Consider the following 57,671-nt stretch of genomic DNA (forward strand, 5'->3'; position numbering starts at 1 on the left):
GAGCTTTCCGTGGTCGTGAGCTACAACATCGAGATCATCTCGTCAAATCTACCCAGCGAGGCATGAAGGTCCTAAATTTACGGGCATTCCTCCACATGGCGTGAGCAACCCTGATGAGAGGCCCTTCATGACCGCGTGGGAGACCGTGCGCAAGCTGATCGAGCGGAAGGACGCGGACGGGATCGCCGCGTTCGCCGCCGGACTCGACAAGGCCGAGCGCCGTGAGGTCGCCGACAACCTCCCTGGGCATCTCGCGGTCCTGCGTACCCCGAACGACCCGTGGAGGACCGTGGCCCTGTACGGGCTCGCGCTGCGCGCCGCCGGAGCGGCGACGATCGAGGGAGCGGCCGCCCTGGCGACCTGGTTGCACCGGCGGGATCATTCGCCACGCCGGACCGAGGACACGGCCGAGCGCACCAGGCTGCTCACGATCCTGCAGGCCCGGCCGGTCGAATGGCAGGCCGACCTGGCCGGCCGGCTCGCCCTCAAGATCCGCAACTCCAGGTCCTGGGGACTCGGGATCGTTCTTGAGCTGCTCCGCCGTACCGGGGCCGAACCCCCGGCCCACGACGCGCTCGTCGTCGGCTGGGTCGCGACGACCACCCCGTCCGAGGAGGCGGCCAGGCCCGGGTCGCTCCTGGAGCGGATGCTCCCACGGATCTTCGAGGCGGAGGGGGTCGGCCGGGCCCTGGAGTCGACCCAACCGGATGATCCGTGGATCGCCGAACTGATCGCCGATGCGGGCCCGGCCAGGCGGGAGACGCTGCTGAGCGGCTGCGTCGGAAGGTTCCTGCGCGGCGGATCGCCGACCGGCCTGCGCTACTACGGACGGCTGCACGAGGCGCTGAAGCCGACCGCCGAGGAGATCGCCCCGCGGGCCCGCGACTACGTCCGGCTGCTGCCCGCCGCACCCGGCCCCATCGCCGAGCTCGCCCTCAGACACCTGCGCACACTGGACGACCTGGACCCGTTTGAACTCGCCGAGGCCCTGGAGGGAGTGCTGTTCCGGCCCGAGCGGCGGCCGGCCGAATCCGGTCTGGCCTGGCTGGAGGAGTCGGTCCGGCGCAAGCCGGGCCTCGCCGACGACCTGGCCGGAGCACTCGCCGTCGCCTTCGGCCACAAAACCTTCGAGGTTCGGCGGCGCGCCGTACGGCTGGCGCTGAACCTCGCCCCCGGGTTGAGCGCGGAGAGCACCGCCGTGATCGGCGGGGCGGTCTCCGGGCTGCCCCCGGAGCTCGGCGCCGCGCTCGCCGGGGTCTTCGGCGGCGAGGTGGCCGAAGCCGAGGAGGTGTTCGACGACTTCGTCCCGGGAACGCCGCCCGACCCGATCCGGCCGGGCCCGTTCCCCGCCCCGATCGAATCCCCCGAGGAGATCGACACCCTGTTCAAAAGCTACGAGGCCTACACGTGGCGGAACCTCGAACGTATCCTGGCCGCCCTTGTCACCCTCGATCTCGATCGTGACATGCTCACCGGCGATCTCCGCGCCGGATACGTGAGCATACGGAGGCGCTGGAGCAACTCCATGTCCTGGCTCAACGCACTCCACCGGACGCTGCACGTCCGAGTCGGCGAGCACACCCTCCAGTCGCCTCCGTCTTTCCCGGCCAAGCTGCCGGATCCGAGCAGCGTGTCCCCACCCGTCTGGCTCACACTCAACCGCTGCGCCGAGCTCTTCGACGCGCTGGTCACCGGGAACGCCCCTCCGGTCCTGCTCGCCACCCCCACTCGCGACGACGGGCGGCTCGACCCAGGCGTCTTCGTGGACCGGCTCGCCGCCTGCGAGGCCGCGGGCCTCCCGCCGCTCCCCGCCGACTTCCAGCAGGCCCTGCTCCGCGTAGCCCGTACCGTCCCCGCCGACGTCCTCCGGCGGGCCGCGGCTCTGACCTCACCCGAGGGACGGCAGGCCGGCCGATGGCTCGCCGACGGCGGGCTCCCCGACCCGAAGGTGACCCTGGAGTGGTCTGCCGTGCACCACACCCGCTCCGTCCGTTCCCTCCTTCCGGCGGCTACGGAACCCGAAGGCGGTGACCCCGCCCACGCGGGATCGGGGCCGAGTCCCGGGGACGGAGGTCTTCGGCTGTTCCCGATGATCGACTGCCCCGCCACCGGGTACGCGCTGATCGACCGGATCCTCACCGACCCCCGCCGGTGCACCTGCGGGATGACCAATCAACGCATCGAAGACTTCTCGTCGACCCTGCCGGGCCACCGCGAACTGAACGCCGCTCATCTTCTGGTGTTCCTGGGTGACGAACGGTATCGCCGCGCGTACGCCACAAGGGAGCATCTCTTCACACTCGTCCGCTCGGGAGGTGCCTCCGGCGAAGTGTTCTCCGCGGTCCTCGCCCGAGTGATCCTGCCCGACGGCTTCTGGCAGCCGATGCTCCAGATGCTCGCCGAAGACGGGTTCCCGGCCGGTGAACTCGCCTTCCAGCTCGCCCAGCGGGTCAAGCACGGCGGTGAGTCGATCAAGAAGCTGTCCGATGCGCTGGAACAGTTCGCCAGAAAGGGCGCACACCACCAGGTGTGGCCGGTGACCGAGACGGTGTTGCGGCTGCTGCTCCCCGCCGAAGGGGAGAAGGCGGGCACCGGCTTGGTCCACCTGATCACCTTCGCGGCGACGCTCGCCCGCTGGACGGACAACCGGACGGAGATCCCCGAGCTGGCCGCCTTCGCCGCCCGCAAGGGCGACACCAAGGTCCTGCGCGAGGCCCGAGCCGCACACGCCTGTCTCACCCGTCCCTGACCCCGACCGCGTCGCGAGCATGTACAAAGGAGCCCGATGACCGCGTGGGAGACCGTGCGCGACCTGATCAACCGCAAGGCCGCCGACGAGGTGGCCGCGTTCACCGCCGGGCTCGGCGACGCCGAGCGGCGTGAGATCGCCAAGAACCTCCCCGGGCACCTCCCGGTGCTGCCGAGCCTGGACCCGGACTGGCAACCGTGGCACAACCTCATCCGGTACGGGCCCGCGCTGCGCGCCGCCGGAGCGGCGACGATCGGCGGGACCGCGGCCCTGGTGACCTGGCTGTACCGGCGGGACCACACGCCGGGCGGGACCGAGCACGAATCCGAGCGCGTCAGGCTGCTGGAAATCCTCGCCGCCCGGCCGGCGGAGTGGCAGGCCGACCTGGCCCGGCGGCTCTCCCTCAAGATCCGGAGGGCCGACTCCTGGGGGGTCGGCGTCACGCTCGGCCTGCTCCGCCGTACCGGGATCGAACCTCCCGCCCACGACCCGCTCATCGTCGGCTGGGTCGCGACCACCACCCCGGCCGAGGAGGCCACCGAGCCCGGATCGCTCCTGGACCGGATGCTGCCACGGATCTTCGAGGCGGAAGGGGTCGGCCGGCAGCTGCAATGGGCGAAGCCGGACGACCCGTGGATCGCCGGGCTGGCCGCCGAAGCGACCCCCGCCCGGCGGGAAACCCTGTTGCGCGGCTGTGTCGGGAGGTTTCTGCGCGGCGGATCGCCGATCGATCTGCGCTACTTCGGCCGGCTGCACGAGGCCCTTCGGCCGACACCCGAAGAGATCGCCCCACGGGCCCGCGACTACGTCCGGCTGCTGCCCGCCGCACCCGGCCCCATCGCCGAGCTCGCCCTCAACCACCTTCGCAGGCTCGACGACCTGGATCCGTCCGAACTCACCGAGGCCTTGGAGGGTCTGCTCTTCCGAGTGGAGCGGGGTCTGGCCGAATCCGGTCTGATGTGGCTGGAGGAGTCGGTACGGCGTCGGCCCGGCCCGGCCGACGAACTCGCCCCGGCGCTCACCCTCGCCTTCGGCCACAAAACCTTCGAAGTCCGGCAACGTGCGGTACGGATCGCACTCAAGCTCGCACCCCGGTTGAGCCGGGCAGGCGCCACCACGATCGGCGAGGCGGTCTCCGCGCTGCCGCCCCGGCTCGGTTCGACGCTCGCCGCGGCGTTCGGCGGTGAGGTGGCCGAGGCCGAGGAGGTGTTCGACGACTTCGTCCCCGGGACGCTGCCCGGCCCGATTCGGCCGCGTCCGTTCCCCGCCCCGCTCAAGTCCGCCAGGGAGATCGCCGACCTCTTCGCCAACCACGCCGACGACAATCCACGGCGCGTCGAGCGCATTCTGGCGGCCCTCGTCACCCTCGACATCGATCGTGACAGGCTCGCGACCGACCTCATCACCGAGTACCTGCGTAGGCCAGGCACGTTGCGCAACACCCTGGGAACCTGGATCGACCCCCTCAGAGGCATGTTTCACCCGTCCGGCGGCGAACCCTCGGCAGCCGTTCGCCCCCTTCCCACGGCCCCACCACCGTCCTTCGCCGACCTGCTACCGGCCCCGGACAAGGTGCCGACGCCCCAGTGGATCACTCTCAACCGCTGTGCCGAGCTCTTCGACGCCCTGATCGCCGGAAATCCTCCGCCGGTCCTGCTCGCCACCCCCACACGGGAGGACGGGCTGCTCGACCCCGGCGTGTTCGTGGACCGGCTCGCCGTCTGCGAAGCCGCGGGCACCCCGCCCCTTCCCGCCGACTTCCAGCAAGCCTTGCTCCGCGTAGCCCGTACCGTGCCCGCGGAGGTCCAGGAGAAGGCCGCCACCTTGACCTCGCCCGAAGGACGCCAGGCGGCCCGATGGCTCGCCGAGGGCGGGCTTCCCGACCCGAAGGTGACGGTCGAATGGTCCCGCGTCCATCCCCGCCTGTTCCTCCCCCAGTGGCTCGCCGAGCGCGGACCGGTCGAGGGCCGCGCCGACCGGGACTCCGGCGGCTCCCCTCCCGGCGCGCCCGACCAGGCGCCGAATCCCGGGAACAGCGGGACGCTGCGGCCCACCGCGGTTGTCGACGCCCCTATGACCGGCTATCCGCTGATCGACGGAATCCTCACCAACCTTTCGACCCGGGTGAACCCCTGGCTCGTGGAGGACTTTTCGCCGGTCCTGCCCAACCACCGTGAGCTGAGTGCGGCCCACCTGCTCGCGCTGGTGCGGGCAAGCAGGTACGACCCCGTGGCCTCGTCCACGAAACGGCTCATCACCACCGACGGTCCCGCGGGTGCGGCGCTGTCGGCGGTTCTCGCCCAGGACACGCTGTTGTTCGGCCACGACCACACATCGGCGCCGGTGCTCCAGCTGATCGCCGGAGACGAACTCCCCCTTGACGAGCTCGCCGTCCAGTTCGCGCAGCGGATCAAGAACACCGGTGATTCGATCAAGAAGCTCTCGGATGCCTTGGAGCACTTCGCCAGGAACGGCGCACACCACCAGATGTGGACGGTGACGGAGACGGCACTTCGGCTGCTGCTTCCCGCAGAAAAGGAGAAAGCGAGAACCGGGCTGATCTACCTGATCACCTTCGCAGCCATGCTCGCCCGCTGGACCGATACCCGAGCGGAGATCCCCGAGCTCACCGCCCTCGCCGCCCGCAAGGGCGACACCAAGCTCCTGCGCGAGGCCCGGACCCTCCGCGCCTACCTCATCCGCCCCTGACCTCGGCCGCTTTGGAGCAAGAAGGAAGAGTCCGTGACCGCGCGGGAAACCGTGCGTGAGTTGATCGAGAGAAAGGAGCGGACGGGGTCGCCTCGTTCACCGCCGGGCTCGGTGAGGCCGGACGATGGGAGATCTCCAGGAGTCTCCCCGGTCCTCCACACCGGAGGAGTGGCTGAGCCGGCCGCACCGGCTCTGTCACGACTCCCTCGAAGCGGAGGCGGTACGGACGGCTACCGCGGTGTGACGGTCACTTCGACGGTGACACCAGCCCCGCCTCATAGGCGAGGATGACGAGGTGGACCCGGTCACGCGCCTGCAGTTTGGCCAGCAGCCGGGACACGTACACCTTGACGGTGGCGACGCTGATGACCAGGTCGGCGGCGATCTCGGTGTTGGACCTGCCCCGTCCGATCAGGGTCAGGACTTCGCGTTCCCGCTCGGTGATGCCCTCCGGCCCGCGCGGCGCGGGACCGGGGGCGGGGTGGTCGGTGAACGCCTCGATCAGCCGCCGGGTGACGCCCGGTGCGATCAGGGCGTCACCGGCGGCCACCACCCGGATCGCGGTGAGGATGTCGTCCAGGGCCATGTCTTTGACGAGGAATCCGGATGCGCCCGCACGGAGCGCGCCGTAGACGTTGTCGTCCTCGTCGAAGGTGGTCAAGACGATGACCTGGGCCCGGCTGGGGCCTTGGGTGATCAGCCGGGTGGCCTCGATGCCGTCCATGCCGGGCATGCGAATGTCCATCACCACGACGTCGGGGCGGAGGTCCTCGGCCAGCCGGACGGCTTGCAGCCCGGTGGCGGCCTCACCGACGAGTTCGAGACCGGGGGCGTCGGCGACGACCATCTGCAGGGCGGAACGGATCAGCGGCTGGTCGTCGGCCAGGACGACGCGGACGGTCATCGCGTTCCCGTCGTCAGGGGCAGGCGGGCCGCCACTCGGAAACCGCCCTCGGGTCGCGGTTCGGCGGACAACCGTCCCTGCAGCAGAGTGACCCGCTCGCGCATCCCGACCAGGCCGAAGCCGCCACCCCCGGCGTGGTGGGGGCCGCGTCCGCCGTCGAGGACCTCGATGACCACCTCGTCGTCTCGGTACTCGACGGATACCCGGCACCAGCCGGTGCCCGCGTGGCGCACCACGTTGGTGACGGCCTCCTGGATGATGCGGTAGGCCGAGACGTCGATCTCCGGCGGCAGCGGACGCCGTTCCCCCAGCAGACGCACCTCGACCCGAACACCTGCTTCCGTCGTGGCCGCGGCCAGCCGCTCGATGTCCCCCAGCCCGGGCATCGGATCGCTCGGCGGGGCCTCCTCGGGCCGGCGAAGCACGCCCAGCGTCCGGCGCAATCCCGACAGCGCCTCCCGGCCGGCGTTCTCGATGTCTCCCAATGCCTGCGCCGCCCGCTCCGGCTGGGTGTCGATGACCCGCCGCGCCGCACCGGCCTGCAGAGCGATGACCCCGACGCTGTGGGCGAGGGTGTCGTGCAGCTCACGCGAGATGCGCAGCCTTTCGTCGGCGACGGCCTGGGCCGTGGCCCAGGCGATCTTCGACTGGGCGTGTTCACGCGCTTGGCGTACCGTGTGGCCCACCAGCCAGGCGATGACCGCCGTCGTGGCCAGGCCCACCTCCGCCGCGACGCCGTGGGGCAGGCCGAGGGTGAACCAGCCGGCGAGCACCGCGAGCGCGCCGACGAGGGCGATGATTCCGGTTCGGCGCGTCGAATGTGCCGCGACGAAATACAAACCGACATCGACCGTGAGCAGTTTCGCCACCGCCACCGGTGTCTCCGCCACCCCTGGCGGCACGCCCGCGAACATCGCCGCGAGCAGCAGACCCAACGCCGGCAGCGGGCGCCGACGCAGCAGGATGCCACCGGCCAGCACCAGTGCCGAGGTTCCCGCCAGGTACATCCACGCGTTCCCGTGCAGGCCGCGCAAGCCGCCCCGCGCCACGAACATGAAGACCAGACCCGCGCACCAGGGCAGGCTCGTCCAGACGCCGGGCGGCACCCGCTTGCGCAGCGGCAACGGAGGGAGGACAGGCATGACCCGATGGTAACGGCGCGTGGTGGGCGCCGACATCGGACCGCGGGTGTAAGACCCCGGTCTACCGGCGGCAACGCGATGCCGGGCGCAGCCGGACCCTTCGGTTCCGCGCTCGCGTGACAGACTCGGACCTGTCCGGACCCGATACGGCCTTCCGCTTGGGGATGCCGGGAGGCTGCCGGCGACCGTACCTGTCGCGTCGACCCCTCGCCGGTGGCCTGCCCGGGATTTCGTGGAAGCCGATGCCGCAGACGGCAAGGGTGGCGCCGCGGGATCCCGTGCTCCGGTCAGTCCGCCCGTGCCCAGAAGTCGAACGGGTCCCGCCCCGGGCGGAACCCGTGTGCCTCCGCCAGATGCGCCGCCTCCCGGAACCTGCGCGCGACGACCGACGGCTCATGGGCGTCACTTCCGAACGTGATCGCGTGGCCGCCCTCCTCGTGCCACCACCTCACGATGATCGCGTCCAGCGGCACGACCGTGTTGATCTCAAGCGCCCTCCCCGACCGAGCGGTCGCCCGCAGCGCATGCCGGAACTCCTCTTCGAACGCCATGGGCTCGAACGGACCGGCCTCCCGCGCCGGCCAGTAACGCACCGGGTAGTCGATGTGGGCCAGCACGGAGAAGGCATCGTTGTCCTCGACCAGCCTGGTGATCTCCGCCAGGTATTCCCGGACGACCTCAGCCGCGGCTCGCTTCCCAAAGAGGCCGGGCGGCTCCGCGAACCCGTCCCCGGTGGGGAGGCAGTGCAGGGAGCCGAGCACCCGATCGAACGGGCCGGCGGCGAGCACCTTCGCGGCGGCCGCGGCATGCCGATGTGGTTCGCCTATCTCCAGGCCGCTCAGGATCCGCAGACCCGGAAACCGTTCGCGGCATCGCTCGATCGCCTCCAGATAGCCGGATGCGTCGAACCCCGGAGGGGTGAGCAACCCGTCCGGCGTACTCAAGGCCGCGAGATGGTTGTTCCCCTCCAGGGCGTCGCGATCGACCGTCCACACCGTATGGTCAAGATGTTCGGTGAAGACGATCGCGGGAAGCCCAAGCTCCACCGCCCGGGCGCAGGAGCCCTCCATCGAGCCCATCGGCGCGTCCCACGACCACTCGCTGTGCACATGGCTGTCTGGAGGTAATGCCACAGGCCCACCGCTTCCGCACGAATCACCCTTTGGTGCGATCACCCTAAAAGGTAATGCGGGAGAGGGTAATCCCGCGCGACGCATGTGCCTGTGGCTGAGATCGGATACCCGACCTGGAAGGACATCCGAACGCAGGGGTCGCAGCCGGGCCGAACGCGGCACACCCACTGTCGACGACACGTGAGGACCGGCTCTGGCACGAACTTCCCCGGGCTACGCCGCGATCTCGACGCCGCCAAAGCCGGGTTGACCCTGCCCCGCAGTTCCGGGAAGGCTGAAGGCCACGTCAACCGCGCCATCATGGGAAATCCGGGCTGTCAGGCGGACCATGCTGCCCGGCCGTGGATATCGGCTGGCAGATTCCGTCAAGAAACCCGGACAATCGCTTGTCGTGAGCATAGGCATCTCCGGCTTCGAGCCGACCTTTCTCGTCGGTCTTGAAGCCGTCCGTGAGGAACACGGACGAAGACTGGCCGCACTTGGTGGGCGACGTCTGACCGGGTTCGCGGTTGTGCGTTTCATCGAGAACGGGGAATGGTTCGCCGACTGTCCGGTCGTCTTGAACTTCGACGGTGTCCAGGTGGAGATCTGCCACTACAAGCTCGATGAGCTGTCGATCGGCTGGAACAGCATCGATACGACGGCTGTGATCGGTGGCTGGGAGTGGTTCGAGCTGACGCCGGCGTGGTCCGGTGCCGACGAGCGGCTTGAGTCGCTCGTCGGCCAGGAACTCCGTGAGGTTGTTCTGCTGGAGTGGCGTCCCACGAGGGGGAATGACCTGGCGGACGGCACCGTCGCGGTGGAGTTCGTCTTCGATGCGGGTCGTTTCCACATCGGCAACGGTCTCGATGAGAACAGCATCGATGTCGGCGAGGCCCATCCGGATCTCGTGCGGTACCGGCTGGGCCGTTGCACGCAGCCTGACTAGCGCTGTGACACAGGTGGTGTCACAGCACTAGCCGGCGCTCCCTCATCGCGTTGAGGAGAGTCACCCGTTCAGCGCAGGGAGGTTCGCTGAGTACACGTAGACGCTTGTCCAGCGGTCCGGCCCATCGGCGCCTCAAGATCCATGACCTTTGTCGCCGAAAGCCGAGCGCGCGGAACACCTGTCCAGGACCTTCGCAGTCGGCTCGAGGTCCTCGGTCTCCCACTGCTGTGGATAGCACCCGGACACCGCAGGCCGCCTCCACCACGGGCAACCGCCGAACGCGCGGCCGGTACGGGCCCTGATCCGTCACCGGCCGCTTGCTCAGGCGATCAAGCCGCCTTCGGCCGTACCGGCTCCCTCTATCGGGGTATGTCCCAGGCGACCGGCTCAGGTACGGGCTGCGCCGAGAAGGTCAGGACCTGGCCAGCTTGTCGAGCAGCTCGGCCAGCTCCGTCGGCTTGGTGATCATCGGCCAGTGCCCGGCGTCAAGGGTGACCAGGTCGTGGCCGGGCGGGGCGATCGGGTCACCGGGGTCGCCCGTGCAGGCGACGAAGGTGCGCGGCAGCGTCTCCACCGCGCCGAGGTCGGCCGGTGCCGAGTCGCGGAAGGTGTTGATCGGGTGGCCGACGCTCCGGGTGTGGAGCCACGCGCGATCCTCGGGGGTGAATCCGTGCTCGCCGAAGTTGGCGTCCATGATCTCATCGCTCATCACCTGGATCCGCCCGTCCACGACGGTCTGCATGATCGCTTCTTCGAACTCCGGCGGCATGAGGTCGAACAGCGACTTACCCCCCTCCGGGACGACGGCCGCGATGTGGACGAGCCGCGCGATGCGATCGGGGATTTGCGCGGCGGCGATGGTGGCCGGGGCTCCGCTGTAGGAGTGCGAGACGAGTACGACGTCACGCAGCCCGGCGTACTCGATCGCGGCTGTGATGTCGCGGACGTGCGTGGCGAGCGTGGTCTCCGCCGAGCCGAGGTGCGCCCGGTCGCCGAGACCGGTGAGTGTCAGCGGGTGGACGTCGTGTCCGGCCGCGGTGAGAGCCGGGGTGACCCGCTCCCATGCCCAGGCACCGAGAAACGAGCCACCGACGAGAACAATGCTGGACATTGGCCTGCTTCCTTCGTTCGAGGTCCGATGGAGACAGGCTATGCAGGATTGTGGACGGTAATTGCCCTAATTTGGATTTGCCCTAATTTAGGATGCCACTATGTCCCGTCCCGCGAACCGGCTGCTGACCCTGCTCGAACTCCTGCAGGACCGCGGGCTGGTCTCGGCCGACGAACTGGCCCGTCGGCTGGAGGTCGACGGCCGGGCGATCCGCCGCTACATCACCTCGCTCCGCGAGATGGACATCCCGGTCGAGTCGGTGCGCGGACGCCACGGCGGCTACCGGCTCGTCCGCGGGCCCCGGCTCCCCCCGGTCATGCTCGCCGACGAGGAGGCCGTCGCCGTGGTGGTCGCCCTCGCCGCCGCAGGCGACCGGCAGGAGGGCGGCGAGCCCTCTCCGACCGACCGGGCGCTCGTCAAACTCAACCGGGTGCTGCCGACGACGCTCCGGGAGCGGGTCAAAGCCCTCGCCTCCGCCACCTCGACGACCTTCACCGGCGCGCGGATCCCGGAGCCGGAGCCCGCGATGGCGCTGGCCGCGGCCGTCCAGTCGCACCGCACCGTCCGGATCGAGCACCCCCGGGGCGTCCGCGACGTGGACCCCTACGGGCTCGTGGTGCACCGCCGCCGCTGGTACCTGGTCGGTCACGACCATCTGCGCGACGCCGTCCGCATGTTCCGGCTGGACAAGATCGCCGAAGTGACCGAGCTGCCCCGCCGGTTCACGCCCCGGAGCGACGTCGACCCGGTGGCGTACGTCCTGCGGTCGCTGACCCTCGGCACGTGGACGCACCGCACCGAGGTCTGGCTCGACACCGACGCGGCGACCGCGCGGGCACAGCTGCCGGCCACCTTCGGCGAGCTGCGGCCCTGCGCGGAAGGCGGAGTTCTCCTGGTCAGCGGGGTGGAAGACCTGCCGGCCATGGCCCGGATCCTCACCGGCCTGCCCTGGCGGTTCACCGTACGGAACCCGCCCGCCCTCGCCGACGCGCTCGCCGCCCACGTGGCCGACCTCGCCGAAGCCGTCACCCGCTCGCACCGGCCTCAGCCGTGACCGGGTGACGCCCGACTGCACCCGACACACCTGATCGTTGCGCTATGCGCACCCGCAGAGGCGCGCACACCACAAGGATCACCCAACATGCCAACCGACAAGCCCGATCCGGCGCAGCCCGTACCCATCTCTCATGATCATTGCGCTATGCGCACCCCCAGCGGTGCGCACACCACAACGATCACCGTGACACCTCGCTGTGCCGAATCGGAGTTCCGGGGAACACACTCTCGCGCCCGCTGATCGAGTGCCGTACAGGCTCCGGGGAAACCGGTGCGGGCCCGCCCGGCTGCTCATGCGCAGGGCGGGTCGACCGGTTCGGGCCCGGCGGCGACCGTCGTGACCCCCTGAAGGGGGCCCACGGTCACGGCCACCGCGGTCCAGGTGCCGTAGATCGGCAGGCTCACGGCCCCGGCGACGGGGCCTTGGCAGCCGTACCGATCCCCTGCAAAGCGGTTACGGCCGCCGCGGCGGGCCGAGGAAGCGGAGGGCGTTGCCGCCGAGCAAGGCGGCCCGGTCGTCGTCGGTGAGGAAGGTCGCCTCGCGGATGAGTGAGCCGACCGGGGACTCCCCGAGCGGGTAGGGGTAGTCGGAGCCCAGCATGACGTGGTCCACCCCGACCGTGTCCACGAGCAGGCGGAGCGCCCGCTGGTCGAACACCACCGAGTCGACGGCGAAGCGGCCCAGGTAGTGCGACGGCGGATGCTCGGAGACCCCGACCAGGTCGGGGCGGCGGTGCCAGGCGTTCTCGACCCGGCCGAGCCAGAACGCGAACGAGCCGCCGCCGTGGGCGAAGCAGATCCGCAGCGACTCGGGGAGCCGGTCGAACACCCCGCCGAGGATCATGGCGAGGATGGAGAGGTGGGTTTCGGCGGGCATGCCGACCAGCCACTGGGCCATCCACCGGTCCAGCCGCGGGCCGCCCGCCATGTCCCAGGGATGCACGAAGACCGGGACGTCGGCGGCCGCGCAGTGCTTGAGGAACTGCACCACCCCCTCGTCGTCGAGGTCCCGGTCCCCGGCGTGGTTCCCGATCTCGACGCCGCGATGCCCGGAGGCCAGGCAGCGGTCCAGTTCGGCGCAGGCGGCGTCCGGGTCCTGCAGTGGCACCTGGCAGAACGGGATCAACCGCTCCGAGGTGCAGACCTCCAGGGCGAGGTCGTTGAAGATCTTCGCTACCCGGATCGCCTCCGCGGCGGGGCGTTCGTAGGAGAAGAAGACCGGGGTCGGGGAGACCACCTGGAGGTCGACGCCGTCGGCGTCCATCTCGGCGAGGCGTTCCCCGGCGTCCCAGCAGTTGGACCCGATCCGCCGGAACTCGTGGTCACCGAGGAGGATCATCGCCTCGCGTTCGGAGTCGACGCGCAGCCGGGGGGCGTCCGGCCAGCCCAGGTCCGGCCAGCCGCCCGGGACGTAGTGCGTGTGGACGTCGACGACCTCGCCCACGCCCGCTCAGCCCTTACCCGGGTGCAAGGCGCCGCAGGAGGGACACGTCCGGGCCTCGACGGAGTCGTAGAAGGACTGGAACACCGGCGGCAGGTCGTCGACGATGCTCCGGACCTGCAGCTCGACCTGATGGACGAGCGCCGAGCACTCCAGGCAGTACCACCGGAAGCTCTCCAGGGTGCCCTCCTCGCGGATCCGCTCGACCAGGAAGCCGACGGAACCGGGCTCGGGGCGCTGGGGGGAATGCGGCACGTTCGCCGGGAGGAGGAACATCTGCCCTTCCCGGATGTGCACGGTCTCCTGGCCGGCGGGGGTCATCACATTGAGGTGCATGTTCCCCCGGACCTGGTAGAACAGCTCCTCGTAGGGGTCGACGTGGAAGTCGGTCCGCTGGTTGGGGCCGCCGACGGCCATGATGACGAAGTTCTCCGACTGCTCCATGACCACCTGCGCGTTGACCGGGGGCTTGAGCAGGTGCTCGTGCTCGTCGATCCACTTGTCGAAGTCGATGGGCGGGATCATCATGGCTGCTCCTTCGGACGGTAGGCGACGGCCTGGATCTCGATCAGCAGGTCGGGGTGGGGCAGCTGCCGGACCGCGACGGTGGTACGGGCGGGGCCGGTCTCGTCGAAGAACTCGCCGTAGGCCGCGTTGTAGGCGGCGAAGTCCGCCATGTCGACCAGATAGGAGGTGGCCTGGACGACGTCGCCGAGGTCGGCGCCGACCGCGCGGAGGATGTCCCGGATGTTGGAGATCACCGCTCTGGTCTGCTCGGCGACGTCCCCCACCCCGGCGATCGAGTTGTCCGCCCGCCTGGAAGAGGTACCACAGACGTACAGGAAGTCCCCGGCCCTCTTCACATGGGGATATTTCCCCAAAGGTTGGGCCTTGCCGTCGATGATCACGCGGACTCCTTCGCGGTGAACGAGACCGAGCCGAGGCCCTCGATCTCGGCCCGGACGTGCACCCCGGGCCGGAGCGGCTCGGCCGCCGTCGCCGCACCGGCCATCAGGATCCACCCCGGCTCCAGGGCGAAGCCGGCGACCCGCGCCAGCCGCGCGGCCTCCGGCAGCGCCAGCCGCGGGTCTCCGAGGATCGCCGCGGTGGAGCCGATCTGGATCGGCCGCCCGTCGAACTCCATGATCACACCGAGGTTGGAGACGTCGGTGTACGGCTGCCAGGGCCCGATCGCGTACCCGGCCGCCGAGGTGTTGTCGGCGATCACGTCGGAAAGGGAGAATGTGAAATCCCGGTACCGCGAGTCGATGATCTCCAGCCCGACGGCCACCGCGACCGGCTGCAGATCGGCGCCGAGCTTGAACACCACCTCGGGCTCCACCCGCGGGTGGATGAAGCGGGTGAGGTCCACGGGGTCGTGCACCGCCATGGCGTCGGTCACCCGGCCGATGATCAGGTCGTCCACGCCCATCTGGACCCGCTTGGCCTGACTGGTGAAGCCGAGCTTGGCCCCCGAGATCCGCTCACCCCGCCCGATCCGGTGCCCGATGATCCGCGCCTGCACGGCGTAGGCCGTCTCGACCGCGAACCCGGCGCCGGGCTGCTGCACCGGCTCCGCGGTACGGGCCGCCTGGTCCAGCGCCTCGGCGAAACTCTCCTCGGCTCTCAATTCCCGCTCCTTGCCACACCGTCCCGCTCCCGAACCAGGTCGAGGGCGACGTCCACGATCATGTCCTCCTGCCCGCCGACCATCCGGCGGCGCCCCACCTCGACGAGGATGGCGCGAGTGTCGATCCCGTACCGCGCCGACGCCGCCTCGGCGTGCCGCAGGAAGCTGGAGTAGACCCCCGCGTAACCGAGGGTAAGCGTCTCCCGGTCCACCTGCACCGGCCGGTCCTGCAACGGCCTGACGACGTCGTCGGCCGCGTCCATCAGCGCGAACAGATCGCACCCGTGGTCCCAGCCGTGCAGATCGGCGACGGCGACGAACACCTCGAGCGGGCAGTTTCCGGCACCCGCCCCCATCCCGGCCAGGGAGGCGTCGACCCGGTGGGTCCCCTCCTCCACGGCGACGACCGAGTTGGCGACCCCGAGCCCCAGGTTGTGGTGGGCGTGGATGCCGATCTGAGTGTCCTCGCGGAGGGTGTCGCGGTACGCCCGGACCCGGTCGCGGACCCCGTCCATGGTGAGCCGGCCGCCCGAGTCGGTCACGTAGACGCACGCCGCGCCGTACGACTCCATCAGTTTGGCCTGCTCGGCGAGTTCCTTCGGCGGTGCCATGTGCGACATCATCAGGAAGCCCGCCACGTCCATGCCGAGTTCCCTGGCCACCCCGATGTGCTGGGCGGAGATGTCGGCCTCGGTGCAGTGCGTGGCGATCCGGACGGAGACCACGCCGAGGTCGTGCGCCCGCTTCAGGTCGTCGACCGTGCCGATGCCGGGCAGCAGCAGGGTGGTCGGCTTGGCGGTGCGCACGGCCGAGACGACGGCCTCGATCCACGCCCAGTCGGTGTGCGCGCCCACGCCGTAGTTGAAGCTGCTCCCCGCCAGGCCGTCGCCGTGCGCCACCTCGATCGCGGCGACCCCGGCGGCGTCCAGCGCGGCGGCGATCTCGCGTGCCTGCGCGACGGAGTATCGGTGCCGGATGGCGTGCATGCCGTCCCGGAGCGTCACGTCCTGGACGTAGATCTGGGTCATCGCGCGATCCTCTCGGCCGTCCGCAGCGCCGCGGCGGTCATGATGTCCAGGTTCCCGGCGTAGGCGGGGAGGTAGTGCGCCGCTCCCTCGACCTCCAGGAAGACACCGACCCTGACCCCGGCCCGCCCGTCGGGGGAGAAGTCCGGTTCGACCTTGTCGAACTGTACGTCCTGCTTGAGCCGGTACCCCGGCACGTAGTTCCGCACCTCGGCGACCATCTCGCCCACGCTGCGGGCCACCTCGGCCTCGTCGCACTCGTCGACCAGGCAGTAGACGGTGTCCCTCATGATCAGCGGGGGGTCGGCCGGGTTGAGCACGATGATCGCCTTGCCCCGGGCGGCCCCGCCGACCTGCTCGATGGCCCGGGAGGTCGTCTCGGTGAACTCGTCGATGTTCGCCCTGGTCCCCGGGCCGGCGGACTTGGAGGCGATGGAGGCGACGATCTCGGCGTACCGGACTGGGGACACCCGGCCCACGGCCGCGACGATCGGGATCGTCGCCTGTCCCCCGCAGGTCACCATGTTGATGTTGGGTTCGGTCAGATGCTCGTCCAGGTTGACCGGCGGGACGACGTACGGGCCCACGGCCGCGGGCGTCAGGTCGATCACCCGCCGGCCGTGCTCGCGCAGGATCCGGTCGTTGTGCCGGTGGGCCTTGGCCGAGGTGGCGTCCAGGACGATGCCGACGTCGGCGAACTCCGGCAGGCCGACCAGTCCCTCCACCCCGTCGCTGGTCGTGGCCACGCCCCGGCGCCGGGCCCGGGCCAGTCCATCGGATTCGGGGTCGATCCCGGCCATCGCCACGACCCGGACCCGCTTGGACAACAGGGCTTTGAACATCAGGTCGGTCCCGATGTTGCCGGACCCGATGATCGCGACAGGGGTGCTCATGACTCACTCACCGTTCGTTCGCTCCGCGCCGTACTCATGTGCCGTACTCATGTGAAGACCGCCCGGACCGAGCCCAGGCCGGAGATGCGCGCGTCGAAGACGTCGCCCGGGCTCACGTCGGCCATCGGGCCGAGTGCCCCGGTGAGCACGACGTCCCCGGCACGCAGCGGATGGTCGGTCCGCGCCATCGTGTCGGCGAGCCAGACCGCCGCGTTGAGGGGATGGCCGAGGCAGGCCGCTCCGGCCCCGGTGGAGACCTCGCGCCCGTTCCGCGTCATCACCATTCCGGCGAGCCGCAGGTCCCGCCCGTTCAGGGAGTACGGGGTGGCGCCGAGCACGAAGGCGCCGCTGGAGGCGTTGTCGGCGACGGTGTCGACCAGGCGGATGTCCCACGCGGCGATCCGGCTGTCGACGATCTCGATGGCGGCGAGGGCGAAGTCCACGGCCCGGATGACGTCGGCGACGGTGTGCTCGCCGTGGGTGAGGTCGTCCTTGAGCACCAGGGCCACCTCGGCCTCGGCCCGGGGCCGGATGAAACGGTCCGCCGGGATCGGCGCGCCGTCCCCGTAGGCCATGTCGGCGAAGAGCATGCCGAAGTCGGGCCGGTCTACGCCGAGCTGGCGCTGGACCGCCGCCGAGGTCAGGCCGATCTTGCGTCCGACCAGCCGCGCCCCGGCCTTCAGCCGCCGCTCGGTGTTGACGCTCTGTACGGCGTACGCGGCGTCGACGTCGGCGACCCGGTCGCGGATCGGCGCGCACGCCGTCCGGGTCTCCCCGGCGGCCCACAGGGTGTCCGCGACCTCGTCGCGCACTTCATCACTGGTCATGGGACTCTTTTCGCGCATGGGACGTCAGCCCAGCCTGATGGTGATCGTGGAAGGCTCGGAGTAGAAGTCGAGGGAGCGGACGCCGCCCTCCCTGCCGATGCCGCTGAGCTTCACCCCGCCGAACGGCGTGCGCAGGTCGCGCAGGTACCAGGTGTTCACCCAGACCAGACCGGCCTCCAGTTTCGGCGCGACCCGGTGCGCCCGGTCCAGGCTCTGAGTCCACACGGTGGCCGCGAGGCCGTACTCGCTGTCGTTGGCCCAGGCGATCGCCTCGTCCTCGGTGTCGAACGGCGTGATGTGGCAGATCGGGCCGAAGACCTCCTCCCGGCAGATCCGGGAGTCCCGGGGGAGTCCGCTGAGCACGGTGGGCTCGACGTAGTAGCCACCGTCGCGGTCGTCGCCGAAGGCCGGGACCCCGCCCCCGGCGTGGACGACGGCCCCCTCCTCGCGGGCGATCCGGTAATAGGAGAGGACCTTGTCGCGATGCTCGGCGGAGATCATCGGCATCATCGTGGTGTCCTCGTCCTCCGGCCGGCCGAAGCGGAGCCCGCGGGCGTGCTCCGCCAGGCGGGCGGTGAACTCCGCGAAGATCGGCCGCTCGACGTAGAGGCGCTCGGTGCACAGGCAGACCTGGCCGCCGTTGGTGAACACCGACCGCGCGGTGCCCGCGACCGCGGCGTCCAGGTCGGCGTCCGCGAAGATCAGGCCCGCGTTCTTGCCGCCGAGTTCGAACGAGACCGGCTTGACCCGGTCCGCCACCGACTTCATGATCGCCGCGCCGGTCCGGGTCTCCCCGGTGAAGGTGACCGCGTCGACTCCGCGGTGCGCCACCAGGAACTCCCCGGCGGAGCCCGGGCCGAAGCCGTGCACCACGTTGAAGACCCCCTCGGGGAGGCCGATCTCCGCGGTGATCTCCGCCAGCAGGGTCGCGGTGGACGGGGTGTCCTCCGACGGCTTGACCACGACGGTGTTCCCCGCGACGAGGGCCGGGGCGACCTTCCAGGTCATCAGGAGGAACGGCAAATTCCACGGGACGACCACCGCGACCACGCCGTACGGCTTGCGCACGGTGTAGCTGAGCGCCCGCTCCCCGCCGGGGATCGACGTCTGGAACGACTCCCCGGGCAGCTGGGCGGCGATCTCGGCGAAGGAGCGCAGGTTGGCGGCGCCGCGCGGGATGTCCAAGGTCCTGGTCTGGGTGACGAACTTGCCGGTGTCGGCGATCTCCGCGGCGACCAGGTCGTCGAAGCGCCGCTCGATCCCGTCGGCCAGGCGCCGCATCCACGCCGCCCGTTCGGCGACCGGCAGCGCGGCCCACCCGGGCGCGGCGCGGCGGGCGGCCTGGACCGCCTCGTCCACCAGGCCGGCGTCGGCCTCCAGGCACTCGGCCACGGCACGGCCCGTCACCGGGTCGTGCACCGGGAAGGGCACCCCCTTACCGGAGAACTCCCCGCCGACGAAGTTCCTCAGAATCCGCAACTGCGCCTCATCTCACCTCGAATTCCCTGTCTACGGTATAGATGTCCGAATGTGCGTGTGACAATATGACGTTCCGTGGGACGGAACATCGATCGCATGTCCATGCTGGAGAAGTCGTGGCTGATCCTCGACTCGTTCCGCCCCACGGGCGGGCCGCTCCGGCTCGCCGACGTCTCCGCCCGCTGCCGGCTCCCCAAGACGACCACGCACCGGCTGCTCGCCGAACTCGCCGAACTGGGCGCCGTCGACCGGCAGGACGACGGGTACATCCTCGGCCGCGCGCTCTTCGAACTCGGCTCCATCGTGCCCCTCGAACGCGACCTGCGGGACGCCGCGCTCCCCTTCATGCACGACCTCTACGAGGCCACCCGGGAGACGGTCCATCTGGCGGTACGGGACGGCCTCGACGTCGTCTACGTGGAGAAGCTCCGCGGGCACGAGGGGCTCGCCCTCCCCTCCCGCGTCGGGGGACGGCTCCCGCTCACCTGCACCGGGGTCGGCAAGGCCCTGCTCGCCTTCGCCGGGGAGCAGCTCATCGAGGAGGTGCTCGGCCGCCCGCTGCGCCGGCTCACCCCGCACTCGATCGTGGACCGCTCCCGGCTGGAGGAGTCCCTGGTGAGCGCCCAGCAGACCGGGCTCGCCTACGAACGTCAGGAGGCCCAGCCCGGAAGCGCGTGTGTGGCCGCCCCGGTCTTCCGCGACGGCGTCTGCGTCGCCGCCCTCTCCGTCTCCACCCCGATCGCCCGCTTCCAGCCCGCCCGCCTGGCCCCCGCCGTCAAAACCGCCGCCCTGGGCATCTCCCGCGCCCTGGCCCGCCACACCCCACCCCGCTGACCACGGGGCCGGAAGCGGCTCCGCCGAGGCCGACCGCCCGTCGGCAAAGGAGTGGCGCGCCACAAGAATCCGTCTTCCCGCCACTGGACCAAAAGGCGTGCACCGGACCCTTCGGCAAGCAGAGCGCCGACGGAAATCGATCGACGCTCTGCGGACTATCGGCCGGATGAAGCCAGACGGTTCCCTGTCCAGAACACAGGAGTCATAGTCACCAGGCCGCTCCGACTCCGAACAACCAGAAAATCGGTTCGATATGGCCTTCCATCAGAGGTCTCTCCCTCTAGATGAAGAACTCTGCCATTTCGCATTCCACTCCTGGAAACGATCTCCTCGGATCCGGTCCACTTTGGCATCGGACCGGGCAATCTCATTCCCCTTCGGTTCGCGTCGGCGATGAATCCCCTGCACATGTTCTCATCGGCGGCTATAGAGCTCCCACACAGGAGCCGTAGATCTCCGGTGCTGGCGGCAGCATACGCCCTTCTGAGCACCTCGATACTCTCCGCCTCAGAGACGTCGAATCGCGCCGTTTCTCGTGCCTCCTCAAGTCGTGCGATGTAGCTCACAGAATAGATTCCTATCCCGATAACCACAGCAGCTAAGAGGACCAGAGAAATCAGCCGACTCATTTAAGTCACCCTATTTTCACCTGGGGATAATTAGCAGGCACCCCCACAGTATATGTAGGAGTAGGGAAATCGGACATTCCACAGAGGCTTGTTTGCTTGAGGCGAAGTCACAGAAATGGCAGACGAAACCTCTCGACTCCCCTGCGCAACACTCCACAGCCCTGCCTTCCAGTGATTCTTGAAATCACCTGGAGTGGCGCCCTTGGACATATCCCACTTTCCGCACATCGTATAGCCCAGGGGCAACTCGACGCCGAAGAAGGCTAGGTTGAGGCCTATGGTAGAGCAATCGTCTGTCTTCTTGTCCGATCTTGGGTTCCAGTCCGTCCAGGCCTTCTGCGTGCCGGCTCCCGACTTTGGAGTGCTCTCGACCCCACAGTCCTTGATCCCAATATCGTAGGCCTCGCTCGTGCAGGTTCCCCAGAGCTCGAGTCCCCAGTAGTCGGTTGTGGGGTTGCCATCATTCCGCTGGACCGTGATCCGATGACAGGTGTCGAACCATGCGTCGACCCCCTGCTGCCGCGCATAACAGTAGTTGGGGAACGCATGTATGTAAGTTGGCGCTAGAGAGGTTTCTCCTGATTCATCAGGAGAAAACCCGAGAGATTGCTGATCCGTCAGCCCGACGTTCGCGCTGAGAACGGACGTTTTGATTCGCGTGTCCGCGTCATAGGTCTCGATGATCTCTACACCCAGCGCGACCTTCGGTGCGACGACAGTCGAAGCCTCAGAACATTGGTGCCGGCAAATGAGTCAACAGATCGATGCGGATTGCTTGCGCCACCTATTGGATCTCCGCAGAATAGATGGCGCCCAGGTTTCTAACTCAATGTAGCGATAATCTTGGAGATTTGATGCCAACAAGCCTGAAGCTCCCACATTCGGATAGATGAAAATTGACTGCATGGGTTGGTTTTTGACACAGTCATAAAGGGTGTTTTGGAAGCTTGTTAGATTTGTCGACGCTGTTTTCCCTTGGGGAGGGTGTGGAGCGCTGGCAAGACGTGTTGCCTGAAACGCGGTGGGCCAGGTGCGTTGTTCGGGGGTGTCGGGGAGGTTAGCCACAGGCTTCAGGCGACGCGAAGCACTCAGACGGCAAAACTTGCCTAGCCGATGCCGAAGCGAAAGGGGACGGCGATGAGGGTGCCGTCGCAGAGCCGTTCTGAGGGCCAGGTGAAGTTGGGGCCGACTGAGCTTGCTCCGCTTTGACGGACACTGGTGGTGTGGTGTTCAGGCTGCTGCGGCTTCGAAGTCGGCGGGACTACGGTAGCCAAGGCTGCTGTGCAGCCGATACAGGTTGTACCAGCCTTCGATGAACTCGAAGATCGCGGTGCGGGCGCCAGCGCGGCCGGGCCGGGGACGATCGCCCGGCATCTCGCACTTGAGAGTGGAAAAGAACGATTCGGCCAGTGCGTTGTCCCAGCATTGTCCGGTGCGGCCCACCGACAACCGGATGCCGGACCTCTCGGCCGGTGCGGCGTAGGCGGTGCCGGTGTATTGGCGGCCGCGATCCGAGTGGAAGATCACCGCCGTGGTGGGACGGCGGTTGCGGCAGGCCGCCTTCAGGGCGTCGGCGACCGGTTCGGGGCGCAGGTGATCGGCGGTGGCCCACCCCACCACCCGCCGGGAGGCGACATCGATGACGGTGGCCGGATACAGCCAGCCCTCCTCCGTCGGGACATACGCGATGTCGCCGCACCAGCGGGTGTCGATCGCGGCCGGGTCGGGGGCGAAGTCCCGGCCGATCAGGTCAGGCCGCAGATGTGCGTGCGGATCGGCGATCGTGGTCGGCTGCCGTCGCCGGCGGTGACGGCCGGCCAGACCGGCCCGGCGCATCAGCCGGGCCACCCGCCGCCGCCCGCAGCCATCTCCCTGGCGTTGCAGCACCGCGTGGATACGCGGGGCGCCGTAGGTGCCCTTCGATCGCTGACGGGCCTCGGTGATGCGCGCGGTCGGGGCCGCGTCGCGCAGCGCGCGAGGGCCGGGAGCGGGGTCGCGGCGGGCGTGGAAGGCGGCACGGGAGACTCCCAGCAGCTCACACGCCCTTTTGACGCTGTGACCGCCCTGCTTCTCCGCCTCGATGAACGGGTGCACGCTCACCGGGTCTCCTTCGCGAGGAAAGCCGTGGCCCGCTTGAGGATGTCGACGTCCTCGCGCAACCGGCGGTTCCCCCGCCGAAGCGCCGCCGGCTCCTCCCGCTCGCTGCCGGTCGGCCCGTCGCGTTCACCGGCGTCGACCTCGGCCTGGCGCACCCGGTCGCGCACCGCGGTCCCGGTTGGATCGAAGTCCGCGGCCACCTGCCTGATCGGCCGGTCACCCCGCCGGCACAACTCGACGATCCCGGCTTTGAACTCCGGTGTGAACGAACGGCGAGACCGAGGCTTCTTCTTCCCCATGCTCTCCATGATGGACATCCTTCCGGGGACGAACCCCTGATCTCGGATGTCCGTCAAACCGGATCAAGCCCACGACATGCCGTCCGCACGCTCGATCACTGCTTCGACCGGTTGGCCTCGGGGCCGGTACTACGACTTGATCGCGGCGCCGCCGTACATGTGGACGTGCGCGTCCGGGACCGCGGCGGCGGCCTCGTCGGGGTGCCAGTGGTTGACGAGCACCACGCCCGGATCGATGAGCTTCAGGCCGGCGAAGAACGGCACCACCTCGGCCTTGGTGCGAGCCCTGACCGGGACGCCGTGGGCCGTGTAGGCGGCGACGCCGGCGTTCACCTCCTCCGGCGCGCTGTCGGCGGTGCACGTGGACAGCGCGAGGACGCTGCCCGGGGCCAGCGGGCGCATGAGCCGGTCGATGAGATCGTGCACTTCGGCGTCGTCCACGATGAAGTGCACGATCGCGAGGAGGGTCAGCGCGACCGGTTTGTCGAGGTCGAGCGTGTCCCGCAGTTGCCGGGAGGTCAGGATTGCGTCGGGTTCGCGCAGGTCCGCGTCCAGGTAGGACGTCTGGCCCGCCGGATTCCCGACCAGGAGCGCGCGGGCGTGCATCAAGACGATGGGGTCGTTGTCCACATAGACGACCCGCGATTCGGGCGCCACCTCCTGGACGACGTCGTGGAGGTTGGGCGCGGTGGGCAGGCCCGTACCGACGTCCAGGAACTGACGGATACCGTGCTCGGCGGCGAGGTGGCGGCCGAGTCGCAGCATGAAGTTCCGGTTGGCTCGCATGGATTTCGGCAGATTCGCCCAACCCTGCGTGATGTTCGCGGCCGCCACACGGTCGGCTTCGAAGTTGTCCTTCCCACCGAGCAGATAGTCGTAGATACGGGCCGAATGAGGCCGGTCCGTCTTGAGGTCGAGGTGCTCCGTGCCAACCCCGTGGATTTCATCCGTCACCGCTGGTAACTCTCCCTCGTTTATCCCATGCGGACCGTCGCCGAAGAGCGAACACGCCCTCGTCTACCCCATCGACGCAGCAGGCGATTTCGCCTGAAAGGCAGCGCTTTCCCCAGAACCTTCGCCGCGCCGTTCCCTCGGCTTTCAAGGATCAAACGCCGATGGCGCCACTCCGGATCGTGCCTCGCCGTGAACACACCCATAATGATCATGGGTGTTGCGACAAGTATCGGAACCACCAAAGGCGCAGTCAACCCGTCGGCGCCCCACCCGTGCGAACCAGGCTTAGAAAGACAAGAATCGGTGGGGACGGGCCGCCCGACGCTCGGCAGGCGGGACCCGCGACACCGGTGGCAGGCCGGCGGGCGGATCAGCCGTGCTTGGGCTCGGGCAACGCGGCGGGCCACGCCCGCTGCTCGGGGGTGTCGGGGACAGGCAGGCCGCGGGCGTGTTCGAGACGGCGCCACGCCTCCTCCGGCGTCACGCCGTTCAGCACCAGCAGGGAGACGGCGAGGAGGGATGCCCGGCCGATGCCGTAGCGGCAGTGCACGACGATATGCGCGCCGGAGCGGAGCCGTCCGGCGAGCCGGGAGAGCACCGGCAGGACCTCGGCCGACGCCGGGACGGCCCGGTCGAAAATGGGGATCCCGACGAACTCCAGTCCGGCCTCCGCCGCGGCCCGGGCCTCACCGGACAAGCCCGTCTCCCGGAGTTCACCCGGGGTGAGCGCGCAAACCAGGACGTCGACCCCGAACGCCTTGAGCGCGGCCATCTCGTCGGGGAGCCAGTCGCCGCCGCGCGGCTTGGCCATCGTGCTCAGGCCGCCCGGCCCTTCGTGAGCGACGGTGTGGAGCATCGGGCGCATCAGGCGAGGATGACGACGAGGCCACTCGACCGCGCCGTCGACGTCCCCTGCGAGGAGGTGTTCGGCGATCTGCCGGTGCTCCTCGGCATGCCGTTCGAGCACCTCGCGGTCGCCCACGACCAAGCGTTCGCAGCGGCACACGCCGAGTCTGCCGAAGGCGGCGATCCCCCCGCCCCCGTGATGGCAGTATCACCATCAGTAGATATATATTTCTTACACATAGCCGCTTTATTGAACATAGACGATATTTATCGAAACAATCATTATATGTCAGATTTACGTGCATTCGGAAGGCTGGCGCACCGGGCCAGAGCCGCGTGGTGCCTTCCTGGACCGTTCAAGCTGGGACTGGCCGTGATACCGGTGATGACCCTGGCAGGAATCGCCAAATTCCTCAAGGTAGTGCTGGGAACGTACAACCTGCGTGAACCACTCGACTGGCTTCATATCTACATCGTGGCCCCCGGTATCGCCATGGCTCTGGGCGCAGCCGCCTGGGGGCTGCTGCGAATGGCCGTGGACCGGAGACGAGACCCGTCGTCGACGGCGGCACCCACGAAGACCACGAGATACGCGCTCCTGGTCGGGGGTGCGATCGTGGCCGCGTCTTGGGGTACCGGATCGATCTTTCTTACCCTCAGTTCGACCGACGGCGCGGACCCGTATTCAACCGGCACGCTGGGCTGGGCTGGATACATCGCCATGAGCATCGGATGTCTGGCACTCATGGCGTTGACCGTCTTGGGCACCCGTATCGCGAACAAGTCGCGGCGTTAGCCGTTTCCCGGCGTCACCGCCGTGTGCCGCAGGCGGGACGGCCTACCCCAGGCGTTCGAGGATGACGGTGAGGCCGCTCGCCCAGTTCCGGTGGAGCGCGTCCACGGCGCCGTCGACGTCGCCGGCGAGGAGGCGTTCGGCGATCTGCTGGTGCTCCTCGGCGTGCCGTTCCAGCACCTCGTGGTCGCCGACGACGAGGCGTTCGTAGCGGTGCACGCCGAGCTTGAGGGAGGTGATCAGCTCCATGAGCCGTTCGTTGGGGCAGCCGCTGAGCAGCAGGTCGTGCCATTCGTCGTCGTACCGCTCGATGACGCCGTGCTCGGCGCGGGGGACGGAGAACCGCTTCGCCCGCTCCAGGAGTGCGGGAGCGATCCGGTGGAGGTGTTCGGGGTCGGTGAGCCGGAGGGCGAACGCCTCCAGGGTGGCGAGTACCGGGATGAGTTCGCCGAGTTCCTTGGCGCTCATCGGGGCGAACCTGAACCCTTTGCCCATCTCGCTGCGGATGAGCCCCTCCATCTCCAGCGCGATCAGCGCCTCCCGGAGCGGGGTACGGCTGACGCCGAGCGAGGTGGCGAGCAGGCCCTCGTTGATCGTCTCGTCGGGGTCGAACTCCCCGCGTTCCAGGCGAAGCCGCAGCTCGTCTTTGATCTGCTCGCGTAGCGGCCTGCGCTCAATCTTCACCTGATCATCCTCTCAAGCCGTACCGGCGCCGTCCACGGCGAGAACCGCGCCGCTGACGAACGCCGCGGAGTCGCCGGCGAGGAACGCCACGGCCTGGGCGATGTCGCGGGGCCGCCCGATGCGGCCGAGCGGCCGGTCGGCGGCGGCGGTGTAGAAGGACTCCACGGGCTCCCCCAGTTGCCGTGCTTCCTCGGCGAGCATGCCGGTGTCGGTGTCGCCGGGGCAGATGCAGTTGACCCGGATCCCGGCCGGGCCGTGGTCGATGGCCATCGCCCGGGTCAGGTTCACCACCGCGCCCTTGGACGCGCAGTAGGCGACGGCCCGCCCGCCCCCCTTGATCCCCCATCCGGAGCCGGTGTTGACGATGCTACCGCCGCGACCCATCCGGGGAACGGCGTAGCGGGACATCAGCATGATCGACTTCACGTTGACGGCCATGACCAGATCCCAGTCGTCCTCGGTGATCTCGGTGACGGTGGACCGGCGGATGATCCCGGCGTTGTTGAAGAGCACGTCCAGGCCGCCGAAGCGGTCCACGGCCGTGGCCACGACCCGTTCGCAGTCCCGCGCCTTGGCGACGTCGCAGGGGACGAACACCCCGCCGATCTCCTCGGCGGCCTCCCGGCCCCGGGTCTCGTCCAGGTCGGCGAGGACCACCGAGGCGCCGAGTTCGACGAAGAGGGCGGCGGTGGCCCTGCCGATGCCGGAGGCCGCCCCGGTCACGATGGCCCGTTTCCCGGTGAGCATGGTCACGTCGCGCTCCTGTACATCGCCGTGCTCCCATAACCGGTGAGCACCCTGACAAACCCTGAGATTTCGTAATCCAACTGCTCGTCTCCGGTGTCGACAAGGAGCGGCCTGCCGCCCAGTGTGGCGAGCTTGGCCTCGGAGCTCACCACCAGCAGCCGCCCCGGGCCGACGTCCCGGACGACCTCGGGGGAGATCTGCTGGTTGCCCCGCCCCAGCAGGAACCCCTGGACCCCGGTCGGGGAGACCACGATCCAGGCCAGACGTCCCCGGACCAGCCGGCGCAGCTCGTCGGCGCCGACGTCGGCGGCGACCACCCCGCCGCGGTCGACCGCGCTCACCCCGGCGACCGGCACGTCCAGGCCGAGCGCGGCCGCGACGGCCCGGGTCGTGGTGCCGGGACCGAGCACCACCAGATCGCCGCCGGCGATCAACGCCCCGATCTCGGCCGCGATGCCGGCCACCGAGTCCGGGTCGGCGACGGTCCCGCCCACCTTGCGCTGCTGGATCCGGGTGGCCAGCGCGGCGACGCACAGCTCGCCGTACAGACGCGGGCTCCCCTCCTCGCCCGCGTCCACCACCTCGGCGGCCCGGACGCCCGCCCGGCCGGTGAGAAAGGCCGCCGCGACCTCACCGGCCGCCCGCGGGTTCACCGCGTACACCGCCGAGTGGATCTTCACCCCGGCCGGGACGCCGATCACCGGCACGACGGGCCGGACCGCCAGGACGTCCCGCGCCGTCCCGTCGCCCCCCGCGAACAGGACGACCTGGGCGCCGGCCTCGACGAGCGCCCGTACGGCGGCACGCGTGTCGGCGCCGTCGCCCGAACGGGGCAGCTCCAGCTCCCGGGCGGGAACGGCCTGCGCCAGCCGTACCGCGTCCGCGCCCAGCTCACCCGCGATCGCGAGCAGGTCCACCCGGGACGCGGTCAGCCGGGAGAGCAGCTCGCCGACGGCGAGCGCGGCCCGAGCGCCCGCCCGGGGGACCGCGCCCCGCCGGAGCGCCTGGGCCTGGACCGCGGCGCCGTCGCTGCCCTTGAGCCCGACCGCCCCGCCGAGCCCGGCCACCGGGTTGACCACCACCCCCACCCGGTACGGAGTCATCGATCCCGCGCAGCGACGTGCTTGCGGCGGTAGGCGCGCCAGGTCACGGCCCAGGCGGACGGATCGTCCAGGGTGTCCTCGCGGTTGCGGTGGACGGTCGAGTTGTGCGGCGCGGTCCGGACCGTCTCGGGGTTCTCCCGGGCCTCCCGGGCGATCTCGGCCAGGATGGCGGCGTACTCGTCCAGGTCGGCCTTGGAGTACGACTCGGTCGGCTCCAGGGTGAACGGCTCGGGCACGATGTGGGGGTGGTGCGAGGTCCAGTAGTGGGTGCCGAAGTCGGCGGCGCGCAGGCCGATGTCGTGGGAGCCCACCCCGGTCTCCTCCGTCAGCTCCCGCCAGCTGTACCGGACCTGTTCGATCCGGCGGCGGCCCGGCGCGTACGGCGCGGAGGCGCCCTTGATCTCCAGGATCCGCTTCATCAGGTAGTTGTTGTTGAGCACGGCGATCTCGGCGACCTCGCGCAGCCCCGCCGCGCCGAGTGAGGTGATCCACGAGTAGGCGCGGACCAGGTTGGGCGCGACCCCGTGGAACGGGCGCATCGGGCCGATCGTGTCCTGCGGGGTGGTGAGGGTGTAGCGGGTGCCGTCGAAGTCGACCACGGGACCGGGCAGGAACCTGGCGAGTTCCGCGGTGACGCCGCAGGCCCCCGCGGCGGGGCCGCCGCAGGCGTGCGGGGTGGAGAACGTCTTGTGCAGGTTGAAGTGGCACAGGTCGAACCCGGCGTCCCTGGCCCGGGTGATCCCGAGGACGCCGTTGGCGTTGGCCTGGTCGTAGGCGCAGAGCCCGCCCGCCTCGTGCACGATCCGCACGAACTCGTGGATGCGCGGGTTGAAGATCCCGGTGTCCTCGGGGTTGGTGATCAGCAGCGCGGCGGTGCGCGGGCCGACCGCCGCCTTCAGCGCGTCCAGGTCGGGGTAGCCGTCGGCGTCCGGGTAGAGGGTGACGACCTGGTATCCGGCGGTCTTGGCGCAGGCCGCGTTGGACGGGTGGGAGAAGACCGTGGTGATGACCTCGTCACGCTGCCCGGCCTCGCCGCGGGACTCGTGATACGCCCGGATCATGGCGACGTTGGCGTAGATCGCCGCCGACCCGGCGCCGGGCTGCAGCGACATCCGGTCCATGCCGGAGATCTCGCAGAGCATTTGCTCCAGCCGGTAGATGATCTCCAGGACGCCCTGGACGGTCTCCTCGTCCTGCAGCGGATGCAGGTCGGCGAGCTTGGCGGACCGGACCAGCCGGTCGTGCACCTTGGGGCTGTACTTCATCGTGCAGGTGCCCTGGCCGACGTCGACGTTAAGGTCGACGCCGAGGTTCTCCTGCGAGAGCCGCAGATAGTGCCGGAGTACATGCAGCTGCGACATCTCCGGCAGGCCGGGCGGTGTGCTGCGGCGCAGCGCGGCGGGCAGGTCCGCCACCGGGTCGCCGGCGACCTCCCGTACCCCGGCGTCCGGCAGCGGCGGGAGCACCCCGCGCTCCCCCGGCGAGGACAACTCGAAGATCAGTTTCTCGTCCCAGCGCGCCTGGTGGAACCGGCGCAGCGCGGGTTTCGCCGCGATCCGCCCCGGGCTCCCGGCCGGAACGCCGTTCACCGATCCGGTACGGCCTGCGGCGGCCTCGTCTCCCCGGTTCATCGGACGATCTCCTTCAGCGCGGCGGCGAGGGTGTCGACGTCGGACCGGGTGTGCAGCTCGCTCACGCAGATCAGGGCGGTGTCGCCGGACAGGATCGCGCCGCCGAAGATGTTCTCGGCGAGGAGGGCCCGGTTCACCTCGGCGGCGGAGATCCCGGGGCGGAACCGGACGGCGAACTCCCCGAAGTGCGGGGCGGAGCCGTACGGGATCCCGACTCCGGGGACCTCGGCGAGGGTGCGCATGGCGTAGCGGGTGTTCATCATGATCGTCTCGCCGATCTCGCGCATGCCCTCGGGGCCCATGAGCGCGAGGTAGACCCCGGCGACGATGCCGTGCAGGGCGGCGGCGGTGCCCACCCACTCCCGGCCCTCCTCCCGGACGGCGAACGAGGTGCGCTCGTAGGCGACGTCGCCGAAGCCGTACTCGCCGTCCACCGCGGTGGGCACCAGGCCGAACAGCCGGGAGGGGAACTCCGCCACGATCCGCTCCTCGTCGCGGCTCGCGATGAAGCCCGCCTGGCCGCCGCCGAACTGCATGGGGATGCCGAGCGGCTGGATGTCGCCGCACACCAGGTCGGCGCCGTAGCCCGCGGGCGGGGTGAGGACGCCCAGGGAGATCGGGTTGCAGCCGACGACGTACAGCGCGCCCGCGGCGTGGGCGAGCTCGGCCAGCTCGGGCAGCCCCGGATCGACGGTGCCCAGGTAGGAGGGCGCCTCGGCGTAGAGGGCGGCCACGTCCGCCCCGGCCAGCGCACGCCGTACCGCCTCCAGGTCGGCGAGCCCGTTCACCGCCGGGACGACCGTCAGGTCGTGCACCGGCCGCACGTAGTCGACGATCTTGGAGAGTTTGGCGGGGTCGACCGCGGAGGCGACGACCAGGCGCCGTCGCCCGGTGACCCGGCCGGCCATCCGCAGGGCGGTCGCTGCCGCCTGGTAGCCGTCGTAGACCGGGACGTTCACCACGTCCATCTCCAGCAGCTCGCCCATCAGGCTCTGGTACTCCCACAGCGCCTGGAACCTGCCGTGGTCCTCGTACGGCTCGCCCGCGTAGGCGGTGAGGAACTCGCTGCGGCCGGCCACCTCGTCGCAGACGGCGGGCACGTAATGCCGGTAGCACCCGGCGCCGAGGAAGCTCAGGGCTTCACCGGCCGAGGTGTTCCGATTCAGCAGCCCCTGGACGTGCCGGACCAACTCGGACTCCGAGCGAACCGGTTCCGGGAGGTCGAGCGGACGCCGAAGCCGGATCGTCTCGGGGACGTCGGCGTAGAACTCCTCGACGCCCGCGGCCCCGACGGCGGCCAGCATCTCCGCTTTGATCGCCGGGACCGCGTTGGGGATGTAGGGGTGGACGAAAGGGGGACGGGCTTGAGCCATGCCGTTCGCTCTCCGACCGTTGATCGTCGTTTGCCCCCACGGTAATGGAGAGTGTTATTCAGTATCTAGTACACAGTATTCAGTGTGTGACATTGTATTTCTCCAGTATCACACTGAACACCGGCGATACAGCATTGCTCCTTTCAGAATCCGCTACACGACCGCCCCTGGGATGACAGCGAGGATTCCCACCGATTCCCGATGCGATCGGCAGCGGCCGGCGTGCCGTACAGGTGATCGTTGTGGCGTGCGCACCCCAGCGGGTGCAGACAGCACAACGATCACCCGGTATCCGATGGCCGCCACGCCAAGCCGACCTTGATCGACCCTCCGGGCCCGAGTGGCCCCAGCCGGCGTGCCGTACGGATGATCGTTGTGGCGTGCGCACCCCAGCGGGTGCAGACAGCACAACGATCACCCTCGTGTGCGGGCTGCGACCCCGCGGCCCTCGGGGCCGCTGCCGGGCTCAGGCCACGCGGGGGTTGGCTCGGCCGGTGTGCAGGAACCCGATGCGGTCCCCGCCGACGAAGGCGACGACCGAGTGCTCCCCGCCCCGGGGTTCGGCGAAGGCGAAGGTGTCGCCGCGCAGCCGCAGCAGGCGGAAACCCTGCGGCCCGCCGCCGTACTCCGCGGTCGCGCCGAGCGGGGTCGCGGTGAGCCGGAGCGAGGCCGGACCGTCCTCGGCGACCTCCCAGGAGACCACGTCGGACAGGTAACGCCCGGTGTACCGGGCCGCGTCCACGGGAAGCGGCTCGGCCGGAGGGACCGCAGGCACCGGAGCCCGGACCCCGGCAAGCTCCTCGATCACCGGGTGGAGCAGGCCGCGCACGATCGGCCCCGGGTCGCCGCCGTTGGTGAGCAGCACGGCGGCCACGTCCGCCCCGGGCACCGTGAGCAGCGTCGCCTCGTGCCCGGGGGTGGTGCCGCCGTGTGCCGCGACCAGGCCGCCCTCCCATCCCCGCAGCTCCCAGCCGAGGCCCCAGGACGACGCCCGGCCGAGGTCCGGTAAGTCGACGCGCGGCTCCCGCATGAGCGGCGCGAGCTCCTCCGGCAGCAGGCGCACGCCGTCCGGGGAGAGGCCGCCGCGCAGATGCGTGCGGGCGAAGTCCAGCAGGTCGCGGGCGCGCATGGCCAGACTCGACCCGGCGGGCTCGTTCGAGCGCATCAGCGACCAGACGGGCAGCGGCTCCCCGGCGGCGTGCCCGACCGCGGTGCCGTACAGGATCGCCTCGTCGGCGCAGGTCGCGATGTGGGTGAGCCCGAGCGGGGCGGCGATGTGGGTGTGCAGGGCCGTGCCGTACGGCGTGCCGCGCAGCACCTCCACGATCCGGCCGAGCACGCAGTACCCGGCGTTGTTGTACGACCACATGGCGCCCGGCCGGAAGAGCTGCGGCGTTCCGGCGAGAAGCGCGACCAGTCTCTCCACCGCGTCGTCGCCCCGGCCGGTGTCGGCGAACACGTCGCCCTCGAACCCGGCGGTGTGGGTGAGCAGCGCCTCGATCGTGACGCTCGCGGCCGCCTCCTCGTCCTGGAGTGCGAATCCGGGGAGGACCGACCGGACGGTCTGGTCGAGCCGGAGCCGCCCCTCCGCGACGAGCTGCATGACCAGTGTGGCGGTCCACACCTTGGCGATCGAGCCGACCTGGAACAGCGAGTCGACACCCGCCGGATACCCGGTCCGGGTGTTGAGCACCCCGGTGGCGGCCTCGGTCACGACGTCCCCACGGCTGAACGCGACGGCGGCGCCGGTGATCCCATGCCGGTCGGCGAGCTCGGTGAGCCTGGCTCCGAGTTCGCCGCCGCCTGCGCCGCGGGCCCGTACCGTGCCGCCGGTCATCGCCCCGCTCCGAAAGCCGGGTCGATCCGGTAACCGGCCGGAGGCTCCGCGCCGATCAGGTGGCGGGTGAGGAAGTCCCACTGGCGCCGCAGCACGTGCGCTTCGGCGGCGCCGTAGCCGTGCGTGGCGTTCGGCACCATGAGCATCTCGAAGTCCTTGTCCTGCGCGATGAGCGCGTTGACGACGCGAAGCGACAGGCCGGGGTGGCAGTTCTCGTCCATTTCGCCGAAGAGCAGGAGCAGCTTGGCCCGGAGCCGCCCGGCCAGCGGGAGGGGCGACCCGGCGGTGTAGTCCTGGGGCGGCGGACCCTGGTAGGTCTCCCCCCAGATCGCGTAGTAGCCGCTGTGGTCGTGGTCGCCCGCCGAGGAGATCGCCGCGGTGAAGAACCCCGGGTGGCGGAGTACGGCGTGCAGCGCGGCGGCGCCCCCGGCGGAGTGCCCGGTCACCCCGACCCGGGCCAGGTCGAGGTACGGCCGTTCGGCCGCGAGCTGCCTGATCGCCGCCACGTGGTCGTCGATGCCGACGGCCGCGGCCGGGTCGCCGTAGGAGGCGTCGTGGAAGGCCTTGGACCGGTACGGCGTGCCGCGGCCGTCCATGACGACGACCGCCAGGCCGAGCTGCGCCAGCATCGGGGCGCCGCCGACCGGGTCGAGCAGGAACGGGTCGATGGAGTAGCCGCGCAGCGTGGTCCGCAGCTGCCGGCTGATCTGCGGCCCGTTGTAGATCGAGTCCAGGATCGGGTAGCTGCCGGAGGCGTCGAAGTCCGCGGGCAGGTGGAGCAGGCCGTACAGGTCGGTCACGCCGTCGGCCGCCTTGACGGTGAACGCCTCCGGCGCCCGGTACCCCGCCTGCTCCAGGGCGGAGACGTCGGCGCGTTCCAGTTCGGCGACGACCGCCCCGTCGGCGTCGCGCAGGACGGTGACCGGGGGCGTGTCCGGCGCCGCGTGGGTGTCGACGAACCGGAGTCCGTCGGGGGACGCGACGACGTGGTGGTCGGTGTCCTCGGGGGTGAGCACGACGACGCCGGTCCCGTCCAGGTCGGCCCGGCACAGCCGGCGGTGGTAGGGGTTGGTCCCGTGGCCGCCGGAGAGGAAGTAGACCCGCCGGGCGCCCCAGTCGAGGTGCACCAGGTCGCGGACGAGCCATTCCCCTTCGGTGACGGCGTTCTTCAGCTCGCCCCGCTCGTACCGGTACAGGTGACCCCAGCCGGAGCGGTCGGAGTACCAGAGCACCTCGTCGCCGTGGGCGCGGACCAGGGGGAACTCCACCACGGTCGGCGAGGAGTTCATGATGGTTTCGCCGGCCTCCTCCAGGACGACCTCGGCAGCGCCGGTCCGCGCGTCGATCCGGTACAGCCGCGCCCCTTGATAGCCGCGGGTGCCGTACAGCATCCAGAGGGTCTCGTCGTCCTCCCACCAGACGCGCCCGATGCCGAGCGGGGCGTCGTGGGTGAAGGTCAGCGGCTCGATCACGACGTCGACCCGCTCCCCCGTCTCCGCGTCGAAGACCACCAGCCGGAAGACCGGCAGCGGGTCGCCGGGCATCTCGTAGTGGACGGTGCGGACCAGCGGCCGCGGGCTCCCGTCCGGCGGGCACGACTGGGTCATGGTGAGCGTCGGCACGTGCCGCTGGTCCACTCGGTGGGTGACGAACCGGCGCCCGTCCGGTGCCCACTCCACCTGCGGCGAGGTGGCCATGCCGTTCTGTACGGCGACGATCGGCAGCGCGCTCTGGTCGCTCGGGAGCCCGTAGGCGTGGCCGGGCTCGCCGTCGGCGGTGATCGGCGCGCCGTTCACCGCCAGGTTCCCCGCCGTGACGGTCACGGTGTACTCCCCGCCGGGGGAGACCCGCATCCCGGTCACCTCCGCGGGCAGGGCCGGCTCGCCGCCCGGGTCCTCGATCTCCCACCGCTCCCCCGTCGTCGCCGACACCCGGACGCACCGGGGGCCTTCGAGGGTGTTCACCCGGTACCGGAAGGTGTCCCCCTCCCAGATCGGGACCACCGTCGCCCGGTGGATCAGGGCGTCCTGGCGGGCGATGTACAGCGCCTCGGCGCGTCGATAGTTCTCGTTCACTTCGGGTTGACTCCGATCGCGTGGTCGATCAGGGCGTCGAGATCGCCCATGAGGGTGGTGCGCAGGGTGCCGATGAGCAGCGAGCCGCCGACGGCGGGCAGGAGCAGCAGGAGCAGCGCCCCGCGCAGGTCGAGGAAGGCGGTCGCCAGGGCGAGCAGGCCGGCGCCGATCAGGCCGCCGAAGGCGACGATCAGGCCCAGGGTGGCCATGGCGTGTGCCCGGTCTTCGGGCCTGACCACCGACAGGCCGCCGATGAACAGACTCGGCCCGATCACCGCGAGCAGCGCCTGGCCGAGGGCGAGCAGGGGCAGCGCGAACCAGACGCCGGGGACGAGGGCCGAGGCGGCGAAGGCCGAGGCCGCCAGCGCGAGCGCCCCGCCGCAGAGCATCATGAAACGGCCGGGACCCGCGCGGTAGGCGGCCTCGGCCCGCCCGCCGAACAGGGCCAGCGCCAGGATGGAGACCGCGGCCGCCGCACTGGAGAAGAGCCCGCGCTGCCCGGCGGAGAGCCCCCACTCCTCGTCCAGCAGCGAGGAGAGCACCACCCCGTACGGCACGGCGAGCGCGCCGATCGCGGTGAAGCCCAGCGACATCCGCCGGACCGAGCGGATCCGCATCACCCGCCGGACCGTGGCGAAGAACCCGGGCAGATCGCCGTGACCGGTCGGCGGGCCGGTCCCGGCCCGCGAACTCAGCTCGGCCACGTCCCAGCGCCCGAGCGCCGGCTCGCGCAGCCGGGTCGCGTAGAGGCAGGCGAGGACGGAGATCGCGCCGAGCACGACGAACACCCCCCGCCAGTCCAGGCCGGGCCAGGTGACCAGGCCGGCGATGAACAGCGGGACGAGGATGCCCGCCAGCGGGGTGGCGGAGGAGTAGAGCGACATGATCCGCATCCGCGCTCCGGGCGGGTAGGCGTCCATGAGCAGCGGCGGATGGAGCAGCGCCACCGCGCCGGTGGTGGCCCCGTTGACCAGCATCAGCGCGGCCAGCGAGCCGGGCCCGTGCACCATGCCGGTGAAAAGGGTGGTCGCGCTCCAGGCGAAGCCGGTGGCGAGCGCCAGCCGTACCCGGTGCGGGTAGCGGCGGAGCATCGCGGCGATCGCGAACGGGGCCAGGCCCGCGGCGACGCCCTGGACGCCGATGACGCCGGAGATCGTGCCGAGGTCCACCCCGAGGTCGGCGGAGATCTCCGGGGTGAGCACGGTGAAGACCTGGGTCTGGAAGCCGTCGACGACGGCGAGGAGGGTGAGCCCGGCCATGAAGGTGAGGCCGGTGCCGTGTTCGCGCAGGGTGCGCAGGAGCGGCGCGGTGTCGTTGGCTCTGCCCGTCACCCCGAGCACGGCCCGGGCGTCCTCCCGGGACAGCGGGGTGGATGGATCGTTCATGCGGCCTCCTGGTGAGGGACTTCGAGGTTCCCGCCGGGAGTACGGCCGCCACCAGCCGCGGAAGATCTGTACGGGCATCGCCAAAGTAGGGTGGGTGCCCCTACTTTCGTCGGTGTTCGCCCAGGTGAGGGGGGAAATCGCCGGATCGGCGGGTACCGTGGTCGCATGCCGTCCCACACCTCCGCCCGCAAGCTGGCCGGGGACGTCCTCCTCGCCTGCGCCGTGGGCGCGGTGGGCGTGGCGAGCGACCTGGTGATCAGCGGGGTGGTCCCGCTGGTGCCGGTGCCGGACTTCCCCTGGCGGGGGGTCCTGATCCAGGTGATCGCGGCGGCGCTGCTGCTCGTCCGGCGGAGCCACCCGCTCCAGGTGGCGCTGCTGACGATCCCGCTCGCGTATCTGGAGGCACCCGTCGCGGTGCCCTTCGCGCTCTACTCCCTCGGCGCGCACCTGGGCCGGCGCCGGCTCCTCATCGGCGTCGCGGCCGTGACCATGCTGGCGATGTCGCGTGTCTGGGAGGCGCAGACCCTGGCGACGGCGATCCAGCTGATCTCCGTCAGCGGGCTGTTCACGATCCCGGCGACCCTGCTCGGCCTCTACATCGACAGCACCCGGCGGCTCAACCGGGCGCTCGCCGAACGGGCCGAGCGCGCCGAGGCGGAGCAGCGGCTCCGGATCGAGCAGGCCCGGGCCGAGGAGCGCACCCGGCTCGCCCGTGAGATGCACGACGTGGTGACCCACCATGTGAGCCTCATGGTGCTCCAGGCCGGGTCCCTGCGGATGTCCGCGCCGACGAAGGAAGTCCGGCGGGCCGCCGAGGAGCTGCGCGCGACCGGGCGGCGTGCCCTGGACGAGTTGCGGGAGGTGGTCGGCGTCCTGCACGACGCCGAACCGGTCGAGCTCGCCCCCCAGCCCACCCTGGTCGACCTGTCCCGGCTGGTCGCCGAGTCCGGCGTCGCGGCCGAGCTCACCCAGGACGACGGCATCACCGTCTCGGCCGCGCTGGGCCGCACTGCCTACCGGGTCGTCCAGGAGGCGCTGACCAACGCCCGCAAGCACGCCCCCGGCGCCCCCGTCCGGGTCCGGGTGAGCCGGGACGGCGCGGGGCTGCGGGTGAGCGTCAGCAACCCGGCCGCCCCTCGGGAGAGCCGGCCGGTGATGCCGCCCTCGTCGCGGACCGGGCTGCTCGGGCTGCGGCAGCGGGTCGAGCTGGTCGGCGGCGCCTTCCACGCGGCGCCCACCCCCGAGGGCGGTTTCGAGCTGACGGCGAGCCTCCCGGCGGTGACCCGGTGATCCGGGTGCTCCTCGTCGACGACGAGCGGCTGGTCTGCGCACATCTGCGGGCGATCCTGTCCCGGGCCGGTGACCTCGAGGTGGTCGGGGAGGCCTACGACGGCGCCGAGGCGGTGGAGGCGTGCCTGCGGCTGACGCCCGACGTGGTGCTGATGGACATCCGGATGCCCGGGGTGGACGGGCTCACCGCCGCCGAGCGGATCTGCGGTGTGCCCGGGGCGCCGAAGGTGATCATGCTGACCACCTTCGACGTGGACGAGTACGCCGTACGGGCGCTGCGGGCCGGGGCCGTCGGTTTCCTGCTCAAGGACACCGACCCCGAGGATCTGATCGACATCGTCCGGGTCGGGGCCGAGGGGCACGCGATCGTCTCCCCCGCCCTGACCCGGCGGCTGATCAACGCCTTCGCCGCCGCCGAACCCGCCCGGGACCAGGCGCGGAGCCTCGTCGCCGAGCTGACCGAACGCGAACGGGAGGTGCTCACCTGCCTGGGGCAGGGGCTGTCCAACGCGCAGATCGGCGGACGGCTGTTCCTCAGCGAGACGACGGTGAAAGGGCACGTCTCCCGGCTGCTCGCCAAACTCCGCTGCGCCAACCGCACCCAGGCCGCGCTGCTCGCCTACGACGCGGGTCTGGTCAGCCGCTGACCCGCCGGGCGGCGAACGCCCCGTTGAGGAAGCGCGTCGCGCGGCCGTCCGGGCCGGGGACGAAGGCGACGTCCCACCGGTGCATGCCGCCGAGCCGGTCGTCGGCCGGCTGGAACCGGTGGTCGCCGAGCGGCAGCAGGTCGCAGGTGAGTCGCTCCCCGTCCGATTCGGCGGTGACCGCGAGGCCGCCCGGCCGCTCCGTCACCGCGTAGCGCGTGTCGTAAGTCCGGTAGACACCGGTGTAGCGGGAGGCGTCCACGGGAAGCCCGAGGCCCGGCTCCGCCCGTACCGGCACGGCCAGGCCCAGCAGGTCGGCGCAGACCCCGGCGAAGACCGCGTCCGCGAAGGGGTAGCCCTGCGACGGGGTGTTGACGGTCACGGCGAGCGCCGTGTTCCGCTCCGGGATCCAGACCAGGGTGGAGGAGCCGCCGAGGTTGGTGCCGCCGTGGCCGTACACCGCGGTCCCGTCCCAGACCTTCCGGTACGGCCCGGCGCACCACTGCTCGGCGAACCACCGGGCCTCGACCTCGGTGTGCGGGGTCTGCATCGTCGCGACCGCGTCCGGCGACAGGACCCCGGCGCCGCCGCCCAGGATCATCACGCCGAACCGGGCGAGATCGCCGGCGGTGGCGCACAGGGTGCTCCCGGCCGGGCCGAGGCCCCGGGAGAAGCACCACGGCCGGACCACCTCGCCGCCGACGGTATGCCCGACGGCGACCCGATGATAGACCAGGTCCTCGTCCCGGCTCACGGTCCGGGCCAGTCCCGCCGGGCCGGCCAACCGCCGCTGCAGCGCCTCGTCCCAGGTCAAGCCGGTGAGGCGCTCGATCAGCAGCCCGGACACGACCGTCGAGGCGTTGGAGTAGCCGAACCCCTCCCCCGGCGCGAAGACCGGGGGGATCTCGGCCAGAAGCTCGGCGTAGCGGGCCACGCAGTCGTCGCCGCGCCCGGTGTCGACGTACGGACCGTTGTCCAGACCGCTGGTCATCGACAGCAGGTGCCGGGGGGTGAGCGTCCCTTCACCGGGGAGCCTCAGCTCCGGCAGATACTCCGAGACCGGGGCGTCCAGGTCGGCCCGTCCCTCGTCCACCAAGCCGAGAACGAGCGCCGCGGTGTGCAGTTTGGCGGTGGAGCCGATCTGGAACAGCGTGTCGGGGGTGACCGGCGTGCCCAGTTCGGCGTTGGCGACACCGGTCGCGTACTCGGTGAGCTCCCCGTCCACCGCGATCGCCAGCTGGGCGCCGGTGATCCGCAGTCGCGCCGCGGTCTCGGCCAGCAATTCGTCCATGGACGCCACTGTCGCCGGGGTCGCGCGGGCCGGACAAGGCCGTCCGCCCAGGACACGCCTTTCGCCGGCCCGATCCGTGCTTTCGTAGGGCACGCCCCCTACGGACGTTCCGCCGGCCGCCGCGGGCGGGACACCGGGCCCGCCCGCCTGACCCGCGGGCAGCCGTACGGACCCGGTGCCGCTATCCGGCCCGCGGGGGACGAATCCGAAGCCCCACCCGCCTCGGCTCAGCCCCGCGGTGCCGCCGTACGGACACCGTGTCGCGCGGCAGGGTCAGTCCCACTCCCAGCGGATGCCGTGCACGCCGGGTTCCACGTCGAACTCGATCAGGTGTGCGGAGTTCCACCCGTCGAGGGAGAGCTCCGCGAGGTCGATCTTCTCGGAGTTGGCCCGGGACTGCCACACCCGGTAGGTGCGGGTGGGCAGGGCGGTCGGGTCGAAGAGGACCTGGAGCAGATACTCCCGGACGGGGAACCGGAACCCCCTGCTGAACTCGACCTCCTCCGGTCCGGTGGTGGCGTAGCCGAACTCGTACTCCAGGACGTAGGTCTCCCCCGCGCGGAGCGGGCGGTCGAGCAGGAGCTCCACCGCGACCAGCCCCGCGTCCGGATCGGCCCGGACCCGGCCCGGCCGGCAGAAGGTGACCCGCCGTGCGCTCGGGAGCGCCCCGCGGGGGTTGTAGTGGATCGCGACGTGCCGGTCGACCCCGTCACGGCGCGCCTGGAAGACGACCCGGCTCTGGACGACCAGTTCCTCCCGGGCGGCCCCGATCCGGACGCGGTCGTGATGGCTCAGCCAGGCGAGCTGCCCGTCGACCGGGCTCTCGATCTGGGTGAGCAGATCGTCCAGGTTCGAGTAGACGGGGCAGAGGTCCTGGAAGGTGAGGGAGCCCGGCACATGGTCGAGCCATCTGCCGCGGGGGCGTCTCGGGCCGAGCAACGTCACCAGGGCGTCGTTCGGAAGGCCGAGGATGTCCTCCAGGAATCGGACGGCGAGCAGGGAGGTTTCGCGCTCGGGCCGGGAGCGTCCCCGCTGCCAGTTGCTCAGACTCGCCAGGCTGACCGTCACGCCGCGCTCCCGGAGCCGCGCGTGGATCCGTTCGAGGCTCAGGCCGCGCGACTGAATCGCCGACCTCAAGGCATGCTCGAACGGACCGGTACGGAGCAGACTCGCGAGCTCACGTTCGGTGACCCGGCGTACACGTGTTGGCTCAAGCATCCTGCCACCTCAAAAGGACATCGGCCGCCGGGTGCCTTCTCGGCGGTCTTTGTCGCGCCCTTACTTGGACTGTCATTCGGATAGATTTCTTACTTATTTCCCGGCCACACCTATTGATGTGACACAAACCCATTACGCATATCTCAATGGGTTTTGAACCACACCAATAGCCGTGCCGTATCGGTTTCCGTCCTTGTTCTCTTCGGCCGCTTCGCGTCCGCCGATCGGCGTAGACACGATCCGGCCCGGCGGGCCCGGCCGGAGATCCCCGGCCGGGCCCCGATCGTCCCGGCTTAGCGGGTGATCCGTACGTCGTCGATCCCGGCCTCCACCAGACTCGCCGTCGACGCGTCCGCCGCCTCGATCAGAATCCGCACCGACTGACCCGCGAACCCGGACACGTTCGCCGTCGCCGTCGCCCACGCGCCGTTGCGGTTGGACGCCGCACCCAGCTGCTGGAACACCTGCGTCGTCGACGAACCCACCACCTTCACCCGCAGGAAGTCAGCCGACGACGCATTGGACCCGTGCGCCAGATACCACGAGAACGACAACGTCAACGTCCCCGACGCCGGCAACGCGATCGACGGCGACCACACCGACGTCACCCCGCCGTCCACGTCGTAGGCACCCGCCGACGCACCCGCCAACCGGCCCGTCACCAGACCGTTCACCCCCGACGTCGTCGTCCCCAGCTGCTTGGCCCCGCTCGACGTCGTCGCCTCCGGGTCACCCCGCTCGAACACCCCCGACGTCGCCGTGTCCGTCCCCGACGGATTCACCGCCCACCCCGACGCCACCTCGAAATCATCGGAGTACACCGTGATCGGAGGCGCGGGCGGGGCCACGGCCACATCCCAGACCGCGTCGGCGATGGCGTCGGCGTTACGGTCCAGAGCCGTGTCGTTGATGTTGGACGTGGTGTCGCAGACCCGGTGGTAGCAGCCGTCGAACGCGGCGCCCGCGGTGCCGCCCCAGAGGGTGGCCTGCGCCGCGGACTTGATCCCCTCGGCACCGGTGAAGGTGCCGCCGGCCGGGATCCCCACGGCGATGAACGGGCCGTAGTCCGAACGGCCGTCGAAGTCGGTGCCCCGGGTCGAGACCCCGATCGAGCCGAAGTAGCCCTGCAGCACCGACTCCAGGTGGGCCGAACCCGCCGGGCCGGGACCGGAGCCGACCCCGTCGGAGTTGTCGCCGTCGTACACGAAGTAGCCGGCGTTGGGCGAGCCCACCATGTCGAAGTTGTAGTAACCCTTGATCTTGGTGCGCTCGGCGGGCGGCAGGTTGGTCACGTAGTACTGCGAGCCGCGCAGACCGAGCTCCTCGGCACCCCACCAGGCGAACCGCACGTGGTTCACCGGGGTGACACCCTGCCGGGCCAGCTCCAGGGCCACCTCCAGGATCGCGGCCGAGCCCGAGCCGTTGTCGTTGATCCCCGGTCCCGCCGTCACGCTGTCCAGGTGCGCGCCGGTCATGATGACGTGGTTGGGGTTGCCGCCGGGCCAGTCGGCGATCAGGTTGTAGCCGGTCGCTCCCCCGTAGGTGAACGACTGGATCGCCGTCGTGTACCCGGCCGCGTCCAGCTGGCTCTTCACGTAGTTGACCGAGGCTAGGTACCCGGGACGGCCGTGGGCGCGGTTGCCGCCGTTGGCCGTGGCGATCGACTGGAACTGGGATAGGTGGGCCTTGACGTTGGCCAGGGAGATGTTCGGCGGGGCGAGGGCCTGCCCCGCCGACGCCGTCACCGAGGTCGCCGGGGCCAGCACCAGAGCCAGCCCGGTGGCGATGGACAGCAGCAGTCGTTTCACTGACGCTCCTTGGGGGGTAAGGAGATACGAACCGTGTGTACGGGCCGGGCGCGCCCGGCCGATCCTGCAACACCGGAGCGGTGCGGGCGCCGGTCCCGCCGGAGCCCGCACCGCGAAATCACCGAGTGATCCGTACGTCGTCGATCCCGGCCTCCACCAGACTCGCCGTCGACGCGTCCGCCGCCTCGATCAGAATCCGCACCGACTGACCCGCGAACCCGGACACGTTCGCCGTCGCCGTCGCCCACGCGCCGTTGCGGTTGGACGCCGCACCCAGCTGCTGGAACACCTGCGTCGTCGACGAACCCACCACCTTCACCCGCAGGAAGTCAGCCGACGACGCATTGGACCCGTGCGCCAGATACCACGAGAACGACAACGTCAACGTCCCCGACGCCGGCAACGCGATCGACGGCGACCACACCGACGTCACCCCGCCGTCCACGTCGTAGGCACCCGCCGACGCACCCGCCAACCGGCCCGTCACCAGACCGTTCACCCCCGACGTCGTCGTCCCCAGCTGCTTGGCCCCGCTCGACGTCGTCGCCTCCGGGTCACCCCGCTCGAACACCCCCGACGTCGCCGTGTCCGTCCCCGACGGATTCACCGCCCACCCCGACGCCACCTCGAAATCATCGGAGTACACCGTGATCGGAGGCGGACCGGTACCGCAGTACTGCGCTTCCTTGCCGATGATCCGGTAGACGCAGTCGGAGTATTCGAGCAGGCGGAGCACGGCTTCCCGGTTCCGGGAGGTCTGGGCGGGGATGACCTCGTCGGGCGGGTAGAAGCCGCCGCCACCCGAGGAGGGATACATCTCGAACGTGTAGTTGAAGATCTTCTGGGAGCCCCAGAGCCAGTCGTCGATCGTCCCGTCGGTGATGTAGAGGTCGCTCGCCTGCTCCGGGGTGTAGCCGTTGGTCGTCGCCATGTTCTGGCCGAGCGCGGCGTGCGCGTCCCGGTCGTCCTGGGTCAGGCCGGGCCCGGTGTCGTTGTAGGTGTAGCCGTACGGCCACAGGATGAGCTGGCCGTAGGTGTGGAAGTCGATGGCCGCCTTGATCTGCTGCCTGCCGCCGACGACCCGGCTGCGCACGAAGTTCGCGACCGCCCGCACCTCGGGTGCCGACTCGGCCGACGGGCCCCGGTAGGTGTCGCTCGACGTGCTCGACGACGAACCGCCGCAGCAGCCCCAGTTGTAGGCCCAGTTGCGGTTGAGGTCGGTGCCTATGCTGCTCGACCCGGAGTTGGGCTGCCGGTTCTTCCGCCAGGAGCGGTAGGTGCCCGCGGCGATGTCGTACTCGCCGCCGTCGGGGTTGAGGTCGGGCAGGATCCAGATCTCCCGCGAGTTCACCAGGCCGGTGATGCGGGAGTCCGTCCCGTAGTTGTCGGTGAACAGGTTGAGGAGGTAGACCGCCATCTCCTTGGTCAGGTGCTCACGCGCGTGCTGATGGTGCGTGAACATGACCTCGGTCTCGTCCTCGTCGACGGCCACGTTGTCACTGATCTTGACGGCCATCAGGTCGCGGCCCTCGTAGGTGGTGCCGACGCTGATCTTCCGGGCGATCGTCGGGTGGTCGGCCACGACGCGGTCGACCGCCGCCGTCAGCTCGGCGAAGTTGTGGTAGTTGGAGTCCGCCGGGGGGAAGTCCTGAGCCTTGGGCACCACGGGGGACAGTTGGCGGGGGATGAGGGTGACCTTGTAGCCGAGGCGTTTGATCGCATCGGCCTCCTCGGCGGTCGCGGAGACGACCACCGCTCCGTGCGCCACCTCGTCGATCGCGGCACCGGTCCTGGCGATCTCGGTCCGTTGTTGTGACGTGCTTGGGCCGTCAACCCGATACTGCCTGTTTGCCGGTGGTTCCGCGGCCGACGACGCGCTCGGTCCGGTCAGTGCGGTCGCACAGAGCACCGCCAGCAACGTGAGCCCCGTGAGCAGAACATTGCGTTTCACGACAGCCTCCTTCTGCCGGGAGACTCGGACCGCGCGCATCATCCAGCAAGGGGCATCAGTCAGACATCGCCAAAACTGTGAACAAAAACTTAGAACCCGACAAGCAGCGCGAAAGGCCCGCAGCTGGCGTGATCCGCTGGGTCGGGTAGTTCAGACTTATCTCTTAATACTCTGATTTTTCATGTCTTCCGAGTAGGAAGCTCTTAATAGTCAAATTCATGGCGATGTCTCAGCGAAAACGACATCTGATACCGGTACGGCGGCCTTCGCGCGATCGCCCGGGAAACCCGGCGACCGCCCAGCTCAGTCCGGCATCCGGCGTCGGCGCCGAAGCGAACCGTACAACACCTGAACACCGCGGCCGACAAGTGATCGTCAGATCGGCTGACACCGAACGGCGCGCGGCCGATCCACCCCCCGGCGGCGGCCGGGTCAGCGGGCGGCCTCAAGGCGGTAGACGCCGCCCTGCAGGCTCAGGGCGTACAGCTCACGTCTGTGATCCTCGCCGAACGAGCTGAGCTGTTCAACCCTGCCCAGCTCGGTGGGCTCCCCCACGCCCTGCGGCCGTACCTCCACCGAACGCACCCAGCCCGCGCAGAAGTCGCCGTACAGGTAGCGCCCCCCAAGCCCGGGGATCGCCGTGCCCCGGTAGACGTATCCGCTGATCACCGAGCAGGTGCCGTTGTCGTTCAGCTGGTACTCCAGGACCGGGTCGACCGCGTCCGCGGGCTTGTCCCCCCCGTTGAATGGGTGTCTGCCCTCACGCTTGTTCCAGCCGTAGTTCTCCCCGCCCTTGGAGGTGCCGGGCTGCCGGTCGACCTCCTCCCACGCGTTCTGGCCGACGTCCCCGATCCACAGGTCGCCGGTCTCGGCGTCGAACGAGAACCGCCAGGGGTTACGGAGCCCGTACGCCCAGATCTCCGGCTTCGCCCCCGCCCGTCCGACGAAGGGGTTGTCCTCGGGCACCCGGTACGGCGTGCCGCCACGCGGGTCGATCCGAAGGATCTTACCGAGCCAGGTGCCCAGGTCCTGGCCGTACCCGTGCGGATCCCCGCCGCTCCCCCCGTCGCCGAAGGCGATGTAGAGGTAGCCGTCCTTGCCGAAGGCGAGCTGCCCCCCTTTGTGGTTGGGGTACGGCTGCCGCTGGGTCAGCACGTCTCGCCGGGCCGAGGCCTTGCCCCCGGCGAACGACCACTCGGTGACGTGTGTGTGCCCGTCCAGGTCGGTCCAGTCCAGATAGAGACGGCTCCCGTCCGGCGAGAACGCGACCCCGAGCAGCCCCTGCTCGTTGCCGTCGCTCACCTCCCGGCTGAGATCCACCACCGGAACCGGGTCGACCTTCCCGTCCCGGATCGCCCGCAACCGCCCCGTCTGCTCGGCGACGTAGAGGGTGTCCTCCCCCTTGCGCACCGCGAACGCCACCGGGGACTCCAGCCGGGCGATCTCGGTGAACCGGACCGCGACGTCCCCCGGCGGCGCCCCGGGGCCGCCCGGCGGTTCGGGCCGCTCCGCCGACCGCACGCCCACGCACCCCGTCGCGAACAGTCCCGCGGCAAGCAGCCACGCCGCCGACTTCATCCACCGGTTCGCCGCCATGCGACTCCTCTCCCGCCCTCACCCTAGTCCGCGGTCCCGGCGCGGACACGCCCGACAACGTTGGACGACCGGTCAGCCGGAAAAGTTGATGATCTCCAGGGCCGGGGTGAGGGCCTCGGCGACGGCCACACCGGTCCGGCGGTAGGTTTCCGGCGGATGGCCGTACGGGTCGTCGATGTCCTCGTCGTCCTTGGCCAGGACGGGGTCGTCGCCCCGGAGCAGGGCCACCTGGCGGATCAGGGCCCGGGCCCGGTCGGCCGGGTGGGGCAGCCGAACGATCCCCCGCCGGTCCGTCTCGGCGACGAGGGCGGCGAACTCGCGCATGGTGTAGACGCGGGGTGCCAGGGAGGACGCGGCCCGCACGGTGTACGCGCGGTGCTCGGCGGTCGCCGTCAGCACCAGGTCGGCCTCGGTGAGGAGCTCCGCCGTGACCGGCTGGGAGGCGAACCCCTCGGCACTCCCGCCGAGCTCTTCGAGGACGTCGACGGCGAGCGGGGTCATCGGCTTACCGGAGACGGCGAACGTCCCGGCGCTCCGTACCCGGAACCCCTCGGTGCCGGGGCCGAGCCGGGCGCGGGTCAGCCGCTCGGCGAGCGGGGAACGGCAGATGTTGCCCGTACAGACGAAAAGAAGGCGGAAGCTCATCGGAGACCTTCCCGCGAGGAGATCCGAAACTCGAAGTGCCGTCCCGGACCCGAGACGGGACGGCACCCAATGCGGCTTAACGCGACATCTTCACCGCATTCACCGGCCACTGACCGGCCGGCCGAGCCACGCGCCTACCCCGTCCGCCCGGTGTCGGGCGGACGGGGGGCGGCGAGGAATCAGCCCCGAACGTTGGCCGGGTGGCCGATCGCCAGGCCGGACTCGGGGTCGAAGAAGTGGAGGTTGTGCGTGTCGACGACGAGCTCGAGGTCCTGGTTCGGCCGGACCTGGCTCCGCGAGTTGACCCGGGCGGTCCACAGCGACTTGCCGCCGCCCAGCGGCAGCGACCCGTCGGCCTCGTCACCCGCCGCGTCCTGGGCCAGGGCCAGGGCGTCCTTGTGCATGACCGGCGGGGCGTCGATCGTGAACAGGACGTTGATCTCGCTGCCCAGCTCCTCGGTGACGCTCACCCTGACCGGGATGCGCGCCCAGCCCTCGTTGTGGCCGTTCGCGCTCCTGGCGTCCTCGAAGTCGGAGGGGCGGACGCCGACGATGAGCTTGCGGCCGATGTAGTCGCCGAGACCCGGCTTGTCGGTGAAGGTCGAGGCGGGGATGGGCAGCCGGTAGTTGGCGAAGGCGATGCCGTCACGAACCAGGTCCGCGGTGACGAAGTTCATCGCCGGGGAGCCCATGAAGCCGGCCACGAACAGGTTCACCGGCCGGTCGAAGAGGTTCTGCGGGGTGTCGACCTGCTGGAGCACGCCGTCCTTGAGGACGCACACCCGGTCGCCGAGGGTCATCGCCTCGACCTGGTCGTGGGTGACGTAGACGGTGGTGACGCCGAGGCGCTCGTGCAGCTGGTTGAGCGAGGCGCGCATCGAGACGCGGAGCTTGGCGTCGAGGTTGGAGAGCGGCTCGTCCATGAGGAACGCCCGCGGCTCGCGAACGATGGCGCGGCCCATGGCGACACGCTGCCGCTGACCACCGGAGAGCGCGGCGGGCTTGCGCTTGAGGTAACCCTCCAGGCCGAGCATGTTCGCGGCCTCCACCACCCGGCGCTGGATCTCGGCCTTGGGCATCTTGCGGAGCTTGAGGCCGAAGGCGAGGTTCTCCTCGACCGTCATGTGCGGATAGAGGGCGTAGTTCTGGAACACCATCGCGATGTCGCGATCCTTGGGCGGCAGGTGGTTGACCACCTTGTCCCCGATGTGGATCTCACCGCCACTGATGTCCTCCAGGCCGGCGATCATCCGCAGCGCCGTGGACTTGCCGCACCCGGAGGGGCCGACGAGCACCATGAACTCGCCGTCCTTGATCTCGAGGTCGAGCCCGTTCACCGCTTTCACGCCACCGGCGTAGATCTTGTCGACCCCTCTGAGAACGATTGATGCCATGACGGTCCCTCGATCGATGGATACGTTTTCACCGAACCTCACCAGAACGGCTTATATATGTCAAGAGGGCACTTCAACCGACCCATGAAGTGGAACCTCGGTGGAATCTGTGCTGGAATCGTTTCCATGATGGACCACAGGGCGACGATCAAAGACGTGGCGGCCGCGGCGGGAGTGGGGGTGGCCACCGTCTCCCGGGTGCTCTCCGGCAACGGTTCGGCCAGCTCACGGACGCGGGAGAAGGTTCTGGAGGCGGCCGCCAGACTCGACTACCGGCCGAGCGCCCTGGGCCGGAACCTGAAACTGCGGCGCACCGGCGCCCTCGGCCTGCTCGTCCCGGACATCACCAATCTCTTCTACTCCCGGCTCGCCGACGGCGTGCTCTCCTGCGCGAGATCCATGAACGAACACGTGATCGTGGGGACCACCGGCAACGACCCCGAGCGTGAGGCCGAGCTCATCGGCGGGTTCGTCGACCAGAGCGTCGACCGCGTCATCGCCGTGCCCTCGGGTGACGCCGAGGCCTGGATCCCCGTCCTTCGCGCCGACATCCACCTGGTGTTCGCCGACCGGCTCCCCCTCGGCCTGTCCCCCACGCCGACCGGCCGGGACGCCACCGCGCTGCACAAGGTGCCCGCGGTCCTCGCCGACGACCGGTCCGGCATCCACGCCGCCGTCGGCTACCTGGCCGGACTCGGGCACCGCAGGATCGGCTTCCTGGGCGGGAACGGCCGGCAGCAGGCCTTCCGGGAGGCTCTCACCCACTCCGGGGTCCCCGCCGACGACGAGCTGATCGTGACCGCCCGCGGCGCCCGGGACACCTCCTACGCGGCCGCGGCGAGCCTGTTCCAGCGGCGGCCCGACATCTCCGCGCTGCTCGCCGGGAACAACATCCTGGGCGAGGCCGCCGTCCTGGCCGCCCGTGAACTGGACCTGCGGGTCCCGAAGGACGTGTCGATCGTCATGTTCGACGACGTCCCCTGGGCCGAGCTGTGCAGCCCCACCCTGACCGTGATCTCCCAGCCGGCCCGGGACATGGGCTACCGCGCCGCCGAGCTGGTGCTGCGCGACCCGCGCGCCACCCGGACCCGGCCGACCGTGCTGCCGACCGAGCTCGTCGTCCGCGGCAGCTGCGCGCCGCCCACCGACGGGGCCGGGCGGGGCCGGTACGGCACGGACCCCCGGGACCGGGGGCTACGCGGGTGAGCGGAGTTCGAGAAGGCTGATCTCGGGGGGCACGCCGATCCGGACCGGGATGTTGGAGAAACCCGCGCCGCTGGTGACGTAGACCCGGGTGCCGCCGACGGCGCCGAGCCCGGCCACCACGGGCTGGCTGAGCGCGGCCAGATAGCCGAGCCCGGCGACCTGGCCGCCGTGGGTGTGGCCGGAGATCTGCAGGTCGACGCCGTGCTTGGACGCCTCCTCCGCCTGCAGCGGCTGGTGGGCCAGGAGAACGACCGGCCGGGACTCGTCGCGTCCGCCGAGGGCGGCGTCGAAGTCGGGCCCCCGGAGCCCGGGGATCTCCCAGGCGAAGACGTCGTCCACCCCGGCGAGGTCGAGGGTCGACCCGGCCCGGGTGAGCTCGGCCCGCTCGTTGCGGAGCGCCCGGATGCCGAGGCGTTCCACCTCGATGCTCCACTCCCCGGCGTTGTAGGCGAACTCGTGGTTGCCGGTCACGTAGAACGAGCCGAACGGCGCGTGCAGATCGCGGAGCGGCTCGGCGTCCCGGCCGAGATGGGCGACGGTGCCGCTGGCGAGATCCCCCACGACGGCGATCAGGTCGGGCTCCAGCTCGTTGATCATCCGGACCACCCGCTCGGTGTGCCCACGCCCGAGGTACTGGCCGATGTGGAGGTCGCTCACCGCGGCGATCCGGAAGCCGTGGAAACCGGAGCCAAGCCGGGCCAGCTCGATGGGCACCCTTCTGATCTCCGGCGGGGCGAGCGCCCCGCGCACGCCGTACACCGTCGTCCCGGTCGCCGCCACGGCGGCGATCAGCGCGGCCGACCGCCCGAGGAAAAGCCGCCTGTCCGGCTCCGCCGGCCCCCGACGCGGGTCCGGTGCGCCGGGTACGGCCGCCTGCTCGCCCTCACCCGCCGGACGGCCGTCCTCGGCCCCCGGGACGGCCGCGCCGGGTCCGCGCCGGCCGGTGGACGCGGCGGGTTCCAGGACGGCCTCGGGCCGCTCCCCCGGGGCCGGGGCGGCTCCGGGGGCGGCACGCCTTCGACGGCGGCGCAGGACGATCAGCCGCGGGACCTCCAGCAGGAGCAGGGTCAGGGTGAAGAAGGCCGCCAGACTTCGGAAGACGCCGAGCGGCCAGGTGACCCAGCGGGGCAGCCCTTCGACGAGGCCCACCAGCATCGAGGCCGTCCCGACCGCCGCGAGCACGGCGAAGACCCACACGACCAGGCGGCGCCGGGGTCCCGGCGCGACGGTACCGGGGACGAGACGTATCCATAGATAGCCCGCGGCGACCCCGCCTGCGAGCAGGAAGGCGAGGATCTTCAGGACAGCAGCTCTTCGACCTGGGAGATCAGCGCGGAGTCCTCCGGGTCGACCCCCGGCCGGAACCGGGCCACGACCCGGCCGTCCCGGCCGACCAGGAACTTCTCGAAGTTCCACTGGACGTCGCCGGCTTCCCCGGCCGCATCCGGGGTCTGGGTGAGCACGGTGTACAGGGGGTGCCTGTCCTCCCCGTTCACCTCGGTCTTCTCCAGCAGCGGGAAGTCCACCCCGTAGGTGGTGGCGCAGAACGCCTCGATCTCCTCCGCGCTGCCCGGCTCCTGGCCCATGAACTGGTTGCACGGCACGCCGATCACCGACAGTCCCCGGCCGGCGTAGCGCCGGTGCAACCGGACCAGCCCGGAGTACTGGGGCGTGAGGCCGCAGCGGGAGGCCACGTTGACGATCAGGGCGGCCCCGTCGCCGAGCAGACCGCGCAGCGTCGCCGGGTCACCGGCGAGGGTCCGTACCGGAATGTCGTAGACGCTCATGACCGGCAAGCCTACCCAGGACCCCTCGCCGGTGCGGGGACCCGGCCGCCTTCAACATCACCTTATGTGTCCAATATCACGACATAGCGGCCGTCGTCTCCGGCATCCGGTTAAACCCGCGGGACACCTTGAGTCACCCCATCGGCGGAGAAGATGCACCACGGCCATCACGGCGTAACGAGACCTCCAATCTTCCCCATGTCCGGATATCCGGTCGTGCTGCCCGCCGTACCGGACGTATTACAAACCGCGTAGAGAACTCGTCGCGGCGCCCTGGAAAGCCGCCCACGAGACGCCGCGGAAAAGCGCGGGCGTGTCGGGGAGCAAACGGTCCTGGGGCCACGCGGGACAGGCCGACACGTCGTCCGAGCCATGGGCGCCGCGGCGGTCGCGTACGGCGCGAGCCGGCACGCGCGTCCGGCACGCGACCCGATGACAAGGATCACCTTGGTAATCAATCGCGCGTTGCGCAACGTCAGTGCGACCGTCCTCGCCACCGCCCTGGTCACCGTGGGCACCACGGGCACCGCGGGGAACGCCGCCGACACCGCGTCGGCCGGCCGGTCTTCCGGCCCGGTGAGCCGGCCGGTCGTCCATCTGGGGGTATGGAAGACGAGTTTCATCCCCAAGACACCGAAACGGCCGATCACCGTGCAGGGGAGAAACAAGGCGTTCGCCTCACGCCTCATCACCCGCAGAGAGTGGCCTACCACCCAGTTCCGCTGCCTCGACCGGCTGTGGACCCGGGAGAGCAACTGGAACCACCGGGCGACAAATCACTCCTCGGGTGCCTACGGCATTCCGCAGGCGCTGCCCGGCTGGAAGATGAGCGGAGTGGGCCGGGATTGGCGCACCAACCCGGAGACCCAGATCCGCTGGGGACTGAAGTACATCAAGATCCGATACCGCACCCCGTGCGGGGCCTGGGGCTCGTTCCAGTCACGCGGATGGTACTGATCCCCCGAAGGATCCGCTCCGATACGTCCAGGGGAAGGGCGCGTATCGGAGCCCGGCTGAGCCGGCGGTCGCGCGGGACGGACACCGCCCGCGCGACCCCGGGCGACATCGCCCCGCGCCGCCGACGGAAGCTCCCCCGAGTTGCCGATCAGAGGCAGGAACTCCGCTGCCGGCCGGCAGAATTCGAAGTGATCAGGGAGAGATCGCCGGCACCGTCACGGAGGTCACCCGGGGGACCGAGGCCCAGGCCTGCCGGGAGGGGACGCCCTCGGCGCCCCTCCCCTTTCGCACGGACGCCGTCCCGCGCCGTTCTCCGCGCGGTGTCAGACGGCGGACGCCGGTTGTCGCCTCATTCCTCTATCTGTGCCTGCTCGGCGGGCACCGCGGAATTCAGGAGGTCCAGCCGGCTACGAACCGCACGCGGTCGCCAGCTTCTGGCTGCTCTCCTGGATCTTCGTGATCTCGGCCGCGGCCCCGGCCGGGTCGCTGATGTTGATCTTCTTCCAGCTCGCGCCGACATCGGTGAGCACCTCCTTCAGCGCGGAGTCGGAGGTCTTGGCGCCAAGGTCCTCCAGCTTGGTGCCGAGGTCGGTCGCGGCCTTGTTGAACGCGGCCGGATCGGTGGCGGCGCCGCCGGCCTTACTGGTGAACTCCGTCAGAGCCTGCGTCGCCGCTGTGCAGGTGGCCACCTTGTCGGCGACGCTGCAGCCGGCCGTGAGTGTGATGACGGCCACCGCTGCGAGGGGAGCCAGACGGCGGATCAGAGCGTGACGCATGGGGAGGATCCTTTGGTGTCGGGAAACACGAACGTCAGGGAGCCTAACGCCCGCCGCCGACACACATGCGGCGAGTAAGGAAATCGTCAGATCTGCCGACTTTCAAACGTTCCCAGACCCTTACCAGGCCCGATGATCCTCCTCCGGATACCGTCCCCGGTCCCCGGAGGGCTGATAGCGCTCCCCGGTGCTGAACGGCACGCCCCCGGAGCCGTCCGGGGGAACCCGCTGTTCCTCCGACTGGGGGACGTAGGGGCGGACCTGCTCGTGGGAGTAGCCCTCCCCCGGGTAGGGCGCCTCTCCCGGCGCCTGGTAGCCCTCTCCCGGGTAACCCGGGCCAGGATTGTAGTACTCCGGCCCCGGGTTTCGGCCCTGGTAGGAGTCCGCCGCCGGAGGAGGAGCCTGCGGGGCCCCCAGACCCGACAGGTTGGCGACGAGACGGTCGTGCTCGGCGAGCCCGGCGACCATCTGCTCGCGCGCGTTCTCACCCGGGGCGGGGTACGTCGGCGGCTGGGCTCCCCTGCCGCCCTGCGGATCCTCCGGGAGCAGGTAGCGCGGATCGAACGCGTTGGTCTTCAGCGGGTCGGCGTGGGGGCCCGCGTGGGGATCGGCCGGGATCTGGTAGGCGCCGGGTGGCGGCGTCCCCTGGGTCTCCGGTTCCCACGTCCGGGTGACGCCCAGCGGGTCGGCCGCCGTGGGCAGCGGGCCGTTGAGCGGATCAACCTCGTACGGCGGCGGCCAGGAGGAGGGCGCCGGGTCGTAGCCGGCCGCGGGCTGGTGGCCCGGGTGCGGATTCTGCTCGTACGGCGCCGCGGCCGGATGGCCCTGATGGGCGGCGGGCTCGTACGGCGCCGCGGGCGGGTGACCCTGGTGGGCGACCGGCTCGTACGGCGCCGCAGGCGGGTGACCCTGGTGGGCGACCGGCTCGTACGGCGCCGCAGGCGGGTGACCCTGATGGGCGGCGGGCGCGGGAGCGGCCGGCTCGTAGGCGTTCTCGTACCCGTGGTCGTAGGCGGCCGTACGGGCGAGCGGGTCCGGCCTCGGCTCGGGCCGCTGGTCGCCCAGCGGGTGGCGGCCGTCCCCGAGCGGCAGCGGGTCGCTCAACGGGTCGGGGCGGGCGTCGGGCCCGGCGTACGCGGGGGCCGGGGCCTCGGACCCGGCCGAGGGGGGCCGGCGGTCGTACATGCCGGTGCTCACCATCCCCCCGGCGACGAGGACGTCGTTGGGGCCGACCGTCGAGATGCGCTCCCCCTCCGGGTGGTCGGACGCGCCCACCGCCCCGAGCACAGCCGTCGAGCCGTCCTCGGTCCGCTCGTCCTGCCCGTCCTCGTAGGCCTGCCCGTCCTCGTAGGTCTGCTCGGCTTCAAGGGCGTCGGCGAGGCCGGCGTCGAGGTTCTCCAGGAGCCGCTCCACGTCCCCGAGAGGCATGCGGAAACTGGCCGAGCAGATCTCCCCGCGCCACAGGCTCAGGACGAGTGTGCCCGCATGCCAGGTGACCCGGAGCACCCGTTCCTGGCCGCGCGCATCGAAGAACACCTCACCGAACGAGGGCAGCGGGACAACTTCCGACATGCCAGACATATTGCTTTAACCAGCCTTTAGTAGTCCAGTCGACTTGAGCAAACCCGCCTCTGACCAGCCAAGACGGACCGCGCCCGCCCCTTCTCCTACCCCCACGCCGTCACGATGCCCCGATGAAGCGGCCGGCTGTCATACCTGAATACATCATGCCGCCCAGGACGGCCGGTTCGGTCCCACATTCGCCACAGGCATGGAGAAATGATGCCGTGCCCGGTCCCACGATCTCATCTCGACCGCCCGCCTAGCGGATCCGGGCCGGATCCCCCTGCGGCCCGGACGGGCGGCCGAATCCGGGAGCGGACGCACCGGAACCCCGTCCGCCGCCGGGCGACGACGGGAACACGAGTACGGACTGATATGTCCGCATTCGACGCGGCTCCGGTCGCCCGTACCCCGTCCACGCAGGTCACGCCGGCGTACCGCCGAGGGTGGCCACCGAGCGGAACCGCCTGTATGGGAAATCGAGTTCGGATTTCCCCCATCTGAACGGCCGATGCGGTCCCCGCAGTCCGCCGGGCCCGATAGCGTTGGCCGACGTGCCCGATGCTCTTCCCGACACGACGACGATGCTGGCCGCCGCGGTGGCCGCGCTGGGCGGCGCGGAACGCCCCGGCCAGGTGAAGATGGCGGAAGCCGTCGAAACGGCCATCGAGCGCGAGGAACACCTCGCGGTGCAGGCCGGTACCGGCACCGGCAAGTCCCTGGCCTATCTGGTGCCCGCGATCCGGCACGCCGTCGACGCGAAGAAGACCGTGGTCGTCTCCACCGCCACCATCGCGCTCCAGCGGCAGCTCGTCGACCGGGACCTCCCCCGTCTCGCCGAGACGCTCACCCCGCTGCTCCCCCGGCCCCCGCGCTTCGCGATCCTCAAAGGGCGGCGCAACTACCTCTGCCTCCACCGGATGGCCGTCGGCGCCCCCGACGAGCCCGAAGGGGAGACCCTGTTCGACGCCACCGCCACGTCGCCGACGGGACGTCAGGTGCTCCGGGTCCGGGACTGGGCCGACGAGACCGAGACGGGGGACCGGGACGAGCTCAACCCCGGGGTGACCGAGCAGGTGTGGAACCAGTTCGCGGTGACGGCCAAGGAATGCCTCGGCGCGGCCCGGTGCGTCTACGGCACCGAGTGCTTCGCCGAACGGGCCAAGGAGCAGGCCGCCGAGTCCGACATCGTCGTCACCAACCACGCGCTGCTCGCCATCGACGCGCTGGAGGAGTTCAACGTCCTGCCCGAGCACGACCTGGTCGTCGTCGACGAGGCCCACGAACTGGTGGACCGGGTCACCTCCGTCGCCGGAGGCGAGGTCACCGCCACCGGCGTGCAGATCGCGGTACGGCGCTGCGCCAAACTGATCCCCGAGGACGCCGCCGAGCGGCTCACCGGCGCCGGGGAGGACCTGAAGGCGATGCTCGGCGTCACCCCGCCGGGCAGGCTCGACGCGATCCCCGAGATCCTCGCCGGCTCGCTGGAGGCGGTGCGCGAGGCCGCCGCGCACTGCCGGCGCGCCCTCGGGCCCCGGCAGAAGGACTTCGAGGACGCCGAGCAGGTCGGGCAGCGCCGGGCCGCGTTCTCCGCCCTCGACGAGCTGCACGACACCGCCGCGCGGATCCTCGGCGCCTTCGACGGGGACGACCGCTTCGACGTGGTCTGGCTCGAAGGCGGGGACGGCAGGCGGCCCCCGTCGCTGCGGGTGGCCCCGCTCTCGGTGGGCGGCCTGCTCCGCGACGCCCTCTTCGCGGAACGGACGACGGTGCTCACCTCGGCCACCCTCGCCCCCGGCGGCTCCTTCCGGCAGATGGCCGTCGAATGGGGTCTGGCCGAGCCGCCGCCCGGACGGGGTACGGCCCCCGGCGCCACCGCCGCGAAGGGGGACGGCGAAGCCCGTACCGCGCCCGGGTGGACCGGCCTGGACGTCGGCTCCCCGTTCGACTACCGCAGGAACGGGATCCTCTACATCGCCCGGCACCTGCCGCCGCCGGGGCGGGACGGCCTCCCCGAGGCGTACCTCACCGAGCTGGCCGAGCTGATCGAGGCGGCCGACGGCCGTACCCTCGGGCTCTTCTCCTCCATGCGGGCCGCCAAGGCCGCCACCGAGGCGATGCGGGACCGCCTTCCCGTCCCGATCCTGTGCCAGGGAGACGACGCCACCGGGCTGCTGATCAAACAGTTCGCCGAGGACGAGGAGCGCTGCCTGTTCGGCACCCTCTCCCTGTGGCAGGGCGTCGACGTGCCCGGCCCGTCGCTGCGCCTCGTGGTCATCGACCGCATCCCGTTCCCGCGCCCGAACGACCCCGTCTCCTCGGCCCGCCAGCGGGAGACCGAACGGCACGGCGGCAACGGCTTCATGACGGTCGCGGCGACCCACGCGGCGCTCCTGCTCGCCCAGGGTGCGGGCAGGCTCCTGCGGTCGAGCGGGGACCGGGGCGTGGTCGCGGTCCTGGACCCGCGCCTGGCCACCGCGCGCTACGGAGACTACCTCCGCGCCTCCCTCCCCCCGTTCTGGACCACCCACGACGGCACCGTCGCCCGAGCCGCCCTCCGCCGCCTCACCACCTCCCCCTGACCCGGTAGGCACGGTCACGGAGACGACCTGACCGTGCTCACCGCGTTAAGCACGGTCGCCGCCAAGAGCCTGTATTTTTGGCCGAGCCTCCGCTCGGCCGGCTCGAAACGCCTGAAACCCGCGTCTTCCCTCGCCTTTGCGGCGCCGCTCCGCGGCGCCGCAAAGACTCAGTCCAGATCGCGGGGGCGTTTCGAGCGTGCACGTGGCCGACCCGTAAGAGTGAGCCGGAAAAGGCCACAGGCGGTAGGCCGGGGTTCCGGGTCCTGGTGGTGAGTACGGCTGGATCTTAGGCGCCGGTCGCGCTACGTCGGCACTTCTCGCGCCGCGTACTCCGCGGCGCGAGAATGCGCGCGGCTGTTGGTGCCGGACGCCCTTTGTCCGGCACCAACAGCCGCTGTCAATGTCAAAAACACTTGTGAGCCCGGCTTCACCTGACGGGGTACCGCACGTCCAAGGTTGTCACCCTGATTGCCCCTACCGGCCCGCCCCGGGCAATGATTCGGCCACCCCGGGTGACCGGCCCGCGGATTGCGGGAAGGCCCGTGGGCATGGCGGACGGCGGGGAGGGGACGCGGCACGGGGTCTGGGTGACCATCGGGGCGTTGATGCTCGCCTTGCTGCTGGCGGCGCTGGACCAGACGATCGTCTC

At 70.5% G+C, this 57,671-nt stretch carries 48 protein-coding genes (1 of these 48 running past the window's edge); 12 read left to right on the forward strand and 36 right to left on the reverse strand.

Annotated features, from left to right (window positions below; translation table 11 throughout):
- Positions 1-127 precede the first annotated feature (127 nt).
- Together RUR_RS00005 and RUR_RS00010 are read left to right on the forward strand one after the other, a co-directional pair.
- The gene (locus tag RUR_RS00005; protein ID WP_283132715.1) at positions 128-2,749 is read left to right on the forward strand and encodes a hypothetical protein; all 2,622 of its coding nucleotides are present in this window, start codon (positions 128-130) and stop codon (positions 2,747-2,749) included.
- A 36-nt stretch (positions 2,750-2,785) separates the two neighbouring features.
- On the forward strand, positions 2,786-5,458 hold the full coding sequence (locus RUR_RS00010) for a DUF7824 domain-containing protein (RefSeq protein ID WP_283132716.1): 2,673 nt from the start codon (positions 2,786-2,788) through the stop codon (positions 5,456-5,458).
- 247 nt (positions 5,459-5,705) lie between these two features.
- Here the strand turns inward: RUR_RS00010 and RUR_RS00015 are convergent, their stop codons facing one another.
- From RUR_RS00015 to RUR_RS00025, 3 genes are all read right to left on the reverse strand, one after another.
- On the reverse strand, positions 5,706-6,362 hold the full coding sequence (locus tag RUR_RS00015; protein WP_283132717.1) for a response regulator: 657 nt from the start codon (positions 6,360-6,362) through the stop codon (positions 5,706-5,708).
- Positions 6,359-7,504 carry a sensor histidine kinase gene (locus RUR_RS00020; protein WP_283132718.1) on the reverse strand — a complete coding sequence of 382 codons (1,146 nt, stop codon included), beginning with the start codon at positions 7,502-7,504 and terminating at the stop codon, positions 6,359-6,361. The genes RUR_RS00015 and RUR_RS00020 overlap by 4 nt, the downstream gene beginning before the upstream one ends.
- 287 nt (positions 7,505-7,791) lie before the next feature.
- Positions 7,792-8,637 carry a PHP domain-containing protein gene (locus RUR_RS00025; protein ID WP_283132719.1) on the reverse strand — a complete coding sequence of 282 codons (846 nt, stop codon included), beginning with the start codon at positions 8,635-8,637 and terminating at the stop codon, positions 7,792-7,794.
- 391 nt (positions 8,638-9,028) lie between these two features.
- On the opposite strand from RUR_RS00025, the gene RUR_RS00030 reads away from it, so the two are divergent.
- Positions 9,029-9,565, forward strand: a complete 537-nt coding sequence (locus RUR_RS00030; RefSeq protein WP_283132720.1) for a hypothetical protein — start codon at positions 9,029-9,031, stop codon at positions 9,563-9,565.
- 412 nt (positions 9,566-9,977) lie between these two features.
- On the opposite strand, the gene RUR_RS00035 is transcribed toward RUR_RS00030, so the two are convergent.
- Positions 9,978-10,676 (reverse strand): alpha/beta fold hydrolase, encoded by a 699-nt coding sequence (locus RUR_RS00035; RefSeq protein WP_283132721.1) that lies wholly within the window; start codon positions 10,674-10,676, stop codon positions 9,978-9,980.
- A 100-nt stretch (positions 10,677-10,776) separates the two neighbouring features.
- Between RUR_RS00035 and RUR_RS00040 the strand changes: the two genes are divergently transcribed.
- Positions 10,777-11,730 carry a helix-turn-helix transcriptional regulator gene (locus tag RUR_RS00040; RefSeq protein ID WP_283132722.1) on the forward strand — a complete coding sequence of 318 codons (954 nt, stop codon included), beginning with the start codon at positions 10,777-10,779 and terminating at the stop codon, positions 11,728-11,730.
- Positions 11,731-12,186: 456 nt separating this feature from the next.
- On the opposite strand, the gene RUR_RS00045 is transcribed toward RUR_RS00040, so the two are convergent.
- The 8 genes from RUR_RS00045 to RUR_RS00080 are packed head-to-tail and all read right to left on the reverse strand — an operon-like array spanning position 12,187 to position 19,027.
- Entirely contained in the window at positions 12,187-13,176 is a 990-nt protein-coding gene (locus RUR_RS00045; RefSeq protein ID WP_283132723.1) for an amidohydrolase family protein, read from the reverse strand.
- A gap of 6 nt (positions 13,177-13,182) precedes the next feature.
- Positions 13,183-13,701 carry a 3-hydroxyanthranilate 3,4-dioxygenase gene (locus tag RUR_RS00050; protein WP_283132724.1) on the reverse strand — a complete coding sequence of 173 codons (519 nt, stop codon included), beginning with the start codon at positions 13,699-13,701 and terminating at the stop codon, positions 13,183-13,185.
- Positions 13,698-14,081 carry a RidA family protein gene (locus tag RUR_RS00055; RefSeq protein ID WP_283132725.1) on the reverse strand — a complete coding sequence of 128 codons (384 nt, stop codon included), beginning with the start codon at positions 14,079-14,081 and terminating at the stop codon, positions 13,698-13,700. Before RUR_RS00055 ends, RUR_RS00050 begins: the two co-directional genes overlap by 4 nt.
- Positions 14,078-14,803 carry a 2-keto-4-pentenoate hydratase gene (locus RUR_RS00060; protein WP_283132726.1) on the reverse strand — a complete coding sequence of 242 codons (726 nt, stop codon included), beginning with the start codon at positions 14,801-14,803 and terminating at the stop codon, positions 14,078-14,080. The genes RUR_RS00055 and RUR_RS00060 overlap by 4 nt, the downstream gene beginning before the upstream one ends.
- Positions 14,800-15,831 carry a 4-hydroxy-2-oxovalerate aldolase gene (dmpG, locus tag RUR_RS00065; RefSeq protein WP_283132727.1) on the reverse strand — a complete coding sequence of 344 codons (1,032 nt, stop codon included), beginning with the start codon at positions 15,829-15,831 and terminating at the stop codon, positions 14,800-14,802. The genes RUR_RS00060 and dmpG overlap by 4 nt, the downstream gene beginning before the upstream one ends.
- Positions 15,828-16,721: an acetaldehyde dehydrogenase (acetylating) gene (locus tag RUR_RS00070; protein ID WP_283132728.1), complete on the reverse strand. Its 894-nt coding sequence runs from the start codon at positions 16,719-16,721 to the stop codon at positions 15,828-15,830. Before RUR_RS00070 ends, dmpG begins: the two co-directional genes overlap by 4 nt.
- A 47-nt stretch (positions 16,722-16,768) precedes the next feature.
- A complete protein-coding gene (locus tag RUR_RS00075; RefSeq protein WP_283132729.1) occupies positions 16,769-17,548 on the reverse strand; it encodes a 2-keto-4-pentenoate hydratase in 780 nt (259 codons plus the stop codon).
- A 24-nt stretch (positions 17,549-17,572) separates the two neighbouring features.
- A complete protein-coding gene (locus RUR_RS00080; protein WP_283132730.1) occupies positions 17,573-19,027 on the reverse strand; it encodes a 2-hydroxymuconic semialdehyde dehydrogenase in 1,455 nt (484 codons plus the stop codon).
- Between the two features lie 96 nt (positions 19,028-19,123).
- On the opposite strand from RUR_RS00080, the gene RUR_RS00085 reads away from it, so the two are divergent.
- Positions 19,124-19,861: an IclR family transcriptional regulator gene (locus RUR_RS00085; protein ID WP_283132731.1), complete on the forward strand. Its 738-nt coding sequence runs from the start codon at positions 19,124-19,126 to the stop codon at positions 19,859-19,861.
- Between the two features lie 155 nt (positions 19,862-20,016).
- On the opposite strand, the gene RUR_RS00090 is transcribed toward RUR_RS00085, so the two are convergent.
- From RUR_RS00090 to RUR_RS00110, 5 genes are all read right to left on the reverse strand, one after another.
- Entirely contained in the window at positions 20,017-20,490 is a 474-nt protein-coding gene (locus tag RUR_RS00090; RefSeq protein ID WP_283132732.1) for a hypothetical protein, read from the reverse strand.
- 1,230 nt (positions 20,491-21,720) lie between these two features.
- Positions 21,721-22,590 (reverse strand): IS3 family transposase, encoded by an 870-nt coding sequence (locus RUR_RS00095; RefSeq protein WP_283132733.1) that lies wholly within the window; start codon positions 22,588-22,590, stop codon positions 21,721-21,723.
- Positions 22,587-22,895 carry a transposase gene (locus RUR_RS00100; protein ID WP_283132734.1) on the reverse strand — a complete coding sequence of 103 codons (309 nt, stop codon included), beginning with the start codon at positions 22,893-22,895 and terminating at the stop codon, positions 22,587-22,589. Before RUR_RS00100 ends, RUR_RS00095 begins: the two co-directional genes overlap by 4 nt.
- Before the next feature lie 120 nt (positions 22,896-23,015).
- Positions 23,016-23,840 carry an SAM-dependent methyltransferase gene (locus RUR_RS00105; protein ID WP_283132735.1) on the reverse strand — a complete coding sequence of 275 codons (825 nt, stop codon included), beginning with the start codon at positions 23,838-23,840 and terminating at the stop codon, positions 23,016-23,018.
- Between the two features lie 370 nt (positions 23,841-24,210).
- On the reverse strand, positions 24,211-24,705 hold the full coding sequence (locus RUR_RS00110; RefSeq protein ID WP_283132736.1) for a protein-tyrosine phosphatase family protein: 495 nt from the start codon (positions 24,703-24,705) through the stop codon (positions 24,211-24,213).
- A 9-nt stretch (positions 24,706-24,714) separates the two neighbouring features.
- On the opposite strand from RUR_RS00110, the gene RUR_RS00115 reads away from it, so the two are divergent.
- Positions 24,715-25,482, forward strand: coding sequence for a hypothetical protein (locus RUR_RS00115; RefSeq protein WP_283132737.1), 768 nt, complete (start codon positions 24,715-24,717; stop codon positions 25,480-25,482).
- A gap of 42 nt (positions 25,483-25,524) precedes the next feature.
- Here the strand turns inward: RUR_RS00115 and RUR_RS00120 are convergent, their stop codons facing one another.
- The 8 genes from RUR_RS00120 to RUR_RS00155 all read right to left on the reverse strand — a co-directional run bounded on the left by RUR_RS00120 (position 25,525) and on the right by RUR_RS00155 (position 36,314).
- Positions 25,525-26,163: a GntR family transcriptional regulator gene (locus RUR_RS00120; protein WP_283132738.1), complete on the reverse strand. Its 639-nt coding sequence runs from the start codon at positions 26,161-26,163 to the stop codon at positions 25,525-25,527.
- 12 nt (positions 26,164-26,175) lie between these two features.
- Entirely contained in the window at positions 26,176-26,910 is a 735-nt protein-coding gene (locus tag RUR_RS00125; protein WP_283132805.1) for an SDR family NAD(P)-dependent oxidoreductase, read from the reverse strand.
- 2 nt (positions 26,911-26,912) lie between these two features.
- Complete coding sequence (locus tag RUR_RS00130; RefSeq protein ID WP_283132739.1) at positions 26,913-28,013, reverse strand: ATP-NAD kinase family protein; 1,101 nt, start codon at positions 28,011-28,013, stop codon at positions 26,913-26,915.
- On the reverse strand, positions 28,010-29,644 hold the full coding sequence (gene gcvPB, locus RUR_RS00135; RefSeq protein ID WP_283132740.1) for an aminomethyl-transferring glycine dehydrogenase subunit GcvPB: 1,635 nt from the start codon (positions 29,642-29,644) through the stop codon (positions 28,010-28,012). The genes RUR_RS00130 and gcvPB overlap by 4 nt, the downstream gene beginning before the upstream one ends.
- The gene (gcvPA, locus tag RUR_RS00140) at positions 29,641-31,017 is read right to left on the reverse strand and encodes an aminomethyl-transferring glycine dehydrogenase subunit GcvPA (protein ID WP_283132741.1); all 1,377 of its coding nucleotides are present in this window, start codon (positions 31,015-31,017) and stop codon (positions 29,641-29,643) included. Before gcvPA ends, gcvPB begins: the two co-directional genes overlap by 4 nt.
- Before the next feature lie 466 nt (positions 31,018-31,483).
- Complete coding sequence (locus RUR_RS00145; RefSeq protein ID WP_283132742.1) at positions 31,484-32,854, reverse strand: serine hydrolase domain-containing protein; 1,371 nt, start codon at positions 32,852-32,854, stop codon at positions 31,484-31,486.
- Positions 32,851-34,929 (reverse strand): S9 family peptidase, encoded by a 2,079-nt coding sequence (locus RUR_RS00150; RefSeq protein ID WP_283132743.1) that lies wholly within the window; start codon positions 34,927-34,929, stop codon positions 32,851-32,853. Before RUR_RS00150 ends, RUR_RS00145 begins: the two co-directional genes overlap by 4 nt.
- Positions 34,926-36,314 (reverse strand): MFS transporter, encoded by a 1,389-nt coding sequence (locus tag RUR_RS00155; RefSeq protein ID WP_283132744.1) that lies wholly within the window; start codon positions 36,312-36,314, stop codon positions 34,926-34,928. The genes RUR_RS00150 and RUR_RS00155 overlap by 4 nt, the downstream gene beginning before the upstream one ends.
- 165 nt (positions 36,315-36,479) lie before the next feature.
- Here RUR_RS00155 and RUR_RS00160 point away from each other — a divergent pair, with 165 nt between their 5' ends.
- Together RUR_RS00160 and RUR_RS00165 are read left to right on the forward strand one after the other, a co-directional pair.
- On the forward strand, positions 36,480-37,604 hold the full coding sequence (locus RUR_RS00160; RefSeq protein WP_283132745.1) for a sensor histidine kinase: 1,125 nt from the start codon (positions 36,480-36,482) through the stop codon (positions 37,602-37,604).
- Complete coding sequence (locus tag RUR_RS00165; RefSeq protein WP_283132746.1) at positions 37,601-38,251, forward strand: response regulator; 651 nt, start codon at positions 37,601-37,603, stop codon at positions 38,249-38,251. Before RUR_RS00160 ends, RUR_RS00165 begins: the two co-directional genes overlap by 4 nt.
- Here RUR_RS00165 and RUR_RS00170 read toward each other — a convergent pair.
- The 7 genes from RUR_RS00170 to RUR_RS00200 form a co-directional block, all read right to left on the reverse strand.
- A complete protein-coding gene (locus RUR_RS00170) occupies positions 38,241-39,539 on the reverse strand; it encodes a serine hydrolase domain-containing protein (protein WP_283132747.1) in 1,299 nt (432 codons plus the stop codon). The two genes, RUR_RS00165 and RUR_RS00170, sit on opposite strands and share 11 nt — an antisense overlap.
- 273 nt (positions 39,540-39,812) lie before the next feature.
- Positions 39,813-40,757 carry a hypothetical protein gene (locus tag RUR_RS00175; protein ID WP_283132748.1) on the reverse strand — a complete coding sequence of 315 codons (945 nt, stop codon included), beginning with the start codon at positions 40,755-40,757 and terminating at the stop codon, positions 39,813-39,815.
- Positions 40,758-41,050: 293 nt separating this feature from the next.
- The gene (locus RUR_RS00180) at positions 41,051-42,565 is read right to left on the reverse strand and encodes a M28 family metallopeptidase (protein WP_283132749.1); all 1,515 of its coding nucleotides are present in this window, start codon (positions 42,563-42,565) and stop codon (positions 41,051-41,053) included.
- 118 nt (positions 42,566-42,683) lie between these two features.
- Positions 42,684-44,516 carry a M14 family metallopeptidase gene (locus RUR_RS00185; protein WP_283132750.1) on the reverse strand — a complete coding sequence of 611 codons (1,833 nt, stop codon included), beginning with the start codon at positions 44,514-44,516 and terminating at the stop codon, positions 42,684-42,686.
- A 432-nt stretch (positions 44,517-44,948) separates the two neighbouring features.
- Entirely contained in the window at positions 44,949-46,112 is a 1,164-nt protein-coding gene (locus tag RUR_RS00190) for a PQQ-dependent sugar dehydrogenase (RefSeq protein ID WP_283132751.1), read from the reverse strand.
- Between the two features lie 72 nt (positions 46,113-46,184).
- A complete protein-coding gene (locus RUR_RS00195) occupies positions 46,185-46,757 on the reverse strand; it encodes an arsenate reductase/protein-tyrosine-phosphatase family protein (protein WP_283132752.1) in 573 nt (190 codons plus the stop codon).
- Positions 46,758-46,936: 179 nt separating this feature from the next.
- Positions 46,937-48,151 (reverse strand): ABC transporter ATP-binding protein, encoded by a 1,215-nt coding sequence (locus RUR_RS00200; protein WP_283132753.1) that lies wholly within the window; start codon positions 48,149-48,151, stop codon positions 46,937-46,939.
- A gap of 126 nt (positions 48,152-48,277) precedes the next feature.
- On the opposite strand from RUR_RS00200, the gene RUR_RS00205 reads away from it, so the two are divergent.
- The gene (locus tag RUR_RS00205) at positions 48,278-49,357 is read left to right on the forward strand and encodes a LacI family DNA-binding transcriptional regulator (RefSeq protein WP_346349003.1); all 1,080 of its coding nucleotides are present in this window, start codon (positions 48,278-48,280) and stop codon (positions 49,355-49,357) included.
- Here the strand turns inward: RUR_RS00205 and RUR_RS00210 are convergent.
- Both RUR_RS00210 and RUR_RS00215 read right to left on the reverse strand, forming a co-directional pair.
- Positions 49,346-50,554 (reverse strand): metallophosphoesterase, encoded by a 1,209-nt coding sequence (locus RUR_RS00210; RefSeq protein ID WP_283132754.1) that lies wholly within the window; start codon positions 50,552-50,554, stop codon positions 49,346-49,348. The two genes, RUR_RS00205 and RUR_RS00210, sit on opposite strands and share 12 nt — an antisense overlap.
- Before the next feature lie 101 nt (positions 50,555-50,655).
- Positions 50,656-51,144 carry a glutathione peroxidase gene (locus RUR_RS00215; RefSeq protein ID WP_283132755.1) on the reverse strand — a complete coding sequence of 163 codons (489 nt, stop codon included), beginning with the start codon at positions 51,142-51,144 and terminating at the stop codon, positions 50,656-50,658.
- A 447-nt stretch (positions 51,145-51,591) separates the two neighbouring features.
- Here RUR_RS00215 and RUR_RS00220 point away from each other — a divergent pair, with 447 nt between their 5' ends.
- The gene (locus RUR_RS00220) at positions 51,592-52,101 is read left to right on the forward strand and encodes an aggregation-promoting factor C-terminal-like domain-containing protein (RefSeq protein WP_283132756.1); all 510 of its coding nucleotides are present in this window, start codon (positions 51,592-51,594) and stop codon (positions 52,099-52,101) included.
- Positions 52,102-52,508: 407 nt separating this feature from the next.
- On the opposite strand, the gene RUR_RS00225 is transcribed toward RUR_RS00220, so the two are convergent.
- Together RUR_RS00225 and RUR_RS00230 are read right to left on the reverse strand one after the other, a co-directional pair.
- A complete protein-coding gene (locus tag RUR_RS00225) occupies positions 52,509-52,877 on the reverse strand; it encodes a hypothetical protein (protein ID WP_283132757.1) in 369 nt (122 codons plus the stop codon).
- A 120-nt stretch (positions 52,878-52,997) separates the two neighbouring features.
- The gene (locus tag RUR_RS00230; RefSeq protein WP_283132758.1) at positions 52,998-54,449 is read right to left on the reverse strand and encodes a hypothetical protein; all 1,452 of its coding nucleotides are present in this window, start codon (positions 54,447-54,449) and stop codon (positions 52,998-53,000) included.
- A 575-nt stretch (positions 54,450-55,024) separates the two neighbouring features.
- On the opposite strand from RUR_RS00230, the gene RUR_RS00235 reads away from it, so the two are divergent.
- Both RUR_RS00235 and RUR_RS00240 read left to right on the forward strand, forming a co-directional pair.
- Positions 55,025-57,022, forward strand: a complete 1,998-nt coding sequence (locus RUR_RS00235; protein WP_283132807.1) for an ATP-dependent DNA helicase — start codon at positions 55,025-55,027, stop codon at positions 57,020-57,022.
- 548 nt (positions 57,023-57,570) lie between these two features.
- Positions 57,571-57,671, forward strand: the beginning of a protein-coding gene (locus tag RUR_RS00240; RefSeq protein ID WP_283132808.1) for an MFS transporter. Its footprint extends 1,942 nt past the window's final position; the window shows 101 of its 2,043 coding nt (coding positions 1-101); its start codon is at positions 57,571-57,573; its stop codon lies beyond the right edge, outside the window.

Origin of the sequence: Rhizohabitans arisaemae (assembly GCF_025996515.1) — a bacterium.
Lineage (GTDB): Bacteria > Actinomycetota > Actinomycetes > Streptosporangiales > Streptosporangiaceae > Rhizohabitans > Rhizohabitans arisaemae.

What these genes read in the sequence shown, in the direction of transcription:
- RUR_RS00005 (WP_283132715.1), top strand. Translation starts at nt 128, where the DNA reads ATGACCGCGTGGGAGACCGTGCGCAAGCTGATCGAGCGGAAGGACGCG.
- RUR_RS00010 (WP_283132716.1), top strand. Translation starts at nt 2,786, where the DNA reads ATGACCGCGTGGGAGACCGTGCGCGACCTGATCAACCGCAAGGCCGCC.
- RUR_RS00015 (WP_283132717.1), bottom strand. Translation starts at nt 6,362, where the DNA reads ATGACCGTCCGCGTCGTCCTGGCCGACGACCAGCCGCTGATCCGTTCC.
- RUR_RS00020 (WP_283132718.1), bottom strand. Translation starts at nt 7,504, where the DNA reads ATGCCTGTCCTCCCTCCGTTGCCGCTGCGCAAGCGGGTGCCGCCCGGC.
- RUR_RS00035 (WP_283132721.1), bottom strand. Translation starts at nt 10,676, where the DNA reads ATGTCCAGCATTGTTCTCGTCGGTGGCTCGTTTCTCGGTGCCTGGGCA.
- RUR_RS00040 (WP_283132722.1), top strand. Translation starts at nt 10,777, where the DNA reads ATGTCCCGTCCCGCGAACCGGCTGCTGACCCTGCTCGAACTCCTGCAG.
- RUR_RS00050 (WP_283132724.1), bottom strand. Translation starts at nt 13,701, where the DNA reads ATGATGATCCCGCCCATCGACTTCGACAAGTGGATCGACGAGCACGAG.
- dmpG (WP_283132727.1), bottom strand. Translation starts at nt 15,831, where the DNA reads ATGACCCAGATCTACGTCCAGGACGTGACGCTCCGGGACGGCATGCAC.
- RUR_RS00070 (WP_283132728.1), bottom strand. Translation starts at nt 16,721, where the DNA reads ATGAGCACCCCTGTCGCGATCATCGGGTCCGGCAACATCGGGACCGAC.
- RUR_RS00075 (WP_283132729.1), bottom strand. Translation starts at nt 17,548, where the DNA reads ATGACCAGTGATGAAGTGCGCGACGAGGTCGCGGACACCCTGTGGGCC.
- RUR_RS00085 (WP_283132731.1), top strand. Translation starts at nt 19,124, where the DNA reads ATGTCCATGCTGGAGAAGTCGTGGCTGATCCTCGACTCGTTCCGCCCC.
- RUR_RS00090 (WP_283132732.1), bottom strand. Translation starts at nt 20,490, where the DNA reads ATGAGTCGGCTGATTTCTCTGGTCCTCTTAGCTGCTGTGGTTATCGGG.
- RUR_RS00100 (WP_283132734.1), bottom strand. Translation starts at nt 22,895, where the DNA reads ATGGAGAGCATGGGGAAGAAGAAGCCTCGGTCTCGCCGTTCGTTCACA.
- RUR_RS00110 (WP_283132736.1), bottom strand. Translation starts at nt 24,705, where the DNA reads ATGCGCCCGATGCTCCACACCGTCGCTCACGAAGGGCCGGGCGGCCTG.
- RUR_RS00115 (WP_283132737.1), top strand. Translation starts at nt 24,715, where the DNA reads ATGACGACGAGGCCACTCGACCGCGCCGTCGACGTCCCCTGCGAGGAG.
- RUR_RS00125 (WP_283132805.1), bottom strand. Translation starts at nt 26,910, where the DNA reads ATGCTCACCGGGAAACGGGCCATCGTGACCGGGGCGGCCTCCGGCATC.
- RUR_RS00130 (WP_283132739.1), bottom strand. Translation starts at nt 28,013, where the DNA reads ATGACTCCGTACCGGGTGGGGGTGGTGGTCAACCCGGTGGCCGGGCTC.
- gcvPB (WP_283132740.1), bottom strand. Translation starts at nt 29,644, where the DNA reads ATGAACCGGGGAGACGAGGCCGCCGCAGGCCGTACCGGATCGGTGAAC.
- gcvPA (WP_283132741.1), bottom strand. Translation starts at nt 31,017, where the DNA reads ATGGCTCAAGCCCGTCCCCCTTTCGTCCACCCCTACATCCCCAACGCG.
- RUR_RS00145 (WP_283132742.1), bottom strand. Translation starts at nt 32,854, where the DNA reads ATGACCGGCGGCACGGTACGGGCCCGCGGCGCAGGCGGCGGCGAACTC.
- RUR_RS00155 (WP_283132744.1), bottom strand. Translation starts at nt 36,314, where the DNA reads ATGAACGATCCATCCACCCCGCTGTCCCGGGAGGACGCCCGGGCCGTG.
- RUR_RS00160 (WP_283132745.1), top strand. Translation starts at nt 36,480, where the DNA reads ATGCCGTCCCACACCTCCGCCCGCAAGCTGGCCGGGGACGTCCTCCTC.
- RUR_RS00170 (WP_283132747.1), bottom strand. Translation starts at nt 39,539, where the DNA reads ATGGACGAATTGCTGGCCGAGACCGCGGCGCGACTGCGGATCACCGGC.
- RUR_RS00175 (WP_283132748.1), bottom strand. Translation starts at nt 40,757, where the DNA reads ATGCTTGAGCCAACACGTGTACGCCGGGTCACCGAACGTGAGCTCGCG.
- RUR_RS00190 (WP_283132751.1), bottom strand. Translation starts at nt 46,112, where the DNA reads ATGGCGGCGAACCGGTGGATGAAGTCGGCGGCGTGGCTGCTTGCCGCG.
- RUR_RS00195 (WP_283132752.1), bottom strand. Translation starts at nt 46,757, where the DNA reads ATGAGCTTCCGCCTTCTTTTCGTCTGTACGGGCAACATCTGCCGTTCC.
- RUR_RS00200 (WP_283132753.1), bottom strand. Translation starts at nt 48,151, where the DNA reads ATGGCATCAATCGTTCTCAGAGGGGTCGACAAGATCTACGCCGGTGGC.
- RUR_RS00205 (WP_346349003.1), top strand. Translation starts at nt 48,278, where the DNA reads ATGATGGACCACAGGGCGACGATCAAAGACGTGGCGGCCGCGGCGGGA.
- RUR_RS00215 (WP_283132755.1), bottom strand. Translation starts at nt 51,144, where the DNA reads ATGAGCGTCTACGACATTCCGGTACGGACCCTCGCCGGTGACCCGGCG.
- RUR_RS00225 (WP_283132757.1), bottom strand. Translation starts at nt 52,877, where the DNA reads ATGCGTCACGCTCTGATCCGCCGTCTGGCTCCCCTCGCAGCGGTGGCC.
- RUR_RS00230 (WP_283132758.1), bottom strand. Translation starts at nt 54,449, where the DNA reads ATGTCGGAAGTTGTCCCGCTGCCCTCGTTCGGTGAGGTGTTCTTCGAT.
- RUR_RS00235 (WP_283132807.1), top strand. Translation starts at nt 55,025, where the DNA reads ATGCTGGCCGCCGCGGTGGCCGCGCTGGGCGGCGCGGAACGCCCCGGC.